Consider the following 57,671-nt stretch of genomic DNA (forward strand, 5'->3'; position numbering starts at 1 on the left):
GTATAGAAGTGCCGATGTATATCACTTCACGAAAAGATATTAAGCTTAATAGTAAGAATCCTGTCTTGATGTATGGTTATGGAGGGTATGGAATTACTGTTGAACCATTTTTTGAAGAGTCAATCGGTTTATGGCTATTACATGGAGGTGTTTTAGCAGTTCCAAATATTAGAGGAGGAGGTGCAAATGGAAGTGATTGGGCACTTGAAGGTCGAGGAATCAAAAAGCAGAATGCAATTGACGATTTTATTGAAGCGGCTGAATTCTTGATTCAAGAGAAATATACATCTCCTCAAAAGTTAGCTATAAATGGGGAGTCTCATGGTGGTATGTTGGTAGGGGCTGCTATTACTCAAAGACCAGAGTTGTTTAAAGCAGCAATTGCTGAAGCCGGTTTGTATGATATGCTAAGGAAAGAAAGGTTTACAGTTTTATCTGTAAATACTAATCTCAATGAGTTTGGACAAGTTTCTAATTATGATGATTTCATAAACTTAAAATCCTATTCTCCTTTGCACAATCTAAAACCAGGAGTGACTTACCCGAACCTGCTTTTAATTACTGGGGATTCAGATGATAGGGTGCCTCCATTACACTCCTTTAAATTCTTAGCAACTATGCAAGAAAAAGGAAGCCCTGAAGCTTTATATCATATCTATATAACTCCTGGCTCTGGACATGGAGGAGCATTAACCACTGAAGATTGGGTAAATTATACTTTATATAAATACAGCTTCTTGTTTGATCAGTTATCTATTGATTTTTATTAGATGTTAGATAAAGAACAAGTATTTAAAAAAGTAGCTAATCTTTTACACTTAAAGGTTAGCTACTTTTGTATAATGTCAGATTAATAAAATGCCAGCACCAAAACGACCTGTTTTTCCTCTTCTGGCAGAGAAAAATTCATCATGTTTTGTATAGCTGCAAATTCCAGAAACCTCAATATTTTTAGGCTTTATTCCGACATTGATAAGCATTTGTCTGTTTGCTTCCCATAAGTCCAAATGTGCTTTCCCTCCGTCCTTTCTGTTAGCGATAAGGCTTTGAAACTCTCCAAGTTTTTGCTCTACTTCTTCGACAACTTCAGGTCCAACCTCATAGATTTCTTGACAAATAGAAGGCCCTATGCCTGCGATTAAATCTTCTGGTCTTGTTCCAAATTCCATAGACATCTTTTGGACAGTTTTCTCAGCAATTCTTTGGACAGTTCCCCTCCAGCCTGAGTGAATGGCTGCTGCCGCCTTTTTGATGGGGTCATAAAGTAGGATAGGGACACAGTCAGCTGATTGGACTGCGATGCAAATACCTTTTTTGTTGGTGATTAGTGCATCTGTATCGTCAATGGGTGTATCAGTTGCTTCTACCACTTTTATGTGGTCACTGTGTGTTTGTGCAGGGAAGAGGAGAGATGTTGGCGCAATATTTATAGCATCTGCTATTCTTCGCCTGTTTTCCATGACATAATCCAGGTTATCATTGACCATTTTACTGGTGCCCAGGTTTAGGCTGTCCAAATGCTCTTTACTTACTCCTCCTTTACGTGAAGAAACAAAGTGCTGTATTCCTTCAATAGCGGAAAGGTTGTCAAATTGGTATAGGGGCAATTCGTTATGAAAAGTCTTGATATGCATAATTGTCGGGCTTGTTTGTTTGGGTAAAAATAAAAAAGGTCAAGAGAAAAGCGAATCACTTGTCTCTTGACCAATTTTAATATAGCATTAACCTGTTGGTTAGTCTTTTTTCTCCATGCGCTTACGCTCGTTTTCGTCGAGGTAAATCTTACGCATACGGATAGACTCAGGTGTTACTTCAACGTACTCATCTTTCTGGATGTATTCCATACACTCTTCAAGAGAGAATCTGCGAGGAGGTGCAAGTTTTGCACTGTCATCAGCACCAGCTGAACGCATGTTGGTCAGTTTTTTACCTTTCTGAACGTTTACAGTCAGGTCATTCGGACGAGAGTGCTCTCCGATTACCATACCACCATACAGGTCATCACCTGGCTCAACAAAGAATGTACCTCTGTCTTGCAGTTTGTCAAGAGCATATGCTGTACAAGGTCCGTTCTCTACAGAGATGATAGAACCATTGATACGGCCTGAGATAGGACCTCTGAATGGCGCATACTCCTTGAAACGGTGCGTCATGATTGCTTCACCTTGTGTCGCAGTCAAAACGTTGTTTCTTAGTCCGATCAGACCTCTTGAAGGAATCTCAAACTCAAGGTGCTGCATGTCGCCTTTAGGCTCCATGATCAGAAGTTCACCTTTACGCTGAGTTGCCAATTCGATTGCTTTACCTGAAAGATTTTCAGGAACATCGATTACCAATGTCTCAATAGGCTCACATTTCACACCATCAATTTCCTTGAAGATAACTTGTGGCTGACCTACTTGCAGTTCGTAACCTTCACGACGCATTGTTTCAATCAATACAGCCAAGTGAAGAATACCACGACCGTACACTAGGAATTTGTCTTCAGTGTCACCAGTCTCTACTTTCAGTGCAAGGTTTTTCTCAGTCTCTTTGAAAAGACGGTCTCTCAGGTGACGAGAAGTAACGAATTTACCTTCTTTACCGAAGAATGGAGAGTTGTTGATCGTGAAGAGCATGTTCATAGTAGGCTCATCGATCGCAATACGAGGAAGTGGATCAGGATTTTCGAAGTCAGTGATTGTGTCACCAATCTCGAAGTCTTCAATACCTGTAATAGCACAGATATCACCTGCTACAACTTCTTCTACTCTTCTTTTGCCAAGACCTTCAAATACATGAAGTTCTTTGATCTTAACACGTTTGATGCTGCCATCTCTCTTGGCAATACCCAAAGGCATGTTTTCAGTCAGTTTACCTCTTACCAGTCTACCAATGGCGATACGACCAACATAGTTAGAAAAGTCAAGAGATGTGATCTGAAGCTGAGGAGTTCCTTCTGGAGCTGGCGCTTCAGGAACCTCGTCAACCATGACATCCAATAGGTGCTGAATATTGTCAGTTGGGTTCTCCCACTCAGGACCCATCCAGCCTTGCTTAGATGAACCGTAAACTGTAGTGAACTCCAATTGCTCTTCAGTAGCGTCAAGGTTGAACATCAAGTCAAATACTGCATCATGAGTTTCATCAGGACGACAGTTTGGCTTATCAACCTTGTTGATTACTACGATAGGCTTAAGACCTAGCTGAAGGGCTTTGCTAAGTACGAAACGTGTTTGAGGCATAGGGCCTTCAAATGCGTCTACCAGCAAGATTACCCCGTCTGCCATCTTCAACACTCGTTCCACTTCACCACCGAAGTCGGCGTGACCAGGGGTATCGATAATGTTGATTTTGACATCCTTGTATGTAACGGAAACGTTTTTTGACAGGATAGTAATGCCTCTTTCTCTTTCTAGGTCATTATTATCCAGTATCAGTTCGCCTGTTTCCTGATTGTCTCGGAACAGTTTTGCTTCATGCAAGATTTTGTCAACCAATGTAGTCTTACCGTGGTCAACGTGCGCAATAATTGCGACATTACGAATACTAGTCATGCGATGTTTTATTTAAAAATATGCAGGCAGGATAAACTTGCCTGCCTTCTCATTTCCCATGAGTTGGCGCAAAGGTAATATTTTCTTTTTTGAGGGAGTGCAATTCGGGCAATAATATTCTATGAATTAAAGAAGGTTTTAAACTCCGTTAAGAAATACTAAAACTCTTGACGATGATTTGTAAAGCAGTCTGCTTTGTTACTTTTGTAACTATATAGCTGTCTGAAATTTCATATTTCAGCCTTTTTTTGGGGAGTTCTTTCATGTTTTTTGGGGAACTACTGTGTGGATAAATATTTCATTATCATATGATTAAGAAGCTGGATAAACTTCTGCTGAAGGCTTTTGCAGGGCCATTTCTGCTCACATTCTTTATAGTGCTTTTCATATTCCAATCTCAGTTTATGATCAGCAAACTCAAGTATTTGGTAGGTAAAGGACTAGGACTTGAGGTGTATGGTGAGCTGTTTTTTTATTTTGCACTTTCTTTAGTGCCTGTATCCTTGCCTTTGGCAGTGTTGCTTGCTTCATTGATGACCTTCGGTAATCTTGGGCAGCATTCGGAACTTTCTGCCATCAAAGCTTCAGGTATCAATATGTTACGCGTTTTGAGACCTGTGACATTGGTGGCTGTATTGGTTATGCTTTGTGCACTTGTCTATAATGATACCGTAGTGCCTTGGTCCAACCTGAAAGGATATAGTATTCTCTTTGAGGCAAAACAGAAGTCTCCTGCAATGGAATTGACAGAAGGAGCCTTTTATGACGGCTTAAAAGGATATAGTATAAAAGTTGAGAAAAAGTTGGAGGATGGTATGTCTTTGGAAGATGTAATCATCTACAAGCACAATGAGGAAGACGGCAATAAGGAGGTTATTTTGGCGAAATCGGGTACGATGGAGTCCGTGATGAACGATAACTTTTTGCTAATGCGTCTTTTTGATGGGCATGCTTACAGTGAACAGAATGATGAAAGCAAGGAGTCTGACATTCAGTTTGTAACCAATAAATTTGATACAGCACAGTTCTTCTTTGACTTGGCGGCATATGGCATGGGCAACTCTAAAGATGAAAATTTTAGCAAAAGCAATGCGATGAAAACCCGTGAGGAGCTGCTAGTCGATAAGGATTCTCTAATTGAGTTGGTTGGCGCAAGTGAAAGCAAGATTTTGTCAGGCTTTGAATCTCATTTTACTTATCAGGATGAGATAAGTAAACAAAAGAATAAAAATGGAGCTGCTGTTGGACTAGAAAATTTAAATCAAGGTACAACAGAAGAGGAAAAGATATTGATTGCTTCGACAGCCTATGATGCTGCCTCTAATTATGCCAAAACCCTAGACAATCAATTGAAAGGGTTGAACTGGAGAAGAAAGCAGTTGGCAAGACTGGATGTCGACATGAATAAAAAAGTCACCTCTGCTGTAGCAATCTTGGTGATGTTCCTGATTGGTGCACCGCTGGGAGCTATTATTAAGAAAGGTGGCTTAGGGGTACCCGTTATTATATCTGTGGTATTCTTTATCATTTACTACATCGCAACTATTTCAGGTGAAAAAATGGCGAAAGAGTTGGTGCTCTCTCCTGATATAGGTTCCTGGATATCAAATGTGGTCTTGTTCTTAATAGGTTTGATACTACTCGTACAAGCTAAAAATGATGTCAGACTTTTAGATGGTGATGTATACGCAGTCTATTTTAAGCGTTTATTCAGTAAGAAGAACTGAAAATAATAATATTGAAAATCATGATACAGCCCCTAAACCTAGGGGCGTATCTGTATATAGCCCAAAAATGATTGTTTAACTTAGTATGGCATTAGGTGGTTGAAATACTCAAAAACTGTTTAATAACCTGAAACAGACCTAAAAGTCAAAAATACATGTCACTCTACCTCAGACTATAGTAAAATGAGGGGTGTGATAAGGCATGAAATTATGATGAGAATTTGTAAATTACGCCGCAGTTTCATGTTGTAATTTGAGACGAACAAAACCGAAGCCATAGAAATAAGAATATAAAACCAATGTTCAAGAAGCTAGACAAACTTTTACTGAAGGCTTTTTCAGGGCCTTTTATCCTGACATTTTTTATAGTGCTTTTCATTTTCCATTCACAGTTCATGATCAGCAAGTTCAAATACTTGGTGGGAAAAGGATTGGGACTGGATGTATATGGTGAATTGTTTTTCTATTTCGCATTGTCACTGGTGCCGGTTTCGTTGCCATTGGCAGTCTTGCTGGCTTCACTGATGACTTTCGGTAATCTGGGGCAGCATTCAGAAATCACAGCCATCAAGGCATCAGGTATCAATATGTTGCGTGTGTTGAGACCTGTAGCGATTGTGACAGTATTTGTGATGCTTGCAGCTTTGGTCTACAATGATACAGTAGTTCCTTGGTCCAACCTGAAAGGTTACAGTCTTCTGTATGATGCCAAACAGAAAAAGCCAACTTTGGAACTAACCGAAGGAGCGTTCTATAATGGTCTGGATGGTTACAGTATCAAGGTTGACAAGAAACTGGAAGATGGTAAATCCATTGAAGGGGTAATCATCTATAAGCATAATAATGTCCGTGGTAACAAGGAAGTGATTTTGGCTAAATCAGGTACCATGGAGACTGTGATGGATGAGACATACCTACTGATGAGACTTTTCGAAGGTCGTGCTTACAGTGAGCAGGAGGATAAGAAAAAGCAGTCAGACATACAGTATGTTACCAATATGTTTGATACGGCGCAGTTCTTCTTCAGCATGGAGTCATATGGGTTGGGAGAAACCAAGGAAGACCTTTTCAAAGGACATAACTTGATGAAAACCCGCACTCAAATGCTTACAGAAAAAGACTCTGTAACAAAAGCATTTGGCAATTATAATGAGATGCTGGTGAAAAACTTTGAATCTCAGTTCTATTATCAGAATAGCCTAAGAACAGGTAATTATGATGAGCAGAAAAAAGATTCAGCTGATGTGGAATTGGTAGGTGGCAGGTTCAATCCCGAAAAGCCAACAACCAATATGCGTATAGTGTCAAGCGCTTATAATAGCGCTGTGAGTTTCTCAAATGTCATTAATTCAAATGTAACCCGTATGATGAACCAGCAACGTCAGCTGGCTAAATATGAGGTAGATATCAATAAGAAAGTCACCTCTGCAGTGGCAATTTTGGTCATGTTCTTGATTGGAGCTCCATTAGGTGCTATTATCAAGAAAGGTGGCTTGGGTGTTCCTGTAATTATATCGGTTATATTCTTTGTGGTTTATTACATTACAACCATTACAGGTGAAAAAATGGCTAAAGAATTGGTGCTGACTCCAGTTGTAGGCTCTTGGATTTCAAATCTGTTGCTCTTTGTAATAGGGGTGTTATTCCTGATCCAAGCCAAGAACGATGTTAGGTTGTTTGATGCTGACTATTATGCAGTATTCTTCAAAAAACTCTTCAAGAAGAGTGATGAAAACTAGATCAACTGCATTATTATTATAAATAGAAGGGTGTCTCTTTTTACAAGGAGATACCCTTATTTTTTTATTAGAAATAACAAAAAAATGCAAATTTGAGTAAATGAGCTAAGCCGTGTGCAAATACAGCCTGAACACTTTCGTTGTATGGTTGTTTATTTGCGGGTGATACATTATTATCCTAAGAAAAATTATCATACATTTTACCACATACCCAAAAGACTATATAATCTTTAACAATGGAAAAGCTAAATACTAAAAGCCTTTATGAACTGTATATCCAAGAGAGCGGTAGCAATCTGGACGAGCAGTATTTTGAATCCCTTCTTCTTTATTTTCCTTGTCTGGTAGTAGCTTCATGTGATGGAATCATAGATGATGAGGAGTGGGTGTATGTGCGGTACCTTGCAAAATTTATGGCTGAGCGCCACAAGGATGCCAAGAAACCGAAGGAACTAGAGTTTTTGAAGAATACATATTTTAGGGAATTGCAGTTTTTGGCCATGTCCATCAATGACTGGAAAGACCATTTCATTCAGGTTTTGAGAGATTACTTGGACGAACATGATTGGCTCAAGGATGATATTGAGGATATTCTGGAAGCATTTGCAGATGCATCTGATGGAATATCGCCAGAAGAGGAGGAAGCTTTGAACTATCTGAGAGAAGAGCTTCAGATTTGAGACTCGTGTTGGTGAATATTTTTTGTAAATTGCATCCCAATTTCAACATTTCATGTTTTGTTGAAGACGAAAAATAAAATTGATGGCAGAGAATAGACAGAATAGAACAGAGCTGAAAGATCTTGGGGAATTTGGGTTGATCAACCACCTGAAACAACAAGTGACATTATATAATCCTTCTACTCGTTATGGGATTGGGGATGATGCAGCAGTGCTTTCAGAGTCAGAAGAAGAAACGGTCGTTTCAACAGACTTGCTTCTTGAAGGCGTGCATTTTGACTTGACCTATACTCCGTTGAAGCATTTGGGATTCAAGGCCGTTGCAGTTAACGTATCTGATGTGGCAGCAATGAATGCGATCCCTCAGCAGATTACGGTAAGCATCGGGTTGAGCAACCGTTTCTCAAAAGAGGCTATCGATGAGCTTTATGCAGGAATATATGCCGCTTGTGAAGCTTACAAAGTGGATTTGGTAGGCGGAGATACGACAAGTTCTAGAGCTGGTTTGGTGATTTCCGTTACTGCAATCGGAAGAGCCAAGAAAGAAGATGTAGTTTACCGCAATGGCGCACAGCCGGGTGACTTGCTTTGTGTAACGGGTGACTTGGGTGGTGCCTATATGGGACTTCAGCTATTGGAGCGTGAAAAGCAGGTTTTCCTTTCCAACCCTGAAGCGCAACCTGAATTAACTGGCTTTGATTATGTAATCGGTAGACAACTAAAACCGGAAGCTCGTACTGACATGGTTCATGAGTTTAAGGAGTCTGGGGTTAGACCAACATCCATGATTGATATTTCAGATGGATTGGCTTCTGAGATTATGCACCTTTGTACCAACTCCGAAGTAGGAGCGGTGGTTTACGAAGAAAAGCTTCCAATTGATGAGGAGACTTTGAAAGCAGCCTCGGACTTTAAGATTCCTTCAGCAACGATCATGATGAATGGAGGGGAAGACTATGAGTTGCTTTTCACAATCAAGCAAGATGATTTCGAAAAGTTGAAAAATAACCCGAACGTTTCATTTATCGGTTACATTGCTGATAAGGAAAGCGGAGCCAAGATGGTATCCAAAGGCGGACAGGTTATTGCAATTGAAGCACAAGGATGGGTACACTTCTAGTCTGAAGTTTGTACATCATAAGATAAAAAAGAAAAGCCTCCCAATATTGGGAGGTTTTCTGGTTTTATACACACTGAGAACCATAAGACCGTAAAGTCTTACAGCGAAATTGTTTCTGTAATATCAGTATTCTGACCTGTGATATGTAAGTAATAGATGCCTTTTTTAAGGTTGCTTAAGTCAAATCTCTTGATAGGTTTAAATCCTTGAACAAACTTACTTTGATACATCGTTCTACCAAACTCGTCTTTGATCAGAATATTCAGGACTTTTTCTGCGGACTTATTGAAAAAGATATCAAGCTCCTGATCTGAGTACTTGAAATGGAAAGGCATGTCCTTACTTGTCATTCGGTAATCCATTACAACCAACGTTCCGTTTGGTGTAATTTCTAAGGCTCTTTCTACTCGGTTGTCTTCAAACTGTAATACCATCAGGTATTGACCAGCTGCCAAAGTTGAGAAGTCAAGTTTTGAAGAAGTCTCTAAAACACCTTCGAACTTTCTGAACATCACCACTTCGTCATTCTTGTTCAACAACATAAAGTCGGCAGATTCGCCTTTCATATCTTTTAGGATCAACTTTGCTTCTTTGCTGTCTGAGGTAACGGTGAAACTATATACGATTCCTCCCAAAGGTCTGAATTCAGCAGCATTTGCTGAAAGCATTGCCGATACTGCCAGTATCAGCATAGCCATGGTTTTAATCATTCTGTTCATAGCACAATAGTTTAAGGTTTTGAATGGTGAGCCGGTAAAACACACACTTGGTACACACATTAAAAAGCCGGCTCCGGTTCTCTAGAATAATTGATTGAGTAAAATGAAATATCAATTTCTTGGTTTGATGTTGATACAAATCAAAAGAGTAATTTTATTCTGTGCAAATATTTCAATATTGCTTTTATGTTGTGTAAAAATTAAAAACACAGAATAAAATTATGTGTACTAATTTCACTTAAGAAATTTAATTTTGCGATAGGTGACACTTGTAAACAATTCTTTTCCATAGGACTTACTACTTGATAGAAGGTTTGTATAGTGTGTTATGGACGCTATTAATATTGACCTGAAAATATATTTTTCCTTTTTAACATATGTTAAAGACCCTTGAGGAGTATTTGGTGAGAAATCAATTGAAAATGACTTGAAGTAGGAGGATTGTCATTGATTATAAATGACTTATATCTTTAGTTTTTTCCAGACTATTGTAGCAAGGAGCAAAAGTTTAAATGACCATAAAGCAGTTCTCCACCAGTTTATCCGAACTAGTTGTGTGATTAGTGCTTTGTCATATCCAACAGAAAGACGGCTATGAGCAGGAATAAATCAGCAAGCAGTGAGTACCCATATTATGCAGACCAATGAAAAAGCCAACCATTTGAGGCTTGTGGGGAAGCTTTCATCCTTATAGAAGAGCATGACAAAACTGATGACCAATTCTATAAGCATTGGAAGTGCCACTACTTTTCTAGTTGAAGAGGTATGGAAATGGTGGTAAGTAGTAAAGTTTTCTGTCACATTTTCAAAGCCTGGATAGTGACTGATTTGAACATACCAGATCAAACCAGTTAAAAAAGCTGTGACAATCAGGTTGGAGAGGAGTAAAGCATTCATGTCAGGTGTTTTTGTGGTTATCTAAGTCAAAAACACCTGTGAATACTTCTTGTTTTAAGGTTTTTGTTACTTCAGTTTCATAGGTAAGCCAGAAACCATCAGAAATGCCTCATCTGATTTCTTCCCAATATATTGGTTCATCCAGCCTTGTAGGTCGGTGAATTTCATTTGTGTAGGGTGAGTTGGGTGTCCTCCCATACCAATTTCATTGGAAATAATAATCAGGGTGCAGTCTTGTTTTGATACTTTCTCAAGTTCACTTTTAGCGGCTGTCAATACTTTTTCAATATCCTGTTCCAAGTCAAAAAAGAAATTCGTCAGCCAAAGTGTTACACAATCCATGACCACAACTTTTCCGCTTAGATCATGATTGGAAATGAATTTCTCTTCTTCAATATTAGTCCATTCTGGACCACGGTCATCTTGATGCCTTTTGATTCTTTCAGAATAGTTATCATCCCAATGTCGGGAAGTGGCAAGGTATACTGGGTTTTCAGAAAGTGAAAGTGCCAGCTGTTGTGCATAGCTGCTTTTTCCCGAACGTTGCCCTCCTGTGATGTATATAATTTTAGCCATAATTGTATGTGTTGAATAAAAAAAGGACTGACCTCAAATATAAGGTCAGTCCATTGGGTTTTGCTAGTTAATTTCCATCTAAAAAACGAACTGGTATGGTCCGATACCAGCAGTAGCTTCATCTACCAATTGACCCTGCTCATCGTAAATCAATATTGATCCGTTTGATGCATAGCTTGGTGCTTTAGCTACATATATATTACCAGTAGAAGGGTTACATCCAATACCTGAAAAGCTTACACCAGATATGACTGGACTGCTATCGAATGATTCGGTGTCAGTATCCAGTATCCACACTTCAGAAGCCAAGTTTTCCCCATTGTTTTCTTCAGTATATGGCTCTACAGCTAGTACCAATACTTCGTCTTTGCTGCTGTTAAGTGCTATTTTTCCATAGCTGTCAATTCCTTCCAGTGTTACTTTTGTCTCTACTTCTAATGTCTGTGGGTTGATTTTAGCGACACCATTTGCTGAAGCAGGGAATCCATTGGTAAGTGATACCCAAATTTGGTTGTTCTTATCCAATACAAGTCTTTGAGGAGAGGCATCAAATGAAAGGGTTTTTACCAGTTCATCATTTGAGATATCATATACCTCAACAGTTGCAGGATATGCATATGGGTTGGCAACGAAGATTTTACCATCATGAATAAGGATGCCCTCAGCACCATCACCAACCGGAATCTCTTTTACAACCTCATGAGTTGATAGGTCAATCTTAGCGATATAAGAGTCTGGAAGGTCCCAGTTTTCACCCCAAGCTCCCCAGCAAGTTACATACAGGAAGTTGCCATTACCTGCAGCATATCTTGGTACAACTACACTTTCAATAGGTGCAACTAAGCTAGTCAATGTTGAAGGGTCAAAAAACTCTACCTTATCAGCAGTATTACACATGATAACCCCTTGACCATTATAGATAAGGATTGACTCAATTGTAGCAGCCAACTCTCTGCTGTTTGCTTTAGCAAAAGCTTTATTCTGGATAGTTTGAGTTTCTTCATCATAGATATCGATGCTACCATCACCGTTACCAAATCCACCAGCATTTATAACAAGCGCTCCTTGAAGGGTAGGTGTTTCATTTGAATCATCATCACATGAAGTGAATACAACAGTCAGTGCCAAAAGGTATGGCAGGAAAGCACGGAAGTTAAGTTTGTGGAATGTAGTTTTTAAGTCCATTTTTTTTGTGATTTGAATATATAAAGTAAAAGTACAGTGTCTGTTCCTAAAGGATATTCCAAAGGATGGAAAGCATATAGTTTCTGCCCGGCATAGCCCTGAATTTCATATTCTGGTAAGTAGTGTTGAACAGGTTATTCACCTTACCAGTTACGGATAGCTTTTTACCGTTGAGCTGAGTGTTCCAATTGGCAGACAAATCAGATATAAAGTACTTATCCAAAATGTCATTGATATCGTAGCCATTGCGTTGCCCTACAAAATAATTGTTGAGGTTAATGCCAATGCTCTTATATCGATAAGAAGCATAAACATTGAACCTGTGTTTAGGCTGGTAAGCCAGTTGTCTGCCAACTGTTTGCTGTTCTGAGGCAGAAGCTTTGGTTACTTCTGCAAGCGTGAATGCGTAATTTCCTCCTAATGAAATTGTAGCATTGCCTGTTTGGTAATCAATGTTTGAAGAGAATTCAACTCCTTTGTTGGCTACTTCGCTGACATTTTTAGGCGTCCAGATATTGCCTACAGGAATCCATTGAATCAGGTCTGTGACTTTTCCTTGATACGCTGTCAGAGATGAGCTGAATACTGTATTAGAGGTATTGAATATATAGTCAATTCCTACTTCAGTACTTAACCCACTTTCAGGTTGGATAGCTGGATTGCCCCAGTCTTCCCAGTAGCGGTCATTGAGGGTTGGAATCCTGTAATTTTTAGAGAAGGAACCTCTCAACTTTAATTCATGCTGTCCTTTGTCTACCAACAGGAATTGCGTTCCAATAGAAGGAGAGAAAGGTGCCTCAAACCCTGTCACAAACCCTTGTCTGGCATTAAGGCTAATTTCCCAGAATGAAAATGGTGTAAACTTGAAGGAGGCGTAGACATCAGTTCTGTTTTCATTGCCAACCGAATCAGGATAGGAGTCCACAGACGGTTGAATATGCATAAATGTACCGCCAGTTTTTACTGAGAAATAGTTATTGAAGGTCTTGTCAACTTGAGCTGTAAATACCCCTCTATTGGTTTCTATTATGTCACTTTCATATAACTGATGATCCTGTACAAAAGCAGCTGATGCAGAATAGTGTGCCCAACCCTGATGGTCAACTTTGGCAACAATCCTTAGCCATTTATTCATAAGGTCGTCTGCTTCGCTATTCCCATTGGCAGACATGACAGGTTGTATCTCCCGATCGTTTTTCTGATACCACCCTGACAGGCTGACAAAGGTATTGGGTGCAGCCTGGTAGCCAAACTGTTGTAGCAAGCCAAAGTTTTGGAATGAAGCATTTTCCTGCTTTTCCTCTGGTTTGCCAAATTTGGCTGTATTCTCAAAAGGGAAATCGTTTTTGTTGTATCGGTAAAAAAGCTTAGTTTGACTAGTCCATTTGCCTTGTCTTGCAGCAAACTGTACCCCTGTCATGCTGTGCGTAAAACTGCCGTAGTCTTGTCTAAGCTTTAAGTGTATACTCTCATCTTTTGGTTGACTGTTGGACAATACAATAGAGCCTCCCATTGCATCACTTCCAAAGAGGGCACTTCCACCGCCCATATGAACCTGCAAGTCGTCAAAAAAGAATAAGGGATAATCGTTGAAATCCGAGTGTCCCAAAGTCAGGGAGTTAAGGTTAAGTCCCATCCACATGACACTGGTATGGTTAGGCGTAGTACCTCTTACCGAAATGGTTGAAAGCATTCCATTACCTTGCTCTTTAAGGTAGATAGGAGTGTATTGGGTAAGGTAATCAGATACAGAACCATAGCCGATACGGGCAAGTGCCCCACTGTCAGCCTTTATGATAGCGCTACCTGTGGCGTATTTTGTATAGTTTGTCCCAATGATGGTAACTTCTTCCAGTTCAATGGTTGTAGTATCCTTTTCCGATTGTGCATATGTCCATACTGCATGCGCCATCAGGAATACTGACAGTAAAAGATATCTCATGTCTAGATGCTAGATGTAGCGAAACCTGATTTGAGGTTTCTATTTAGACCAATGTGTAACAAGCGTACTTTGACAGAAGTAACTATTTGGGTTACTTAAGCTTTTTGTAATACACAAACTCATGGTCTTTCATCAATTCAGGATGAAAGATCTTGATCAGGTCAGCAAGTATCAGGTGTGGATTAACGATGCCTGTTTCCCAGTAAGCGTTGGAGCCATTTGAGGCAATGTTTCTGTTATTGTTGAAAAGCAAGCCTTTATTGACTGCTTTAAAGTCAGCAAACCGACTGTCAAAACCTACCAATTCCTCCTTGGAATTGGCTGTTCCTGTATTGATCCAATAGTCGGCTTCCAGTGCCACTGGGTAGACGTATTCAAGGTTGAGATGGAGACTTCCGGTACTGGTGTCTTCGTCCCAATAGTAGTTGGTATTTGCAGCCCTTAACAGTTCTGCCATAAAGCTCTGCCCGCCCGGAATAAACCAAGCGTCTTTGTAAGGGACTTCTGCAATTAAGGTAGGTGAGGTGGTGGCTTCAGCGGCAAGGACTTTCAGTCTGTCCCATTCCGCTTCAATCTTTGCCATTTCCTTGTTGGCTATCTCTTCTTTATTCAGAAATGCAGCCATAAACTTACACCACTCGGCTCTTCCAAGTGGAGATGTTTCTTTCCAGTCAGCAATGGCCAATGTTTGAATGCCCGCTTTTTCAAAAACAGGGTAGCGGTTGTAGCTATCGCTGTTCATTCCGATGGTTAATACTAGGTCTGCACCGCTAGCGATGACTAGTTCCTTATTGATACTGCCGTCATAACCAGCTTCAATGACACTGCCATTCTGGGCTCTGCTCAACAGCTTTTCATTACAGACATAGGCTTTGTTTGAAATGCCTACAACCTGTTCAGTAGCATCCAAGAGGTCAAGCATTCCAAGGTGTGTTCCTGAAAGTGCTACAATTTTCTTTACAGGAATTTCAATGGATGGTAAAGCTTTTACCGACTCAGGCAATTCGATTCCTTTAGCATGTAGTACATACTTGAGTGTATCGGCCTTAGTATTAAAAGGATTGTAAAGTTCTAGGACTTTGTAGCCATCATAGTACTTAAGGTTAAAACCCTTCGCATATTTGACTTGTTTAGGGGTGAATTCAGTGATGCCTGCAGAAGCAGCATGCTGAACTGTTTGGGACTTATCTGATGGCTGTTGGCAAGCATTTGTCAGAAAAGCCAAACATATAGCCAATCCAACAAAAGGGCGGAATGCCTTTTTGCTACGTGTCTTGATATATTTCATTGAATGTTACTTTTCACCCGAAAGTTGATCTGCAACTTTGCGTTTTTCTTTGATCGTGTATCCACAAGGCAGGTATTCTGACTTTCCATTTATGTCAAACCTTCCCATCCAAAATAAGACAGTGGTTTTGCATGACACCTTATTCAAGGTTGGATTACAGCAGCGGGGACTGTTCCGGATTTACACCGGATTCCCTTTCCTTATGCGAAGGCAAATTTGGATAAAAAATAGATAAAACAAAATTGGGATTTATAAATGTTAATGCTACTGCTTCACTTTGAGAGATATAGGCTTTTTGACCTTCAGAGGATATTTTGATTTTTAGGGAAATTTGTAAAGAATAAAGTCGAACGATGGGAAATTATTAATTGTTTTTTCTGATAAAGAAAACACTTGATACCCATGCATACCCGTCAGTGCCACACATTAGCTCCGTATTTTTTAGGCTTGTTCCTGCTTTTCACTTTTCATTTTGGTTTTACTCAGGAAAAAAGTGATGAATTTTCTACTGAGACTCCTTACAAGACAGTAAAGACACATATTTCAGCATTCAAGAATAAGAAGATAAGACCAGATTTGGCTGCCAAGACAATGGGAGGAAACCTACCTGAGAGTCAGAAAGCTGTACTGGCAGAAAAGCTGTATGAGATATATGAAAAGTTAGGAGGAGTTGATATGTCGGCAATTCCAGATAACAAAAACTTTGAAAATGCCGATAAGGAAAAAAAATATGTCATTAGAACTGAGTTTCCAGAGATCTACCTGATCAGAGATAGGAAACAATGGCTTTATGCCCCTTCATCTGTAAAGCAGATTTCTTTGCTTTACCAGCGGTATGTAGTCAATGCCCGAAAAAAGAAAAGTAAGGACCGGCCGGTAGCTGTTGATACAGTTGTCTACAATCTATCATCCCCTTATCATACAGTTTCTACATTTAGGTATTATATCCATGATAAGCACTATGATGAAGAAAGGTTGGCTTCCCTTTTTATAGCACCTGATCTTACTGTTAAGGAAAAGGCTAAGGTAGGGGAGAAACTAAAGGAAATATATTATGGCTTGGGTATCGTGATAGACTTTAGTGAAGTACCTAAAAACCCGAACTATCAGGACTCTACCACCAAGGAAAACCGGTATGTGCCTTACTCTAAGGCTCCCGGTATCAACCTGATCAAGCAGAATGATAAGTGGTATTTTTCACGGACTACAGTAGCGGCGGTCAATGACCTTTACAGTAGAACATTTCTATTAGGGACAGACAAGCTTGATAAGATAGCTGAGAAAGCGAATAAAGGATTAGGCAGTAAACTGATTGACAAGATCGGCTACCGCAACTTTCAGTTGTTGCTTATAGCTTTGGGGGTGTTGGTGTTTGTATTGACATTTTGGATAGTGCATAAGGTTTTGAAGTCGCTTCTGATATGGAAATTTACAGACCATTATATCCTTAATGTAGCAAATGATGTCGTAATGCCATTCCTACTATATCTAAGTTCATCTTTGCTAATTCTGATATTACCATCCTTGTTGGATTCGTCGGACTTTTTGAGACGACTCATCATGATTACCCGCATTGTCAAGGACCTGTTGCTGATATATTTCCTGATTAAGGCGGTCACATTTACGGTTGAGTATCTGAGGGCAAAACCACTGGTGAAAGACCATCCCGAAAGAAAAGGTTTGTTGCCGTTTCTGGGGATGCTTTTCAAGATTATCCTTGTGTTGTTGGGTATTTTACTGGTTGCCTATGACTTGAATGTAGACATGACTGTATTGCTTGCCAGTTTGTCCATTGGTGGTGTGGCAGTAGCGCTGGCAGCTCAAGATTCTATCAAGAACTTTATAGGGTCTCTGACCATCTTTCTGGATAGGCCTTTTAAGGTTGGGGACTGGATTATGACAGAAAAGATTTCAGGAAATGTTGAGGCAATTGGTTTGCGCTCAACCAGAGTCAGGACATTCTATGACTCATTGATTACAATTCCCAATGGGCAGCTTTATAATTTGATGCTTGACAATATGGGGCTTCGCTTCTTCCGCAGGTATAAGACGACCGTCAGGATAAAATACTCTTCAACAAATGAAGAGCTGGAGCAATTTGTGGCACAGCTGACCGAAAGAATCAATGAACACCCCAAAGTAGCTAGTCACAAAACTCAGATTTACCTAAATGATTTGGGGACTTACTCGGTGAATATCCTCTTCTATATTTTTTTTATTGCGGATGACTGGACAGAAGAACTGAAATACAGACACGAGTGTATCAAGATTATCTTGCAGACAGCGAGGGAAGTAGGGGTAGAGATTGCATCGCCACCGATTTCCGTTGGTATTACGGAGGAATAAATTTATTGTTGAGGCAATCTTTTTTGATCGAAATATTCAGGTGTGTATGTATATTTATCACCGCAAACAGCTATGAATTAAAACACCTTTCAGAGTCTGAATGCAAAGGCTAAATTCCAAGAACTATGAAGATAACAATCGCTTTGAAGCAGGCCATACATGGGAAATGTGAAGGCTATGTAAATGAAAGGATTCAGACCGCTAAATCTGCTATGGAGGAAGCACAGCTGGCTGCAAATGAGGAAGTGAAAAGCAGTGCAGGTGACAAGTATGAGACAGGCAGGGCTATGCTCCAGATAGAACGGGATAAACACGCCGTACAGTTGTCAGAAGCCTTAAAGCTGAAAGCTGTTTTGGACCATATTGATGCATCAAAAGAAGAGGAGGTTGTAAAACTAGGAACACTCGTGTCCACTTCAATGGGGACGTTTTATATCTCAATCAGTGCGGGCAAACTTGAGGTGGACAAGCAGATGGTTTTTGCCATTTCAATGTCTTCTCCAATTGGGGCTAAGCTGAACGGAATGAAAAAAGGAGAGGAAACGCTATTCAATGAGAAAAAAATCAAGGTGTTTGAACTGGTCTGAGACGCTTAGGGAAAGCGATTTTCCTAACATCTCTTAATCAAAAAATAATCATTGTTCCTCAATTCTATTAACATATCAAGCGATTAGGTGCTTATGTATGGCAAAATATCATCATTTGATAGTATAAAATCTCATTTCTATATATAAGGTGTTTGCTGAAAAGTTATGAGCGGATGCTAAAAGTCCTTACCTTTGTGCCCTTCTAACAAGAACTATGTAGTAAAGAAGGATTTTTATTCCTTCCGTTAATGACGATACAATAAGCATGATCACAGTAAACAATCTGACACTTCAATTCGGGAAAAGAGTCCTGTTTGATGAAGTAAACCTGAAATTCTTAAATGGAAACTGCTACGGTGTAATCGGTGCCAACGGTGCTGGTAAATCTACTTTCCTGAAAATTCTGACGGGTGATGTTGACCCGAACAGGGGAGAGGTAGTGATTGATCCGGGAAAACGTATGGCGGTACTGAAGCAGGATCACTTTGAGTTTGATGAAGAGGAAGTGCTCAAGACTGTGATCATGGGACATAAGCGCCTGTATGAGATCATGGTGGAGAAGGATGCCATCTACATGAAGCCTGATTTCTCGGAAGAAGACGGACTACGTGTTTCTGAGCTGGAAGCAGAATTCGCTGATATGGAAGGCTGGAACGCTGAAACAGATGCAGCAGAACTGCTGTCAAACTTGGGCGTAACAGAAGACCTGCACTACCAGCTGATGAAAGACCTGCCGGGTTCGCTTAAAGTAAGGGTCCTGCTGGCACAAGCACTGTTCGGTAACCCAGATATTCTGGTATTGGACGAACCTACCAACGACCTTGACATCAAAACGATCTCATGGTTGGAAGACTTCCTATTAGATTTCAGAAATACCGTAATCGTAGTGTCTCACGACCGTCACTTCCTTGACACCGTTTGTACACACATTTGTGATATTGACTTTAGCCAGATCAACCTGTATACAGGTAACTACTCGTTCTGGTATCAGTCTTCACAGTTGGCTGCCAAGCAACGTTCTGACAAGAACAAGAAGATGGAAGACAAGCGTAAAGAACTTCAGGACTTTATTGCGAGATTCTCAGCAAACGCTTCGAAATCAAAGCAGGCTACCAGCCGTAGAAAACTGTTGGAGAAAATGGACTTGGATGAGATCAAGCCCTCTTCAAGAAAGTATCCTGCTATTATCTTTGAGCAAAGCAGGGATGCAGGTAACCAGATTCTGCATGTAGAGGGATTGGAAAAGTCTCTGGATGGACAGAAACTTTTCAGTAACCTGACATTCAACCTTAACAAAGGTGAGAAAGTAGCATTCGTTTCTAAAAACAGTTTGGCAATCACAACACTGTTTGAAATCCTGAATGGCAACTTGCAGGCAGACAAAGGAGAGTTCAACTTCGGTACAACCATTACTTCAGCTTACCTTCCAAACGAGAACCACGACTTCTTCCAGAAAGACGTGAACTTGGTAGAGTGGCTGCGTGAGTATGCAGAGACTGAAGAGGAAAAAGATGAGGTGTACTTGCGTAGTTTCCTTGGAAAGATGCTATTCTCAGGTGAGGAAGCAATGAAAAAGGCAACAGTACTTTCAGGTGGAGAAAAAGTTCGTTGTATGTTGTCAAGAATTATGCTGGCAAAAGCAAACCTCTTGATGCTTGATGAGCCAACTAACCACCTTGACTTGGAGTCGATCTCAGCATTTAACAACTCGCTGATCGATTACAAAGGAACAATCCTGTTTGCATCACATGACCACGAGTTTGTACAAACTGTAGCGGACCGCATCATTGAGATCACACCTAATGGTTATGTGGATAGAATGATGCCTTACGATGACTATTTGGCAAATGAAGATGTACAGGAGCAAGTAGCTGCTCTGTACTAAAATATATTTCTTGACCATTGGAAAAAAACGAATGGTTCAAGTGAAGTAAAAGCACTTTACTAAGGAGTACAATCCTTGGTGAAGTGCTTTTTCTTTTTTAAAGAAGTTATACAGAGAGACAATTTGTAGGTGTTTTGAGTAAAAACATACCGCAGAATTTGGGCTAGTATCTAGGAAGCCTCTATGTACTCAATTATAATCATATAGGCTCATAATAGATGAAAGCTTATTTCACTTTCTATTTCAATCCAAATGATTGAACATAAGGAAATAACTCAGATTATTCCATAGATGATGGAAGTCGATACCCTAGCATTTAGGGTCTAAATTGCTAGAGTAGGGTAATAAGATTGAAAAAATATAAATTTTTAAAGGATAATAGCCTCGACCATAAACCTTATCTGGATAAAGGATTCTCCAAACTTTTTTAGGGTTTGTTTCTTAAAAAATAAGTGAGCGTCAGGCATACTATACCAATCAAAAATAAGAATAGAATTACTGTCAGTTTTTCATATTTGATATAGTCAAATGCTAATAAAACCTCTCCATTGGCTGCTATCTGGTATACTTTTGGGCTAACCTGCTCAAGGTCTGATTTTTTTACCCAAACAGTAACTGAACTGGAATTTTTAAGTGAGCGTGAAATCTGATAGTAGAGAGGGTAACTATAATCACCTCCAATATTTTTTGATAAAATAAATAGTTTTGGATACTCATTCAAACTAAATGATAAAGTAGCCTTATGGCTTCTAGCTTCATGCCCAAGTGTTCCTTTACTAGTAACCAACTCAGCATCAACCTCAGTGTTTCTTATAGTGCCTGAAATACTGGTCAATGAATTATTTGTTGTAAACAATATATCAAACCCCAAAAAGAGTGCTATTCCAATATTGATCAAGCCAATAATCAATATTTTCTGTTGCCCTGTTCTTTTTTGTTTTGGAGATAAATGTTTTCCGAAGGTCATCACCTCACTTTTTTTTATCTTCTTTTTAGGGGCCTTATAGTTTACAGATTCTCCTCTCTCATTCAGAATCCATTTAGCAGCAAGTTTAGCGTCATCAGTGTAATCTGCACTTTCAATAATAACTTTGAGTTCCTGATCGGATTTAGTCGAATACTGTTCTGTTAAAAAATTTCGCTTCACAACAAATATTGGGTTAATACAAAAAAATTATGACAAGCTAGTAGAACTTATGTCAATTATCAATTGTGTCATCAATAAAATAACATGAGCTTTGGATGGGCATTACCGTTATTTTGTTCCTTTGGATCTTATATATTTAGGATGATAATCCATAACTCACGTTACTTTTTCAAAACAAATTCGAATTATTTTCCTTCCAGTATAAAACTACATATAAAGTCTGAACAGGCGGGGAATCCGAGCGTAAACTGCTCGACTTAAAAAGAAGATGATGAAAGCAAAACTGGAAGAAACTTTAAGATCACTCAATATTTTGACAGCAGAGGAAATATCCGAAGGATTGAAAAATTTTGACTTGGTAACAGTCAAAAGAAATGAAATACTAATGGAAGCAGGGAAGACCTGTGACTGGATAGCCTTTGTGAATTCTGGCATTCTGAGGAACTATTATATTTCAAGTAAGGGTGAGGAAGTTACTTATTGCCTTACCTTTCCCAAAAAATTGATTACAGCGTGTTCTTCATTTATCACACAGGAAAAAACCTTTGAAAATATTCATGCAATAACGGATGCAGAATTGTTGGTAATCAGGAAAAATCAGTTTTCAGCGCTAATTGAGTCAAGCAATAATTGGCTCCGGTTTTCAAATTATTTCTATGAACAGTCTTACATCCTGATGGAAAACCGTCTGCTTGCCCTGCAAATGGAATCGGCAGAGAAACGTTACGAGGATTTGATAAATAACCATCCAAACTATTTACAGGAAGTTCCCCTCAAATATATCGCTTCTTATCTTGGAATCACACAAAGGCACTTAAGCCGACTGCGTAAGAACATTTCTTTTTAGACATTTGTCCTTTCTGAAGGAATTGGATGCCAATACTTTTGTGTCATAAAAAATGTAAGAACAAAAAATTACAGAAAATGAAAACAACAATTGTATTGGCGCACCCTTGGCATGGCAGTTTTAATAAATCAATATTCGATACAATCACTCAAAAACTACAAGCAAAGTCTAAAGATTTTCAAGTGATTGACCTAAACAAAGATAACTTTGATCCAGTACTTCGTGAGGAGGATCTTGCTTTGTACTCAAAAGGAAAAACAACAGATAAGCAGGTGCTACAATATCAGGAAATGCTGAAAAACACAGATGAACTGGTGTTTATTTTTCCGATTTGGTGGTACGATGTGCCAGCCATTCTGAAGGGGTTCATTGATAAGGTAATGCTCAAAGATTTCTCATATGTTGAGACCAGTACAGGACTGAAGGGGTTGTTGACGCATATTAGAAAGACAAAGGTAATTACGACTTCTGAATACCCGACTTGGTACCTCAAGCTGTTGCTGGGAAATCCTATCCAGCGGATTTTTATTAATAAAACACTAAAGGGGATAGGGCTAAAAAAAGTGATGTGGTTAAATAATGACTATACAACAACTGGTAAAAGAGAACTGAAAACCAAATTTCTGAATAAGGTAGCGACACATTTTCAGTAGTGATTGCTATATAATGTGAACTATGGGTTATAACGCTCTTTCAGGGATGAAAATATTATTTACATGCCGGTGGATTCAAGTCCATTGCTGATGTATTGTTTGCCCTGAAAGGGCGAATTAAGCCATGAAACTAATCCATAGTTCACATTATCAATAAAGATCTGCCCTAAATCCAACAATCAATACATCATCCACCTGTTCATTAGAACCTTTCCAAGTGATAAACTCTCTTTTGATCAGGGATTCTTGCCCATTCATTGGTTCACATACGATTTTGTTCAAAAAAGCGCGAAGGTTTTTAGAAAGGTATTTTTTGTCATATGGTCCACCAAACTGATCTTGAAAGCCGTCGGAATAGAGGTAGCATATGGTTGACTTGTTCAAGGGAATAGTGTGGGTAGTAAATTGGATATTATTCCTGTTTTCGTCACCAATGCTTCTTCTGTCACCCTTGATAATGATGGGCTCTCCATCTTGGATATAATACAAAGGGATTTTTGCACCTGCATAGTATAACGTTGCCGTATTGGTGTCGACCACACATATGGCGATATCCATTCCATCCCGATTTTTAATAATCATATTTTCCTTTTTCAGACTGGTGATTACTTGTTGGTCAAGCTCAGTTAGAATCTGGGCAGGGTCTGTGATGTTTTTTAGATAAATGGTTTGGTTAATCAATACAAACCCTAGGACAGACATGATAGCACCGGGCACACCATGTCCTGTACAGTCAGCAGCTATTACAATCTTATATTGATTGATCTGTCTGGAAAAACAGAAATCACCACTTACTACATCCTTAGGGCTGAAGAATACAAAGCTTTTAGGAAACATATCTAACACCTTTTCCTCCAGTGGTAGTATTGTATTCTGAAGCCGTTTGGCATACTGAATACTCTCCTTGATGGAAGCAAAGGAAGTGTTGATGTTTTTCTTTTGGGCTTCCAGCAGTCGTTGTTTCCTTTCCAGCTCTTTTCTTTTGGAAAGTGACACCAAATACACTTGCTGATAATTCTGTCTTAAGATGGAAACGACAATTGTGACCGCTAACATGGAAAGCATAAAAATAATAAGGGTCCAGCTCTGGAAAGTGTCTGAAGCAGCCGAATATTCTATGTATCCAATATTCTGATGCGAATAGCTAATCAGGTTGAGTGTAAGTGTTAGGATAAAGAAGAATGAAAGCCATGGAATTAACCTTTTCCAACTGACTAATGCTGCGATAAGAGGGGCCGCCATCATCTGCACAAATGGCATTACCCCATTGTGACCTCTTCTGGAAAATAAAAAGTGTATGGAAATGGAAATAACAAGATAGAAAACAAAGAATAGATCAAGTCGCTTATAGGAAGTCCTTCGGTTAGCTAAAAAGAACAGCGTACCAAAGATGATGATGTCAATGATAGAGAAGTAGTAAAACAGGCTGTGTGTATATTCCTTATAAAATAGAAAGGTAATGACACACCTTAGAATATCAATACAGCAGCATACCAGACACGAAAACTTAAATATCCTATTTTCAAAATTTATAAATGCCTCCATTGCTTATGAAAGATGTATGTAGACTCAGCCTTTTATATAACACCAATACGGTGATTGATGACTCCATTTGCACTGATATAAGGGGATAACCTTTTATATTAGTTGGCTGTTATAGACAACGCCTTATTTTCAAAAACCAAAACTCAAATACTATATCCATGCTTGAAAACTTGGAATCAATCAATTGGGAAGATACTATCAGCTGTTCCATTTCTGAGAGAATGCCTGATTTGATCAAAGAGCTGACCAGTAAAGACCGTATGGTACGTCAGGATGCTATGTGGGATTTGTATGACAGTATAATTGATCAGGATGAAACAAGGTTGGAGTTGGCAACTTATGTAGCGCCATTCTTATTTGAACTAATCTTATCTGATAATATAAAAGATAGACAGGAGCTTATCAAGTTACTGGTATGTCTGGCGATACCTAATGATTATATCAAGGAATTTCTCGGGGTGGGGTTTACAATCGATAAATTTAAATCGGTGTTGCAGGATGCCGAAAACAAGATGTCGGATGATAAACGGAAGCTTTATAAGCAACGAGGAGGAGGATTGAAAACAAGTTTAGCTTGTTATGGAATGATTGCAAAAGAGGCGGGGAAGTTTTTACAGTTAACAGAAGACAAAGACAAACTAACAAGAAGAGCGGCTATTTATGCATTGGCTTGGTTCCCTGATCTTGCGGATAAGTCTGCTCCAATGGTCAACGCTCTCTTGCCATCACTAAAAAGTGAATATAATATAGCCAATGCACTCTTGGCAGTTGGTATGCTAAGTAAAGAAGCAAGCGAGGACACAGAACTAGGCGTAATGGATCATTATTTAGGACATAGTTCAGATTTGGTAAGGCTGTCTGCGGCAACAGTCCTATTTCAGCACCAATACAGTGAACGTACCTTAAAAATTCTGATTGAAGGCCTGAAGGGAGGTTCGTTCTTATTGGAACCTGATTTCTTTTATTACGATGGAGACTTTACAGATTACATTATACAGGTACTGTCTTCCAATAGCAGGTATGAAGTGAAAATTATGATGGCATTATGTGAAGCTTTACTAGAAACACCCAAGGACGACATACTTGGTATAATCAGGGCAATTATTGCAATTCTGAAAAAAATAAGGACTACGCCAATCACAGAAACCAGTCGGGAAGACCTTACTTCAGTTGAAGTTTGGGCATTGGAAAATATACTGGACCTGCTACGCAAAGACGAAGAGGAAGTGTATTACTCATATCATAGAAAGCTTTCGGAGGCAGGGATTTACAGTACTGAAGCTGAATTGAAAAGTTATCTTGGTCGGTAATAATCACTTGAACTAGGAGGAAAGATGCATTTCAAAGGAATTGTGAGATAATGGACTGAAATCCATCGCAACGGCCATTAATTCTTACTTCCTTGACAGAAGAGCGAATTTGTCATTCGGTAAGCTGTAGGTTATTTTTTACAAACAGCTCCATTACCGTATTAATATTTTCAGAAAATGGCTCACCTGAATTATACCCAACGCCAAGAAATTCAAGCACTTCTTGAAACTGGTATTTCCAAGTCGGAAATCGCCAGGCGTCTGGGTGTGCATCGGGCTACAGTAAGCAGGGAGATATTACGGAATAGATCCACCGATGGCAAGTATATAGCGTCACAAGCAGAACAGAAAAAGGAAGTTAGGAGATATGTAGCAAACAAAGCACAGAAAGGTATTTGTAAAGGTATTCATCTTTCACACAAGTATCCCAAGCTTCTGCGTCAGAAGAATAAAAGGTTTTACCAAAGTCCGATGCTGTCATTTTTTGAGACGCTTCCAAATGCTCAGCATAATGTTCCTGTAATAAGATACCGAGTGGAGTTAAGAGCAATTAGGTGGGACAGCAGAGGCTATCGCTCACTGAAAAGCAGTACCAGAAGGTTTATTCCATTTACAATCCATAGCCGTATGGCAACCAACAAAATTTCGGTAATCAAGCGTAGTTACCGAAAGTGGGACACACATCCATTTGCAGGGCGTAGGCACCAAGTATATTGGCTAGACTACCGACATGAGTTAATGGCATTTCAATACTACGGAATGAAATTAAAAAGAAGAACAGCCGTAACTCTTCCTAAATTCTTACATCAGCAATTATGGATAAGCAAGCCCGAGATTTCCATCAGCGATGCTTGTGAAACGGTATCTAGTCACAAGAAAATTGCCTAGTACAATTCGGTATGCCAAATACTAATAGCAAAAATAAAATGGAGAAGACCCAGTCGGGTCTTTTTTTATGTCCAATCAAAATAGAAGTGACATACTTAAATTTTGAGTTGAGACCAATCCAAAATCAAGTGTTGCGATTTGGAATTGGGAGGTGGTAATACACGGAAGAATTACTAAAAATTTAAGTGAAGCAGAAGTTGTAAACGATTAACCCCAAGCCTGTGTTGTAGGGTTAAATAGCCTGAAACAGGTTTTGTTCAAAAAGAAAAGCAGTAAAGCATCAGAGAATATTTTCGCTTGTGAGCTGTAGGACAAACAGCGTAGTTGGATTGGTAAATAGGACAGCATTTTTAATGCTAACAGATTGACAATTTAAACTTTGAAACTATGGATGCCTTTGAAAACGCAAAAACATTTTTTCACAACTGTGAATCTGCAAAAGGATGGGAAGCTTGTCAGGAATATGTGTCAGAAAACGCTGAATTTCATGCCCAAAGTGAGCCACTAGCAGAAATGACAAAGGTACAGGAATATGTCAATTGGGTGGAAGGGTTAAGCAATGTTACCATGCCTGGCTGTTCTTATAAATTGCATGCAGCAGCTTATGACAAAGAAAACAACACCGCAATATTTTATTCCACTTTTACAGGTACGCATAAAGGAGAGGGAGGACCAACTCCACCTACCGGTAAGACAACCAATACACATTATGTTTATGCCTTAAAGATGAATGATGAAGGCAAAGTGGAGAGCATGACTAAAATTTGGAATTCCACTTGGGCAATGCGTGAGCTGGGTTGGATATAGCTAACTGCAAACGTAGCATTTTACTTTTCTGAAAATTATAAAAAGACCCCAACAGGTCTTTTTTTTTATGGTAATGGCTGTAAGTTGGAAGTAATAAGATGGAGAGAGGAACAAAAACTTATTTTTTGATAGGGGAAATAAAATGTATTATTCGGAGTAAATAAAACATTTTTTGATTGAATAGAGATGGGAACAATTAAAAAGCATAGTTTTTTAGACTTGAAGATTGGTGCTGTAGGGGAATATGCAATGGTTATCGATCTAACTGAGTTAGACAAATGGAGAGGATTGGGTTGGCTGACTTATCAGGAGGTTAATTTGCCTGATGGAGATGAGGAGGCATTTTTAGTATATGGTGATCTGGATAAAGAATTACAGACATTGGTATTTAATAGCCCTCCCTTACTGAAAGATATCTCCCAAAATGAAATTATTGGAAAGAAAGTCTTGGATATTACAACTCACTTAGGAACTTATGGAATGGGAGGTGCTGGATTTTTTGGGATGCTCTTGGATAATTTTGAATACTTGACATATGCAGTTTGGGGAGCTGGTGATTATGTGATTATTAATGATAGAATAGTTGAATGCAACCCTGAATACTATCATAAAAGTAGACCTTGGATATCAGACTATGGTGATAATCTTTCATGGGATGAACTTACAGAATATATCAAGGGAGGAATTATCAAATCGTATTTAATAAAGGATGATACCTGTGAAATAGTAGTCGAAAAAAGTACTGAAGAGATTAAGGTTGAGTTTGTTAGAAATGATAAAAGGTTACCAAGGAGTAGAGGTAGAAAGCGAAATGCATATAAAAAGGGTCAAATAGCTGATTATATATTATTTCAACATGAAGATGCAGTATTAGTTGTTTGATATGGTTAAGCATACTTCAGAAGCCCCACTAGTCGTAGGTTTATCGAAGCGATCCTACGACTAATATTGTATCTAGTACTAAAATAATGAGTGAAATGACTGAAGATAATTTTAAAAAAATAGTGATTGGAATAAGTGCTTCGGATACTTTTGAAAATACAGAAAATTGGTTGGCTCGTGGATTAAATCCTTCTGACCAAACTGTGATTGCAATTCTAAGAAACTCTACAAATGACTTTCTTGAAAAGCTTGAAAAGATATATTACACCAGTGAGTCTTCTGAAACAAAGCTAAAACAAGTTTCAGACATTGTTGATGAGCTGTCGTGGGAGGAGCTTGATACAGAAGAAAAAGAGTTTATGGCAGAAACGCTGGCTCCTGCAATTGAAGCAGCAGGATTTGATCCTTGGGCTATATTTTAACTTTAGACTATGAAGACAAGAGAAATAGTGAGAATTTACCCAATTGAGAGGGGGGGACTGTTGAGCTAACAATGAAAAAATGCGTAATAATAATAAAGTTAGAATATATCCTGTGATTGAAATGAGTCCTTGGCAAATAGATGGAGGGGAAGATATTGAAATTAGAGAAGGACAAGACTTTTCCGAGTTTGCAATAGAGATATTTAAAAAGAATGGGATTGAGAATATTGAACAGCTAGATCCATATGGTTATTGTTCCATTAAGGTTTCAGACATTAGTGATAATGATTTGAAAATTTTTATTGATAAGGAAGTTAGTGATGCAGAAATTCCCGAGAATGGAATTGAAGCCGTTGGTCCATTCAGTGGAGGTTTAGTAATTGTAGTAAATGACCAAGTAGTACATCATCAATGTTGTGGAGATATCTCGGATTATAAAAATTGGAAGACATTTCTTGAGGAATCACCTGAAGATTGGAGTCAGATTTGGATAGGGCATCCATGGTTGTATGGTAGGGTTCGAAAAAATAATGTTGAATTGTCTGATTATATTGAACACACAGGGCGTCTAGAGAAAGATTTGCCTGTCCATCTACACGTTGATAAAGCAGAATTTGAATTACAGTTCAATTTAGCAATAGAGGAATTGTTAGCATTCAAAAAACGAATATATATGGTTTTAAAATCAGAAATGAAGGGAGTTGCAAAAGAAGTTTCAGAATTATTAATAGAAGGTGATGGTGACCCTAACAACCCTGTATGAGGTAAGTTAAAATGTGTATTTTATAAATATTTGTAATGGGGTATGCTAGTTCAAGAATTAGCGAAGCGGTTCTTGGACTTTTTTTGTATAAAGCAAATAGCTTTAACTATAAACTTATGAAGATCACCCTAAACTAGATGTACTGAAAGTATCGCTTCAATAGAGCTGCATTCTGCATTGCTTTGTAGGAGCTGTATCTTTTTTTTTACCAAAAAAATTACAAGCCTAAAAATAATAAGACCTTGTCATTGTATCTCTTGTACGATGTTGTGGTGTTTATTTTTCTAATTACAGATCATTATTTTTTTACTTTTCTTATCTAGAATTACATCAGATATACTGTTTGTGAATGGTTTTTTGAATCTATATTTATGGGTGTTGCGTTAAGTGAATCACATACCTTTTATGAAAAATGATTAATCACTTAAAGCAAACTAAAAGTATATGAAAAAGTATACTGATTATCTGAACCCAGCAGAACAACTATCTAATTTTTCAAGTTTATCAGCTTTTCTGGCAGTAGTACAGGAAAGAGATTTGAAAAGACAGGAGATTGAAAATGATTTAGCCAACCTAAACTTTGAAGACAATAAGGACAGGGATGTGGAAAGGAAATCACAAAGAGCGATTGATGATCTTTCCCGTCAGATTACATCTATTGACGCAGCGCTTGCCACTGAAACGGATGATGAAGAAATCAGGGCGCTGAATATCAAGAAGCGTGTACTGGAAGGTACATATGAGAAGAAACAATACGATTTGGAGGTAAGGCGTAGAAAAGAATTCAAGGAAGAGCAAGTAAAGCTTGACCTTGAAAATAAATTGGAAAACCTAAATGAGCTGATGGTAGCAATGTGTACAGAGTTTTCTAATGGAACAATAGGAACTGGAACTGTTACCTATAATGGAGTAGATTATACTGCTTCATAATTTTTGACCTAAAGGTATGTACTGAAAAGGGAACGATTTTGATTGTTCCCTTTTTTATTTTCGATTATTGATATGATTATATATACGATTTTTGTTGTCTATAATTATTTATTAAAAGAATATGATGCGTTAAATAAATAAAGTTCAGTTCAGTATATTGAGATGTTTTTAACTTAAAATAAATGCATATGTGGAAGACATTGTTTGGTAAAAAGAAAACTGACAAGGAAATAGAGAAAATGAAGGAACAGTCAGAGAGTGGTGATTATAAATTCTATCCCATTCTGAAGCCAGGTGACTGGGTAGGTATTCAGGCAGGAGCATTAAAGCAGACCCTGATCGGAACACAGGAAGAACCTCAGGTTGTAGTTGGGTTCGGATATGACACGCCTGAAAACTTTATTTTCTTAACGCATCAGGATCTGGAGAAAATGGATGGTAACCAGATTTTAAACGATGCCTATCAGAATTTGGAAGATTTTAAAACCGAATTTGAGCCAGTGGGTTCATTGGATAATAAGGTTTTAACCTCAAGTGGTTTGGATTTTTCAAGTGAAAGAATTCTTTCAAAGAACCATATGCTTGAGGCACATAAAATGTTGGATGCAGAGGAATTACTGGTATCTATTGCTAGAAGAAGGTGTATGATGGTGACTTCAAGAGCTGCTGACGATGAGCTGTTGAATACGTTTATTATGCTACATAATGAAACATGGAATGATGATAGCTATGGCAATGCACCAATTGCTAATATGTTGTTTGTGGTAAAAGAAGGAGATATTGTTGGCTCTATTCCATTGCAGTAATTAGTGCTTGCGTTTAGATTAAAATTTTTTTACACAATGAAAAGGATTTCAATTTTTTGTGCCATTCTATTTTTTATGGTTGGCTGTAATACACAGAAAGATAAACAATCAAACAATGATGATCATATCCCTGATAGCTTGGTTGAAGTACAGGCTTTATTGGATAGTGTCCATGCCGAAGATCATAAATATCGAAATGGTCTGGGAAGTTTGATTGAAGAACACGGATGGAATTCTGAGGAAGTGCAATCACAGTTTAAGAAAATGAGTGAAACGGATTCCAGTAACCTTATTCTGGTTGAGGGAATTTTAGCGAAACATGGTTGGTTAGGAGGTTCATCAAGTTCTACTTTATTTCTTGTAATTCAGCATGCTGATCAGGCTACTCAGGAGAAATACCTTCCTGTAATGAGACAGGCTGTTAATGAGGGAAAAGCAAAGGCGCAAAGTTTAGCGCTTTTGGAAGATAGAATTCTATTGGGAAGAGGAGAGATGCAGATTTATGGCAGCCAAATCTTGACGGATTCTTCAGGTAATAGTTATGTTCGTCCATTGATTGAGCCTGAAAAAGTGAATGAAAGAAGGGCCGAAGTTGGTCTGTTGCCAATTGAAGAATATGTGTCACAGTGGGGGATTGAATGGGATGTAGAAGCATATAAAAAGCAATTGCCCAAGAGACTTGAAGAATTGAAAGCGCAAATTAAGTAAGGCAACTATGGGAGTAACATTTGTTACTCCTTTTTTTATTTCTTCTGACAGGTAATCAATCTCTGTAAGAAGAATTTTTATTAAAGCTCTACACAGTTTATTTATTCTAATCACCACTCTCTTATTGTCTGTATTATTTTATGGTGTTGTGGCTATACTTTTTTATATTTTCTTATTGAAAAGCATCTTTTCATAATTAGACTCCTTTTTGAAACCCAAATTCCCACTCACCTACAGGCTTTCTATGAAAAAACTCACCCAATCAATCCTTATACTTGTTTTGCTTTTAGCTTCATGTGGAAAAGAAGATAAATCAAGTACAGAACAGCATACTGCTTCACCCTCCACAGTTTATTTTAATGGTGATATTATCACGATGCAGGGAGAACAACCCGAATATGCTGAAGCAATTGCCGTCAGGGATGGTAAAATCATTTTTGTTGGAGAAAAGGAACAGGCATTGAAGCAAGCAAATGAAAATCCTGTAGAAGTTGATCTGAAAGGGAAAACGTTGTTACCGGGATTTATTGATGGACATGGACACGCTTGGAATGCAGGGTTTCAGGCGGTGTCTGCTAACCTATTGCCCGCACCCGACGGTACAGGAAACAGTATCGCAACCATCATTGATTTGCTTAAAGATTGGAAAGATAAAAATCCAAAAGCAATTGAAAAGTACCGCGCCATTATAGGGTTTGGTTATGATGATGCACAGCTGAAAGAAAAGCGTCATCCGACAGCGGCTGACCTTGACAAAGTTTCTGATACTATTCCGGTGCTGATTATTCACCAGTCAGGCCATTTGGGTTCGATGAACCATAAGGCTTTGGAGATTGCCGGATACAAAGCGGGAGTGAAAGATCCTCCCGGCGGAGTAATCAGAAGAGAGAAAGGATCGGACAAACCCAATGGTGTACTGGAAGAAATGGCCTTGTTTATTCCATTGATCAAGTTTATGTCTACCCTAAATCCAGAAGCCAATGAAATCATTGCCAAGGCTGGGGTGAATGCCTATATCAAATTCGGGTATACCACTTTGCAGGAAGGAAGGGCAACAAAAGATGCTTGTGAGACTTGGAAAAAGTTGGCTGAGCGAAATGAATTACCTGTAGATTTGGCTGCCTATCCTGATATTCAGGCAGAGATGGCTTATATGAAAGCAAATGGTGTACAAAAAGATTACAACAATCATTATCGTATTGCTGGTGTCAAGCTTTCGTTGGATGGCTCGCCTCAAGGAAAAACGGCTTGGCTGACAAAACCCTATGTTGTGCCGCCTCCGGGAAAACCAAAAACCTATGAAGGTTATCCTGCCATTAAGGAAGACGAAAAGGTGATGGCTTTTTTTGATTCGGCTTTCAATAATGACTGGCAGATTTTGGTGCATTGCAATGGCGATGCGGCAAGTGATCAGTTTATCAGGGCTGCATCTCAGGCTACGAAAAAATATGGGAAAAAGGATAGAAGACCCGTTATGGTTCACTCGCAGACGGTAAGGTTTGACCAACTGGACTCCATGAAAGCGCTTGGGGTAATGCCCTCCTTCTTTTCAATGCATACCTATTATTGGGGAGATTGGCATCGGGATGAGACGTTGGGAAAAGAGAGAGCTTACAAGATTTCGCCGACCAATACGGCGATGAAAAAAGGGATGATTTTTACGGAACATCACGATGCTCCGGTGGCACTTCCAAGCAGTATCATGATTTTGCATACAACCGTAAACCGAACCAGCAGAAGTGGGGATGTTATTGGGCCAGATGAACGAGTGAGTCCATATGTCGCTTTGGAGAGTATCACCAAGTGGGCAGCTTATCAGTATTTTGAAGAAGATAAAAAGGGGATGCTGAAAGAAGGAATGTTGGCAGACTTAGTGATTTTGGATAAGAATCCGTTGAAAGTAGCGCCAGAAAATATCAAGGATATTCAGGTGTTGGAAACCATTAAAGAAGGTAATACAGTGTTTAAGAAGGAATGATTAAAATAGCTTTCATTTCCTTGTCAAGTTCAATTTTACTTATCTCCCTTTTTAAGGAATTATTCGATAGCAAATTACCTTAATAGTGTACTGTGTATAACACAGCTTAACCTGTCAGAAATCATTAAACCTCTTTTCAGTTGTTCAATTTAAAACAATAGGTATGAAAGTATTATTTGTGCTTACATCACACGAAAAGTTAGGTAACACGGGGGAAAAGACAGGGTTTTGGGTAGAAGAATTTGCTGCTCCTTATTATGTACTGACTGATGCAGGAGTGGATGTTACGTTAGCTTCTCCAAAAGGAGGACAGCCACCCATTGACCCAAAATCTGAGACAGAAGATTTTAGTACCCCTGCTACAAAACGTTTTGATTCAGATAAGGAGACAAAGGAAAAACTGGCGCATACATTTAAGCTGAGGGATGTAAAAGAGAGTAATTATGATGCAATCTTTTATCCCGGAGGTCATGGTCCTTTGTGGGATTTGCATAGTGATCAGGATTCTATAAACTTGATTGAGGACTTCTATTCAAATGGGAAACCAGTGGCAGCCGTTTGTCATGCGCCAACAGTTTTACTGAATGTGGATATTGATGGAAAACCCTTGGTCAATGGGAAAAATGTGACTGGATTTGCAAATACAGAGGAGGAAGCCGTCCAGCTGATAAATGTTGTCCCACATCTGGTAGAAGACCAGCTGAAAGAGAAAGGAGGTCATTACTCAAAGGGTGATGATTGGGGTGTCCATGTGGTGGTGGATGGGCTGCTGATTACAGGACAAAATCCTGCATCCTCTGAAGAAGCTGCCAAAAAACTGCTGGAGTTACTGAAGAAGTAAAGCTTTGTAGATAAAGAGAAAGACCTATTCACCTCGAATAGGTCTTTTTTTGTCTTGGCTGCTTATTTAAGCAAGAATTGAAATAGAGATTTTCTACTCTAATCTTTTCCCATATTATGAGGTATTAAATAATGATGATATTATAAGAAAGTACCCATCAAAAAAATCATCGAGAGAATAAGTCTGGAGGTGTTCATAGATGACATCCTTTAATGTGTTACATATCTATGAAGTTAAACCAATTCAACTATGAAAAGAATGACCTCGGTTTTATTGGGAAGGCCTTCCAATCGTACCTTCAGTAGTGGAAAGCCTTTTAAGAAATGATATAGCAAGCAAGCATCTCAAATAACAGTTTCCAAGTCTGGTTTGAAATCAATTGCTACATAATTGGAAAAGCCATACTCGATTTTTGCCCAAACTTCTCTTTCTTGCCCACTTGCAGAAAGCACTATTAATTTTCGGTACATGATTGGTTTTGAGTAATTGGATTTAATGAATAGTGATATTTCAACAGTAGGGAATGGGCCTGTGCTTAAATATTCTGGGGATTCGGAAGAAACCAAGGTTAACCCATGCTTTTCAAGTTGTGGAATAATAAGGTGGTTCAGGTCTTTTTTCTTATACTTTTTAAGCCTGTATATCGTGTAGATAATTGCGAATACTGCGAATAGAATATATTGTAAACCCATATGTATGAAATTAGACAAGTGAAAAAACATCCCACTCTCATCAAGTGGGATGTTTATATGTTTGACAAAAGTATGAATCATTCTGCTTGGTAGAAATACCATCTAAGACTAGTTCTTTTTATGATGCCTAGGTTCATAAATTAACCTGACAAAAGAGCTGAGTCTCTCATTTTCTCTGTTTATTGGGATTCCCCCAACAATACCAATCATTAGGTTGTCTGTAATCCCAACCCTCATCTGGGGTCTTATAGTGGTCTCAAGGACACCTGTATCAACCGTTTGATTGAATTCAACACCAATAAAGTTTCTTGTGCCGGGTATCATATAATGAAAACTCGTATTGATATCATAGGTAGAATGGTATTCCTTAGACTCAAAATCCTGCTCAATTACAGGCCCTGTATAGATCAGTGAATGGAAATTGTTTCCCCACCTTTTAGCGACGATCAGAAAGGGGTTGTAAACGTTTCCTGTTAAGACGGGACTGCCAAACTGCTTGAAATCTGAGAGAACAAATTCATTAATATAACCAATTGCCATTGAGGTAGCCATTCTTTCATTCACAAAGAATGTCCATTGGGTAGCTATCTTCAAACTTTCAATCTTATTGGCAAGGATAGTATCTTCACTAGCATTACCTATAGGTGAATGAAAGGTAAAAGGTAGTTCCACTTCCAGTCCCAATCGGTCAATGGGAGCAAACTCATATTCGATCAGTGCTTCATAACTGTCGTGTGAAAGCTTGTCAGTCATGCCAATTCCAACATTCCATTCTTTCTCACCTTTTCTGGCCCCTAAGTCACGGATCAGGTCAATGTAAAGCGGTTCTGCATGCAATACCTTGATAGGTTGTTTGTCACTTTCAACTTCCTGAATATATAGGCTGTCTTTTAAGGAATTCTCTGTTTCCGTTTGGGCAAATGTATGGCTATACAGTGCCAATGACATGATTAGCACCAACATGTTTATGAATTTCATTCTGATTTGATTTTTGACAATAAAATGACTGGCTGATAATCCATGCTTAGGATTTCAGCTTCAATAATTTATCACGAAATCAAATCAGACTTTGGGAGGGGGAGAATCTATTTGACTGAAGCCCAACGCCAAGGTAGCGTCATATTCATAAAACCTAGGCTTTTTTTCCTGTTGGAGATAAGTGGGATAAACTATTGAACGCTCAGCCATAAAAGCGAGGTCCAGTTTAACTTTAACAGGACTGATATTTTCCTCAGAATCAGGATCATCATATTCAGCAATAGCATTTTCAAAACCCAGTATCTTTTCAACGACAATTTCTATAATACTTTCTTGATCATTGATACTAAGGTCTTCTGGGAGAAAGCTTGGCGTAGCATCAGGTGCATCCACACAGATATTTAGCATATACAAAGCTATAAATCTGAAGAGGATTGGCAGTAGTTTGCTATGTCGAAGTTTTCTTACCACTAAACTTGAATTGCTGTGCGTTGAGTCAAAAATACATTTAGGAACAAAAATAAGTATTGTTCCTAATGTGCTACAAGGATATAAATTTCAGTAGAAATAATTGGTATGTTGGTTTTGAAGATTTGTCAATAAAGCTAAATGGTTTAGGGTAATATTGTTTTTGAGAATACACTCTGTTGTAATTGAATCATTCTATTTTGAAATCCAAAAGAAAATATGTAATTCCGACTCCCAATTTATTAGAATATCAAAGAAGCGAAGTATAAGAATGGAGATAGTAGTAAGACCTGCTGAGTTAAAAGATGTTAGTTGTATTCTGGAAATTATTAATTATGAAATCCTAAATACAACTGTCGTATATGATTATCAGACCAGAACCTATGAACAGCAATTGAATTGGTTTAGGCAAAAGCAAAGAGATAATCAACCCATTATTGTAGCAGAAATGAATGGTGATGTGATAGGCTTTGGTACTTATGGAAGCTTTAGACCAAGAGAAGCTTATAAATTTAGTATTGAACATTCTATCTATATCAATGCAAAATATAGAGGGACAGGAGTTGGTAAAATTCTAATGAGAAAACTAATTGGTTTAGCAAAACAGCAAGGGTATCATACAATGATAGCGGGGGTTGATGGCTCAAATAAAGGAAGTGTCGAGTTTCATAAAAAGTTTGGCTTTACAGAGGTTGGACACATAAAAGAAGTAGGGTATAAGTTTGATAAATGGCTTGACTTAGTGTTTTTACAGTTAATTTTGACTGAGTAGAGCAAAGGGAAGTTTGTTTTTATAAGTTGCTGTCTGTCGTTAATCTGATATTTAGTGGGTATTTTTCTTTTGCCTGCTCGATTGTTGTTTTTTCTATATCGGCTCTTTCAAATAGAAACTCCTCATATGCTTGAACCAACTGGTAGATTAGCATATTTGCATTGTTCAGTGGTTGATTTGGAGTGAAAACAAGGCTAAATACAGCGTCATGTGGAGATTCCGACAACCTTGGATCCTTTCCATAGTTGAGGATGTTTTTTCTTACCCAATCATTTAGCTTCTCTTTACTGAGAAGCTCTCCTTTAATTTTATATTCCTGCAAATCACCTACCTCAATAACGACATCTGCCCTGCAACCTTTGTTATTAAAACCTGCATCAAATAATACTGGAATTCCTTTATTGCTGTCTTGGATTGAGCTGATTTTCTTTTGCTCGAAGTCATAAGGTATAATTATCCTAAGACTCGTTGAATCATGATTAATCTTGAAAAGAGACGCTTGGATTTCCACTAGATTATCAGACTGTTCAATGTCAAAATAGCTGATGTAGATATTTTCTGATGCTATATTCCCTACCTGTTGAGTTATATCAATTTTGTAATTGCATGCCACTAGGGTTACTGATATTGATATGTATAAGAGCGTAATAGTTAAATAGACCTGAGGTATTAAGGTTTTCATAAGAAGGCGCATTTCAATAAGTAGGTAGTGTATTGTTTTTATTGATAATAATTTACTAATCTAAAGTTACATTCATACAGTGATTTTTTTAGAATTCGTATTGTATTCATTGTAAACCCCTTAAAAGTCTAATATTTGAGGGGTTTATTGTTTTTTATAATAAGGGTGATATGGGGTTATAATACTGATCTTACTTGCGATTTTATTTATTTATGAAATTATTAAATGAATATGTAATTTTTAATACTTATTACGTTTGAGTTGTATTGATGCTCAATTGTTAGAAGATGAGAAGTGAGTGTTTATGATTAATATTAAGTATGTGATTGGTATTCTATACTCAATAGAATATATGAATAGTTTGTGTGTTGATATTTGATTGGTTTTGATGTAGTTGTAAGTAATAAGGGTTCGTTTTAAATAAATTTTTATTATCATTTTTAAGTTACTGTTGTAAATTATTTCAACCATTTATCGAGTTTTTAGTGCTTAATCAGTATCAATAGTACACATGTGTAATGTTTTACTGTAGTGGATTTTTTGTTATTGGATTTTACTTGCTTAGTTTTTCTGTTTTAGAATGGCCGAAATAACTAAAGGTTAGTGATACTTTTAATGGAAGATGAAGCACTGAAATTCTCAACCAGAATTAATACTTATGGAAAAAAACAAACTTTTTTATGTTGTGCTTACCATATTGGTACTGATAACTTTTGGGTGTAGTGATCAGGATGATTCAGGAGGAGTTTACCAGCCTAATTACCTTCCAAGTTTAGACGCAGCAACATTACCGGCTAGTAATAGAGCTATGATTATGTTTGAGGATGATGAGAGTCCATCTAAGATGTATGATAAAAATGATCGTTGGTTTAGGGTAAATCAACCATTACAAGTCGTTCAAAATGGTAAAGATTCAGTGCAGATTTCATTGTATTCGCCTGTTGGCTTATCTGATGTTAAAATCTATGCAAAACTGCCAAATTATGACAAGCGATTCGTGATTTTCAATTTTTCTCATATACCAGCTTTTCACCGTTCATTTCATAAAATACCATTGACAGAGGGAGATTTTGATTATGAATTGGAAACGGGTAATGCTGTTACAATCGATAAGATAGAAGGGTTTTCTTCAGGAGCTATAGAGTTTTCAGTTGAATCAGAGGATCCTCTTTTTCTTAAATTCCAAAAAATTAAATCAACTCACTTAGTTCAATTTCATGATGCCTATCATATTAATGAATATGGTAAATTTCTACCTATGAACCCTGTACTAGCAAAAGAAGCAATTACTATGATTATTAATTATTCATATGCTTTAAGTCATCCAATCTATTATGATACCTTTACCAATTTTGATGCTTACAAAAAAGATCAAGCTGAGCTTGCGGGTACTTCTATAAATGGCGCAACAGACTGGCATGGCAATGCCGCAGATTCAGTTGGTTACTATGATTATTTTACAAAAGATGAAATTGAAAACATATATGGGTATTATCTTGATGATCGAACTCTATATATGGCAATGGTAGGTGGAAGTGCAGCATGGGGAGGTGGACCACTAGCTTCACAATGGGAATCTAGCTACATAAGAGGGCACTGGTTGGGTGATATGTCTATATGGTCGCATGAATATTCTCATCATATTGGATATAGTCACAGTAGCAATTTGGCTAATAGTGGTGAAGGAGGAGGGCAGCAAGAAATGCTGACTCAGTTTTATAAGTATTTGATTTACTTAGAAGATCTTCCATTTACAGACCCTGAAATTTTAAAAGGATGGACAAAAACGGAATACTTGAGTGGTACATACCAAAAGCCAGTTTTTGAGATCAATGACAACAATCCGTTTTTGTTAAAATATAAAGGAGAAGGCAAATGGAATTAATAAATACAATCAGCATGAACAGGGTACTTATATTAGTTTTATCTCTTTGCCTATTTTCTAATTGTAGTAAAGAAGATAACATTGAACCTACCAATTATATATACTATTATCCTACAGATACAGATGAAATTACAGCTGCATCAATTGGGGACGGAACAGGAACATTTGATCCGAAAGGAATCGCAATTTCTAATGATACATTATATGTATGTAATGGAAATGTCTTAGAAATATTTGATGCTATTACGCTTGATCACATTAAGACTATTACACATTATAAAAAAGGTGATATTTCTATCCAATTATCCTATTTATCTTCTATTAGTATTGATAATGGGCGTATTTATATTGGAAGTACAGAATCCAGATTGTTTGTGCTAGATGAGGCAACTACACAAGGAATAACAACTGTTGGAAACGGTCAGTGGTGGCAGACTTTCGTGCATGTATTTGGTGTAGTGGCTGAAGATGATTTAGTATTTGTGAAAGAAAAAAATAACATCATCAAAGTGTTTGAAGCTTCACAAATCAATGATACTAGTGATTGGAATTTAGCACCATATGCCAAATTAAATACATTGACAGGTTACACGGAAATATACTCGATGGATGTAGTTGATGGACAACTGGTTGTAGCAGGAAGGAATGCGAATAGTTATCTATACTATAATATTGATGACATTAAAGCTCAAGCAGATAGTTCTTTGACAACACCAATTGAACCTACAACTGCTCCTCTTTCTGGAGTAGTACCAACGTCCGTTATATTTAATGATGATTGGTCAATTACATCAGAAGCTTCAGGAGGTTTAAATTATTTACGCATCTATTCGACTAGTGATTTTCTTAATAAAGATTATAATCCATTTGTGAACGCTTCAGATATTATGGGTGAAAATTCATTTGGTAGTATTGTAAGTGTTGCCAAACTTAATGACTTACTTTTCTTGTCTGATAATTCTAATAAGAAAATAAGGGTCATTAAACTAAATGAAGCTACAATCTCAGAGCGATAGAGTAGTATAATGATGTAGATATAAGACCTTGTTATTTTAACTAAAAAAGTCAAACCAACTGTGGTTTGACTTTTTTGCTTTTGAATATATTTTTTTTAATGGTCTTGCTCCTTTATAAGAATAAGCTAAATGAATGGGTATCTAGACTTATTATTCTTTAGCTTTTAGGTATGAGTCTGTACATCATCCCATTCCTCATTCATATAATTGGTTAACCAATTCAAGGAGTAGTGCCTTTCATATATTACACTTGGATTTATGTTGCCACCAACATTTTGCCCATTGATTCGTGCATCTACACAAGCCCAATGCATTCGGTAGGTTCTATCCAGTTCATCTAGAATTTCCTCTTTACTTCTTAGCTGAGTCAAACTTTCAAATTCTTCTCTGCTAGGTTTCAGTACCTTACCGACAATGGTCGCAACATCACAGATATCACTAGGATATTTTAGTTCGGGCATCATATTTAATGCCCATAGCATGGTATAAAGACTTTCATATCTCCAGCTGGCAATAGTTCTCTCTTGGTTATCTAAATTTTCATTATCAAAAAGTTTTTTTTCAATAGGAGAGAAGCTATCTATATTTTTTTCTGTGACAATTCTAGACAAGTGTTCCTGTTCGACTCCTTCACCTTTTGCAGCGATGATCAACAGCGCTAACGTCCTGTCAACTACTTCCTCTAACGTTCTTATTTGAACCTTGTCAATTGCTTCAGTACAAGGCAGGTTTTTGTTGATCTTTATCCCATTCTCTTCAAGAAATGCTTCAGTCTGATTCTTCCTGTCTAATTGTTCATTTGAGTAGTTTTCAGCAGGGCCGTCATAATACTTGGCTTCTACATTAACTTCAAGGTCTTCAATATTGCAGTTTCCTTCAGTATCAAGAATCAGGTTCAATTCCTTATCAGCAAAATATTGAACGTCTGATTGGTTGAAGGTACTGCTTGGTTGAGCAAAAATAAAAGCATCAAGTTGGTAAGTGATTTGACTTAATATTTCCTGAAAATCAGGAAGCATATCAGGTTCAGCCATAAATGAGATTTCACAGTTTGCTGACAATATTTTATAGACAAACTTATTTCTAATGTCTTCATTTTTGGCAGGTAATGATTGAACAAAGTTAGCCATTCCTGCAAGATTTTGGGTCAATTCACATTCTATATTGTTGATCGTATAAGATGGATTAGCCCTTTGGCGGGAATTGATTTTTAAGGTTTTGTTTTTGCCAAATAGCCCTCCGCTAATTGTGGCGACTAATGACTTGTGCAAGTCTCCATCGTTTACTTCAACTTTAGCATTAGGTAAGCTTGATTTTACAATCTCGATGACCTTGTCAAAATAAAGGTAGTGACTGTAAATTGTACAATGTTCCATTTGTTTTGGTTTTATGTAAAAAAATAGTTTTTCTATCTGTTTATCAGCTATGAAATATTAATGCAATAAAAAGTGTCTTATTGGAATCAGGTTGAAAAATACATAAAAGAAAACCTCCAAAAAAATCAGGTTTTCACTGATTTATTCAGAGGTTTATTGGTTAAAAACCAAAATCAAGTTATGAGATTTGAAATAGCTTAAACATTTCCGTACATATTGGATTGTCCACCATCGATAGCGATAGTTTGTCCGCTTACATATGAACTATCATCGCTCAACAGAAATGCAACTACTTTTGCTACTTCCTCAGGTAAACCTAATCGTTTTGTAGGGTTAATCTGAGCGTATTCTGTCTCTGCTTTTTTAGGATTTTCAGGATTGATCTGGTTAAAAGCTTCTGCTACCATTGGAGTCAGAATCGCACCTGGAGCAATTGCATTGGTAGTAATGCCATATCTACCATACTCCAGCGCCGCATTTTTTGTCATACCAGAAACAGCGTGTTTACTAGCTACATAAGGTACTTGATTGAGTACTCCACGGATACCTCCCACAGATGCTACATTGACAATTCGACCATAGTTTTGCTTTTGCATAACAGGCAACACATAGCGCAAACCATAATATACACCTGTCAAGTTGATGTCGATTACCTTCTTGAAAATATCGACATCATATTCCGTGATAGAAGCTTGTCTTCCTTCAATGCCAGCGTTGTTGTAAAGGCCATCTATACGACCAAATGCTTTTACGGTCTCGTCTACATAGTTTTTCACAGCATCCTCATTTGAAACATCTGCTACTATTGAGACGATCTCTGTAGATGGGTATTCGCTCAAGATTTCATTTTTAGCAGTAGACAAGCTTTCTTCATTATAATCGACCAATGTCAATTTTGCTCCTCTTTCTGCTAGTACTTTTGCTGTAGCAAAACCAAGTCCCATGGCTGCTCCAGTGATAATGATTACTTTGTTTTTGAAGTCTGTCATCTGGTTGAAATCTTTATAGTTAAAAAATAAATTAAATATGTAATCAGAATAGCTAGTTATTCATGGATAGCTTCAATATTTCTTTATCAAAATGTATTGCTATACATATATTCCGATTTTTTTGTGTTAGTTGTTAGTTTATAGTACGAAAAGTGATGTGTTAACGATTCTATTCTTATGTGCTATTCAGAATTATTTTGAATAATTAAATAAGTGTTGCAACTCTATTTTATATATCTACTCTAACACTTGGTATTTCGATTTGTTTTTAATGATTTATTGGTAGTAAAGCTATTAAGGAAGGGGAGCGCATTAATTGGTATTTTAATCGAGGTTTTTATTAAGGTTAATTAAGAATAAACCTTTTAAGGAAGTGTGATTGTGGAGACTTATGTAAGTTTATTAATTAGTGATAATTGCTATTGTATCGATATATTATAATGTGTTTTTAATAAAAAAAGCGGAGACTGACTAATCAGACTCCGCTTTTAAATTTAAAATATAGTTGAGGTTTATCTCCTCAATACTGATGAAGCTTTTGCCAGTTCCTCTTCTTTTAAGGCTCTTCTCAGGATTTTACCTACTTCTGTTTTTGGCAACTCTGTTCTGAATTCAATATGGCGAGGTATTTTGTAACCTGTCATATTTTCTTTGCAGTAACTGATAATCGATTCAGGAGTCAAGTGCTCATCTTTTTTGACGATAAACACCTTAACAGCTTCCGTTGATCTTTCATCCGGTACACCGATGGCTGCTACCTCTAATACATCTGGGTGACAAGCAATCACATCTTCGATTTCATTAGGGTATACATTAAAGCCAGATACCAGAATCATATCTTTCTTGCGGTCTACGATTTTGAAATAACCGTCACTGTCCATCACACCAATGTCACCTGTTTTGAGCCAACCACTTGGAGTAAAGGTCTTACGCGTTTCTTCAGGTATGTTCCAGTATCCGCTCATTACTTGTGGTCCCTTTACACAGATTTCCCCAACAGCACCTTCCTCGAGTTCGTTGTCGTTGTCATCTCTTACAGAGAGTACTGTACTGGCAAGAGGTAGTCCGATTGTCGCCATTTTACCACTTCCGTCTAGCGGGTTAACAGATACAACAGGAGAAGCTTCCGTCAGTCCGTAACCTTCAGTAAGTGGGCAGCCTGTGACATCCAACCAACGTTCGGTAACCGCTCTTTGTACAGCCATACCACCACTGATACTGATTTTCAGGTTTCTGAAGTTGACATCGGCAAATTCAGGGTAGTTGAGCATACCATTAAAGAGTGTATTTACCCCTGTGATAAGTGTGAAGTCAGTCTTTTTAAGCTCCTTTATAAAGCTTTTCATATCACGAGGGTTCGGGATCAGGATATTACTGGCCCCGATTTTCAGCATCGTCAGGAAGTTGACACTGAAAGAGAAAATATGGTAAAGAGGCAGTGCAGTCACCATTGTTTCTTCTCCAAACTTGGCACCGTGAGCACGCAGCAAAACATCCAATTGCTCAATATTGGCGATAATGTTTCGATGTGTCAACATCGCTCCTTTAGCTACGCCTGTCGTACCTCCTGTGTACTGAAGCAGTGCTAGGTCTTGTGTTGTGACTGGAATACGTTGGTAGTCACAGCTTTTGCCAGCCTTCAGGATTTCTGTAAAACTGAGTTCAGAAGGGAGGTCATATGTAGGAACCATCTTCTTGATGTGCTTCACCGCAGCATTCACAATGAATTTTTTAGGGAATCCGAGCATGTCCCCAATTTCAGTCGTGAAGATGTGTCTAATGTTGGTCTTGGATAAAATTGCTTCTACTTTATGAGCAAAATTAGCCAGTACCACAATGGCTTTAACGCCAGCATCTTTGAACTGGTGTTCCATTTCTCGCTCTGTATAAAGCGGGTTTGTGTTTACTACAATTAGTCCGGCTTTCAGTGCTCCGGCGATAGCTATGGGACTTTGTAAGATGTTGGGTAGTTGAATAGCAATGCGGTCACCTGGAAGGAGGTCAGTTTTCTTTTGCAGGTAAGCAGCGAAGTGTGTTGACAGTTCATCAAACTGTTTGAATGTCAACTTAGCGCCCATGCATTCAAAAGCCGTTTGTTGGCTGAAATTCTGAGCGACTTCAGTGAAGATATCCAATAGCGACTCATACTTGTCAGGGTTAATCGTATGAGGCATGTTTGGATGGTAGCTTTTAAGCCACGGATAGTCGGTCGTGCTTTTTACCATGGTTGATTTTGGTGTATAGTTAAAAATCGAGTTTGTATAGTCAATTAAATAGCTTATAAACAGCAGTTTATGCTTTTAACGGTAGAGTAGTGCTGGTAAATAGACTATTATAAAAGTGATCGTAAAACAAGTGTGACTATACATTATAGTTTGCAAATTTAATCTTTTTTAGATGAAGTATGATGTTTTTGAGTCATATCTGATAGAATATTTGTAAAAAGTACCTTTTATTTTATGTAAACTCTTCACATTCAGAGGAATGACGAATGTTATCACTTTTTAGTGATTTTATACATATATTTTGGGGTTCACCAATAAACTATGATTAATACTAACAAATTATGAAGAAGCTGATTGTTAAGTTTTTAGTGTCCGGTATCGCGGTTTTTACGGGAGCCTATATGATGGAAAGTGTCGGAAGTGGTGTCACAATTGACAATTACTGGACCGCCATTGTGGTAGCAGTGGTGATTTCCTTGATCAACTTATTTATAAAACCGATTCTTTTTATCCTGACCCTGCCGATTACAATTATCACGTTGGGGCTTTTTCTGATAATCCTTAATTCATTTACTTTTTACTTGGCAGGAAAACTGGTGGATGGCTTTGAAGTGCCGGGGATTTTTACAGCAATTGTTTTCTCATTACTGTATTCAATTGCAATGACAATTCTAGAGAATGTGCTAGGACTAAAAGAAGGAGAGGATTAATGAATCAATAGGGGAGGACACTCTTTAATAAAAAAGACTTTCAGATGTATTTCTGAAAGTCTTTTTTACTTACCTGAATGGTTTAGTTCAAGTCAAGGTCAATTTTCAACCCTGCTCTTACCCATCTTCCAGGCTGTTCTACAGAGACAAAATCTATGTATTTTTCATCAAATAAGTTGGATGCTTCAACATAGAAATTGAACTGATTGTAGACATAGTACAGACGTAAATCTACCAAAGCATATGCTTCGAATGGATTGTCAGTTGCTTGTATTTCAGCTGTTTCATCAAATGTGTACAGTGCATAATTTCTTTGTTGGTAATGCATCTTCCAGTCTGCATACAAGTTTTTGAATATACGGTGATTAATGCCCAAAACTGCTTTATGTTTCAGGTTACTCAAGCCGTATTTGGAGATGGCATTATCCGCATTGATGTCCATATCTAGGTAGGTATAGCTCAATGAAATGCGTTGAATAAAGAAATTGTCAATTAACCTGCCTGGTTTGAATTGTGCATTTACATCAACACCAAAAGTATTTAGCTCAGGAATGTTGGTTGCGTTAAATGTACCGGCCGCATCGTCTTTTACCCAATCAATGATGTCTTTTCCTTCACGGTAAAAAGCAGAGATACTACCACTTAATGGACCATCGAAATACTTAATACCACCTTCATATGTGGTAGCCTTTTCAGGGTTCAGGTTTTCATTACCAACATCTGTAGTAGATAGGTAATAAAGGTCCGTAAAAGTTGGAATACGCATGGATGTATTGACCGAACCGAATACACGCAGAGGGTCTACTATTTGATAAGAAAGGTCAATGCCTGGGAATACATCAAATGCATCTGCCTCACTTCTGTCCAAGTGTGAGTTCCAGTTAGCCATTAATCCTGCTGAAGCTGAAAGTTTGCCTATATCAAAATTGTGCTCCAAGAAAAAGCTGATGTTTTCTCTTCCGTCTTTTTTCGTGAATTGAGGTTTTTTGCCCTCAGGGTATCCTGCCGGATAGTCAATGTTTTCTCCAGGTACATCCTGAGGATTATCCATGTCTTTACCTAATACACTACTTCTAATATTTTCAGACCTTATATCTAACCCTACAGCGGTTGTACCTAGCTTTGAGTTGTACTGTGCACTGAGGTTAGTTCCATATGCATCTACAAGGTGATAGTTGTGGTCTGAGTACCAGCTGGCTGCATTCTCAAAATCACGGAATAGCTCAAAGCGATCTTGTGCTCTGTTCCAGTAGATTAATGGCGTGAATTTTACTTTTCCTTTAGTTGTGAATTTCAAGCTTCCGAAATAAGCTTTGTTTTGCTCAAACTGGTCAGGAAAGTTGGCTGAATAGAAAGTGCTGGCACCAAATGCTTTGTTGCCATAACCTAGTTGCATTTCAAGGTCACCAGCTTTAGTGCCTAATTTTCCCTGATAGAACGCATTGTACGCATTAAAGTCTGTATTGCGGGTATAGCCATCGCTTCCTTGCTTGCTAGCAGAAAGGTAGTGTTTTATCTTTCCTTTCTTAAGCGTACCAGATGCAGCTACTTTGTGCAACCCATGTTCACCAGCCATTACATGGGCAGAGATATTGTTGTTGTCTTTTGAGCCAGTAATAATATTGATGGCACCACTGAAAGCATTCGGTCCAAATACACGGGAGCCAGGACCTTGCAGGATTTCGACTGCTTCTACACTTTCAAGATCTACGGGGAGATTGAGGTTGAGGTGTCCTGTCTGAGGGTTGTTGATATTGACACCATTAAGGAGGACGAGGGCTTGGTCAAATGAACCGCCTCTAATGCTTATATCTGCTTGAATACCCATCGGTCCACGTTGGCGAACATCTACGCCTGAAACATATTCCAGCAGGTCTTGCAGGTTTTGGACGGGAGCTTGTTTGAGTTCTTCTCTGCTAATAACGGTAACGACTCTACCTTGCTCGGAATATACTTTTGGAACTCGCTGTGTGTTGACTACCACTTCACTGAGTAGTTGATCCTCCAGTCCATCTTCAGTCAGTGCAGATTCTAATAATGTAGAGTCACTAATTGTTGTGACCTGTTGTGCATCCTGTGCTAAAAGATTCAGGGGCGTTGCTGCCAACATGCCTGTTGCCAATGTGCAGATTTTGATCTCTTTGCCCAATGTCTTGAAAAGGGCATAAGGTTTTCTGCTCCAGTGTTTGAAGTAAATCATTGTTACAAATTATGAATTTGGTAAAAGTAAGGAGGCAGCTTCCAATTGGTAGCTGCCCGATTTATTGAAAGTTTAGTTCAATTCAATAAGAAACTTCAGCGTGTCCACACCATCTGCATAATCATGAAGTGCAGGGAACTGTGCCTGACCAAAGTTATAGCTTTCTGCTAACCACTGGTCGGAAGAAACCACACATTGTGTCTTCTCCTTGATCTCATCCAACTTTTGTTTCAGTTCAGCACCATTTTCATATTTCTCGTAGTACACCACAGAAATAGGGGATACCATCTCTTCACTTTCACGGAAAATGATACCACCGTTGTCAAGATGAGGAACCTTGTTTACCAGATATATAGACTTATTGTAGTCATAATTATTCTGGTACTTGTGGTTCATTCTTACCTGAATGGCAAAAGGCTCCAATGCCTCCAACAATAAGTTGATGTTAAAAGACGAAGGAATAAAGACTTTTGAGATGTTACGGCAGCCAAGTCCATAGTACATCAGGATATCATCCTTCAGTTTTGCAAGTACGTCTTTGTCTTCATCACCTCTGATCACTGCTACAGAAGACCTGTTTTTACGGATGATGTTAGGGTATTTACCAAAGTACTGCTCAAAGTAACGGGCACTGTTGTCTGACCCTGTTGCAATGACAGCTTCGATTTGTTCTGCTCTGCCTTCAGTAATGGTAATCATATCCTTAAATGCAGGCTCGATTTCAATCAGTGTTTCCAGTAACCAAGGCATCAGGTAAGTGTCCTGAGAACTAATCTTGGCAACCAGCTTATGTCCACTGATAAGGGTCGAAAGAGCATCATGGAAGCCTACCATTGGAATATTTCCAGCCATAATCACTAGCACAGACTTAGGGGTTACTGTGTCAGGAATGTCATACGCTGCAACCCAAGTATCCAAAGCATCCTGATTTAGGTAGACACCAATTCCTTTCAAGGCAGAAAGTACACTTTGTTCGTCAAACCAACCATTGCTTGAATTGGCACGAATCAACACCATCTCTTGTTCATCCTCAGTCAGGTTGCTGATCTTCTGACCGAGTTTAGCAAATGCTTCTACTCTTTCTTTTAATGTCATTACTAAAATTTTCTTAGCGATCTTCCGCTATTTATATTTATTTTTAATAACGTTTGTCTGATATTTGCCATCCGTTTTTAGAAGGATGCCCGATTGGAGGGCAAAATTACAGAAAACGATTTAAGAACAAAGATCAGAGAAAAAGAAAGCAGGCGGAAGAAAAGATCTGTAAGAGAAAAATAAACTTTGAAACCCTTAAAACAATTTCTTGTAATTTTCTCTTATATGTTTGTCACAAATTAATCTGAAAGGGTTCTATTATTGCGAATCTATTTAAAATTTGGACAATTACTTTAAAACTTCTTAAACGAGAAGTATCTTTGTTATTGACTGAAGCCTTAAAAGCATTTTTAAAACTTAAAAATAAAACAGTACGAGCGTTATGGCGATTATGATTACTGACGAGTGCATCAACTGCGGTGCATGCGAACCAGAATGCCCTAATACAGCAATCTATGAAGGTGGCGTAGAATGGACTTGGGGCGGCGGTACTGAGCTGGATAAAATTGAAATGGAAGATGGTACGGTGATAGATGGTAACGCTGAGCAAGAACCAATCTCAGATGAATTCTATTACATCGTTTCTGATAAATGTACTGAGTGTATCGGTTTCCACGAGGAGCCTCAATGTGCGGCTGTATGTCCTGTTGACTGCTGTGTGGATGACCCTGATTACAGAGAAAGCGAAGATGAGCTAGTTGCTAAGAAGCAGTGGCTACATGCAGAAGCTTAAGCTGTCATCAGTTTTAGGCATATGAAAAGGCGAGACTCTGAGGAGTACTCGCCTTTTGTTTTTATGATATGTGGCTATTTTATCTGCTTTGAATTGCTACATTGTTGTCACCAGAAGCATTCATCACCTTTTCCTCATCAGGAAGTTCAAGCTTATCCTCTCTAAAGTATTTGGATACCCAAAGTATAGAACCAGCTGTGATACTAAATACAACCAGAGTCGGGATACCAGTCGGACTGCTTACATGGTACAGTTGATCCATGGCATAAGCTGTCAGGACAGCCATAAGCAGCAACCTGAATATTTCAATGATAGGAGCCCATTTCTTTCCTTCCAAAATTCCTCCCCATGCTGTAATCATGACAAAGATAGCACCACTGAATATCCAACGGTCGGTTTCACTAAGTGGTGATTTTGTATGGACTGTGATGTACATGAACATCATGGCAAGGACAATATGAAAGATCAGGTACGGTTTACTTTTACGGAACTGCTTAGTCTGGAATTTGACCTGTTCTGACAGTGTATAACCTATACCGGCTACCGTTTCACCTTCATTTTCCATTCCCTTAGGTCTCCAGCCTAGTGGCATAAACCAAATCTTGATTTTGTCTATGAACCTAGGTGCCTTGGCTGCATCAATGGCTAACTCTTTCCAATATTGGAAATAGATGTTGGTAGGGTCCCATGTTTTCGGAGGGTGTGTTACACCGTAGCAAACTTCTTCCACTTCAGGCTCAAACGTTCCGAACATTTTGTCCCAAATAATCAAAAACTCTCCAAAATTCTTGTCGATGTACTGTGGATTGACACCGTGGTGAACCCTGTGGTGAGAAGGGGAGTTGAACCATTTTTCAAACCAACCCAACTTCTTGATCACCCTTGTGTGGTGCCAGTAGGAACCAAGCAAGTGCAGGGCAACCATAGAGTAAATGGCATCAGGAGTAAAGCCAAGTAACGGTAAAGGCCAGAATACTGAAAATGCAAATAGCCTTTGGGTTACACTGGCTCTCAGACCAACTCCGAGGTTCATCTCCTCAGAAGAGTGATGTGGCATGTGGGCTGCCCAAAAAATATTGATGGTATGCCCAACCCTGTGGAACCAATAAAACAAAAAGTCAATCAGGATCAGCAGAATGGCGAGTGACCACCAGGTAGTAGGGATTTCCCACATGGCAAAGTTGTCAAACAGGTAGCCAAATGATTGGTAAATGACAGCTGCCACGACAAGGTTGACGCATTGGTTACCAATGGCAGTACCGACGTTAGCAACGGTATCCTGAAACTTGTAATACCCATTGCCCTTGATAAAGCAGTAAATAATCTCAATTACGAGTAGCCCCAAGATGATAGGGGCACTGATAATGTAAACATTCATAATAGTAGTGAGAAATGTTAGTTAAATAAGGTTTCTGTAAATTTCACTTTCCTTAATCAATCATTTTGATTAATCGTTAATCTTCAATTGATTATTCTGTAATTTAAATAATATTAAGTGTTAATGTTACATAGTGATCGGTAAAAATCTTTAGAGAATGAGTTATCATTCAATAAATCAATTGATTAATTTCAATTGTGTTATTTCACTTTCAAAAGTGGTAGAGATGAAAAGAGGATGGGAAATTTTATGAAAATTTTAATTTTGACCTTCTGAAGTACAAATCCCCTAGCATTGAACCACTTGGCTCACAATTCAAATTTAAAGGCAACATTACATAAGGTTTCAACTCTATGGAAAGTGCTAAACAGATACTGTTTTCTTGGGGTTTTTATGTAAATTCGGTTGTCCTGAATACAATTTTTTAAGCCAACAGCATCTATTCAGGTACAATTACCCATTTTTGGTTACCAAAAATTTAAAACTGATTAATACTGAATAATGAATCCGCTATTAGAGAAATTCAACACGCCTTTTGATACAGCGCCATTTCCCGAGATCAAAGAGGAACATTACTTGCCGGCTGTGAAAGAAGCAATTAAGCTTGCCAAGGAGGAAATTGAACAGATCAAAAAGGAAGAAGTACCAACATTTAAAAATACTGTAGAAGCTTTGGACGGTTCAGGCAGGTTGTTGCAGAGGGTTACTTCGATCTTCTTTAACCTCAACTCAGCGGAGACCAATGACGAAATCCAGCGAATAGCCAAGGAAATGTCTCCACTGCTATCTGAGCATGGTAATGATATCCTGTTTGATGCGAAACTTTTTGAGCATATCAGGAAAGTGTACCAGCAGAAAGACAGTCTTACGCTGACTGCAGAGCAGGAGATGTTACTTGACAAGTCTTACAAGTATTTTGCTCGTAATGGAGCAGAACTTGGTGATAGTGATAAACAAAGGCTGAGAGAAATTTCGAAAAGACTTTCAGAGCTATCCCTAACATTTGGCGAAAGGGTTTTGGCAGAAGCCAACAGCTTTGAAATGGTGCTTGATAATGAAGAGGACCTTTCTGGGTTGCCTGAATATGCCAAGGAAGCTGCAGCACAGGCAGCCAAGGAAAAAGGCCATAATGGTAAATGGGTTATTACGCTTCAATATCCTAGTTACATTCCTTTTATGACTTATGCGGACAACCGTGAGTTGCGTAAGAAGCTGTTTATGGCTTTTGGTAGCAAGGCATTCAAAGGTGATGAGATGGATAATACGTCCATTGTCAAGGAAATAGTAAAGCTTCGTAATGAGAAAGCTAAACTGTTGGGATACAAGAGCCATGCGGACTATGTCTTGGAAGAAAGAATGGCAGGGGCACCTGATACTGTTTATGGTTTTCTGGAAGACTTGCTTGAAAAAGGAAAGCCTGCTGGAGAGCGTGAAGTGAATGAGGTGACTGAATTTATGCACAGCCTTGGGGAGACCGGTGATGTGAAGCGTTGGGACTGGGCGTATTATGCTGAAAAGCTGAAGAAAGAACGTTATGAGATTGATGATGAGAAACTGAAACCATACTTCAAGCTTGAGAACGTAGTGGAAGGCGTCTTTACTGTAGCCAATAAGCTGTTTGGAATCACTTTCCACGAAAACAAAGACATTCCAGTTTATCATGCTGATGTAAAAGCTTATGAAGTGAGAAATGCAGATGGAAGTCATTTGGCTGTCTATTATGCAGACTACTTCCCAAGAGCAGGTAAGCGTGACGGAGCTTGGATGACCTCTTACAAAGGACAGTACAAGGAAGGAGATAAGGAGAATAGACCACATGTTTCCATTGTCTGTAACTTTTCAAAACCAACTGCTACCAAACCTTCATTACTTACTTTTAATGAGGTAACGACGCTGTTCCATGAGTTTGGACATGCTTTGCATGGCATGTTGGCAGATGGAATTTATGAGAGCCTTTCAGGTACCAATGTTTATTGGGACTTTGTAGAGTTGCCTTCTCAACTGATGGAAAACTGGGCTTATGAGAAAGAATGTCTTGACCTGTTTGCAAAGCATTATGAGACTGGAGAACTGATTCCAGAGTCATTGGTGCAAAGAATCAAAGAGGCGGCGACATTCCTTGAAGGGTACCAGACCGTAAGACAAATATCTTTCGGTTTGCTGGATATGAACTATCACGCATCTGAAATGGGCGAAGTAGCTGATATTGATGCTTTCGAAACAGAAGCATTTATGCCAACTAACCTGTTGCCATCTGTACCAGGAACAAATATGAGCTGCTCATTCTCCCATATTTTTCAGGGAGGTTATTCTGCTGGTTATTACAGCTATAAATGGGCAGAGGTGCTGGATGCTGATGCTTTTGAACTGTTCAAGGAGAAAGGGATTTTTGACAAGGAAACAGCCGAGAGTTTCAGAAACAATATTCTTGCTAAAGGAGGAAGTGAGCACCCGATGAAACTGTATGAGCGTTTCAGAGGACACAAACCTTCTGTAGATGCCTTGTTGCGTAGAGCAGGACTGATCCAATAATATTAACTATATATACCGTCCTTCCTGAGCCTTAGCTAAAGTTCAGGAAGGTTTTTAATTGAAGACACAAATAATATCACAATGGTAGATTTGAAAAAATTATCCCTGATGGGATTGCTAGCTGTAAATATCTCGTTGGGTGCAGCTGCTTATAATACGGTTTCAGCACAGGATAGTGATCCGCTGAGAGGAGCTCCTGAAAACTGGTTCAACCTTGATAAAGAGAAAGGTGGCGTTTATGGCATCGGTACAGAGGCTGCTTACAATGAAATCCTGAAAGGCAAAAAGTCTACTAAAGTAGTGGTAGCAGTGATTGACAGTGGTATTGACATTGACCACGAAGACTTGAAAGATATCATTTGGACCAATGAGAAAGAAATAGCAGGCAATGGAAAGGATGATGATAACAACGGTTATATAGATGATGTTCATGGCTGGAACTTTATTGGTGGTGCCAATGGAGAGAATGTCAGTGAGGATAACCTTGAGGTAACAAGAGAGTTCGCCCGTCTGAATGCCAAGTATGGTGATAAGACAGAAGAAGAAATCAGTAAGGCAGATAAAAAAGAATTCGAATACTACCAGCAGGTTAAAGAGTCATATGACAAGGGTTACCAGAAGTCATTGCAGAGCCTGATGCAATACTCGGCTATTCAGCAGGAGTTCTTGCGTTCCAAGAAGCTGATGGAAGCATATTTTGGGGTAGAGGAAGTGCCATTGGATAGCTTAAGCGATTTCAGTTCTCCAGACGAAAACGTAATGCTGATGGCAGAGTTGTTCAAGGAACTGAAGGCACAAGGTGTTGGTGAAGAAGATTTGCAGGAAGCTGTGGATTACTTCACGAGCCAAGTGAAATACAGCTACAATACAGACTTTAATTCAAGGGAAGTAATCGGTGATGATTATGCCAACTTGAAAGAAAAAGGCTACGGAAACAACGATGTAATCGGCCCAGGTGCTGAGCATGGTACGCACGTAGCGGGTATTATTGGCGCTGTTAGAAACAACAACTTGGGTATCAAAGGTGTTGCCGATAATGTAGAGATCATGGTGCTGAGAGCAGTTCCTGATGGAGATGAGAGAGATAAGGATATTGCCAATGCCATCCGTTATGCTGCTGATAACGGTGCAAGAGTTATCAATATGAGTTTTGGTAAAGCATTCTCTCCAGATAAGGAAGCAGTGGATGAAGCGGTGAAGTATGCAATTGGAAAAGGAGTGCTTTTTGTACACGCAGCAGGTAATGACAACAAAAACACAGACAAGGAGTCAAACTTCCCATCAGCAAATTACCTGAAAGGCGGTTATGCTAAAAACTGGATTGAGGTTGGTGCCTTGAACTGGAAAGATGATGAGACTATGCCTGCCACTTTCTCTAACTATGCTAAGAAGAGAGTTGACATTTTTGCTCCGGGTGTAGATATCTATTCTACTGTTCCTGGTTCTAAATATGAGGCATACAACGGTACAAGTATGGCATCACCAGTAGTAGCAGGTGCTGCAGCAGTACTGATGTCATATTATCCAAGCATGTCAGCTGCAGATGTGAAGAAAGTGCTGATCAAGTCAGCGATTGACATGAAGAAAAAAGAAGTGTACCTGCCTGGTTACAAGAGAGACCTTGCACAAGGTAAAGAACCTGAAAAAGTAAAATTCGGTGAGCTTTCAAACTCAGGAGGTATTGTAAACCTTTACAATGCAGTGAAATACGCAGACAAGCGATATAAGTAAGCGACAGCTTTTTATACATATAAAAACGGTAGTATTCCTTGATTGGAGTACTACCGTTTTTTGTTAGAAATGAGGATATAAAGGGCGTGAGAAAATCATAATCTGCTGATAAGACCTTAATAAAAAGTGCCTTTTTTCATTTATAATTTTTTTTATCTCCTTATTGTAATATTTTTATTTCTATATAACAGATATTTTTTTGAATCTATTGATAATTCAACAACCCAATTTATTGATTGAACACTAGAGGTATTGGGTATAACAACATACTTCTGGTTGAATTAGCTGAAACTGACATGCACTTGAGAAACATAATAATACACTTTTTCCTGTTAGGACTAATCATAACGGCATTTTCCTCGAATGCGCAAGCTGAAGGGAGAACTGTAGGTCCTTTAAAGCTGACAAAAGAGATCTCGGAGATTGACCTTTTGCCCTATGCACGTGTGTACAAGGATATGGATGGGGTATTGGACTTTGAGACAGTCAATGCTAAAAGTCCTGAGCTGTTCTTACCCCATAAAGGAAATGAAATCAACTTCGGCTTTGATCAGTCGGCACTCTGGGTAAAGTTTGAGTTGGAAAAAGCCGATGATTATAAAGGAGAGTGGTATATGGATATTGCTTGGCCTAGTCTTGACAATGTCGAGTGCTATTTGTTGGAAGATAATGGAACCTTGCATTATCACAAGATGGGGGACTTATTACCCTTTGATGAAAGACCACTTGATTTTAGAAATTTTGTGGTGCCTTTCCAGATGCTGAATACCCAAAAAATGACAGTGATGCTGAGGGTTCAGACAGAAGGCTCTTTGATGGTTCCTATCAAGCTGTTCCGATCAGATGCGTTTATCGGAAAGCAGTTAAGGTTGGACTTGTCTTGGGGGCTTTTTACAGGAATTATCCTGATAATGGTGTGTTACAGTATGCTGATGTATTTTCTATATCGGGACCTCAATTACTTGTTGTATATCGTACCTGTTGTAACCAATAGTACATTCCTTTTGTCAATCAGTGGTCATTTATTCCAATACATTTATCCTTGGAGTCCACTATTGGCTAATAAGGTGACTGTCCTCTCTATTGGGGCATGGATCTTTAGTTCATCCCTGTTTGCTGTCAGGTTCCTGAATGTAAAGCAGAAGTCTCCACGATCTTATCAGATGCTAGTCGGTATGGTTGTTATTGGAGGTCTTTCAATTATTTTGGGACTTGTTGCCAATTACTCCATTGCGATTAAGGTTGTCGGTTGGGGAACGAGTCTTAATTCTATCGTTATCTTGTTGTCAGCTATGATCTCCTGGAATAAGGGGCATAAGCCTGCTCGTTACTTTGTATTGGCATGGGGACTCTACCTGATAGGCGCAGTAGTGTATGTGCTTTTCAATGCAGGATTCTTACCAGATAATGTATTTACAAATACGGCTTTGCCTATCGGTACTGTGATCGAAGTAC

The 57,671-nt window shown here is 38.5% G+C and carries 49 protein-coding genes and 1 riboswitch (2 of these 50 cut by a window edge); of the genes, 29 read left to right on the top strand and 20 right to left on the bottom strand.

What is annotated here, in order from left to right:
* Window positions 1-770 carry the end of a prolyl oligopeptidase family serine peptidase gene (locus tag V6R21_RS14695; RefSeq protein WP_334244383.1) on the top strand. It extends 1,390 nt beyond the left edge of the window, so the window shows 770 of its 2,160 coding nt (coding positions 1,391-2,160); its start codon lies beyond the left edge, outside the window; the stop codon is at window positions 768-770.
* 75 nt (window positions 771-845) lie between these two features.
* On the opposite strand, the gene pgeF is transcribed toward V6R21_RS14695, so the two are convergent.
* Together pgeF and typA are read right to left on the bottom strand one after the other, a co-directional pair.
* Entirely contained in the window at window positions 846-1,634 is a 789-nt protein-coding gene (gene pgeF, locus V6R21_RS14700) for a peptidoglycan editing factor PgeF (RefSeq protein ID WP_334244384.1), read from the bottom strand.
* Window positions 1,635-1,733: 99 nt separating this feature from the next.
* Window positions 1,734-3,536, bottom strand: a complete 1,803-nt coding sequence (typA, locus tag V6R21_RS14705) for a translational GTPase TypA (protein WP_334244385.1) — start codon at window positions 3,534-3,536, stop codon at window positions 1,734-1,736.
* A gap of 308 nt (window positions 3,537-3,844) precedes the next feature.
* On the opposite strand from typA, the gene V6R21_RS14710 reads away from it, so the two are divergent.
* The 4 genes from V6R21_RS14710 to thiL all read left to right on the top strand — a co-directional run bounded on the left by V6R21_RS14710 (window position 3,845) and on the right by thiL (window position 8,802).
* A complete protein-coding gene (locus V6R21_RS14710) occupies window positions 3,845-5,263 on the top strand; it encodes an LptF/LptG family permease (protein ID WP_334244386.1) in 1,419 nt (472 codons plus the stop codon).
* A 299-nt stretch (window positions 5,264-5,562) separates the two neighbouring features.
* Window positions 5,563-7,002 (top strand): LptF/LptG family permease, encoded by a 1,440-nt coding sequence (locus V6R21_RS14715; protein ID WP_334244387.1) that lies wholly within the window; start codon window positions 5,563-5,565, stop codon window positions 7,000-7,002.
* A gap of 236 nt (window positions 7,003-7,238) precedes the next feature.
* Window positions 7,239-7,682, top strand: coding sequence for a hypothetical protein (locus tag V6R21_RS14720; RefSeq protein ID WP_334244388.1), 444 nt, complete (start codon window positions 7,239-7,241; stop codon window positions 7,680-7,682).
* 82 nt (window positions 7,683-7,764) lie between these two features.
* The gene (thiL, locus tag V6R21_RS14725) at window positions 7,765-8,802 is read left to right on the top strand and encodes a thiamine-phosphate kinase (protein ID WP_334244389.1); all 1,038 of its coding nucleotides are present in this window, start codon (window positions 7,765-7,767) and stop codon (window positions 8,800-8,802) included.
* A gap of 98 nt (window positions 8,803-8,900) precedes the next feature.
* Here thiL and V6R21_RS14730 read toward each other — a convergent pair whose 3' ends face one another.
* The 6 genes from V6R21_RS14730 to V6R21_RS14755 form a co-directional block, all read right to left on the bottom strand.
* Window positions 8,901-9,521 carry a DUF3244 domain-containing protein gene (locus tag V6R21_RS14730; RefSeq protein WP_334244390.1) on the bottom strand — a complete coding sequence of 207 codons (621 nt, stop codon included), beginning with the start codon at window positions 9,519-9,521 and terminating at the stop codon, window positions 8,901-8,903.
* Window positions 9,522-10,130: 609 nt separating this feature from the next.
* Window positions 10,131-10,418 carry a hypothetical protein gene (locus V6R21_RS14735; RefSeq protein WP_334244391.1) on the bottom strand — a complete coding sequence of 96 codons (288 nt, stop codon included), beginning with the start codon at window positions 10,416-10,418 and terminating at the stop codon, window positions 10,131-10,133.
* A 66-nt stretch (window positions 10,419-10,484) separates the two neighbouring features.
* A complete protein-coding gene (locus V6R21_RS14740; protein WP_334244392.1) occupies window positions 10,485-10,994 on the bottom strand; it encodes a bifunctional adenosylcobinamide kinase/adenosylcobinamide-phosphate guanylyltransferase in 510 nt (169 codons plus the stop codon).
* Window positions 10,995-11,072: 78 nt separating this feature from the next.
* On the bottom strand, window positions 11,073-12,179 hold the full coding sequence (locus tag V6R21_RS14745) for a DUF5074 domain-containing protein (protein ID WP_334244393.1): 1,107 nt from the start codon (window positions 12,177-12,179) through the stop codon (window positions 11,073-11,075).
* 46 nt (window positions 12,180-12,225) lie between these two features.
* Window positions 12,226-14,121 (bottom strand): TonB-dependent receptor plug domain-containing protein, encoded by a 1,896-nt coding sequence (locus V6R21_RS14750; RefSeq protein WP_334244394.1) that lies wholly within the window; start codon window positions 14,119-14,121, stop codon window positions 12,226-12,228.
* 91 nt (window positions 14,122-14,212) lie between these two features.
* Window positions 14,213-15,409 (bottom strand): ABC transporter substrate-binding protein, encoded by a 1,197-nt coding sequence (locus tag V6R21_RS14755; RefSeq protein WP_334244395.1) that lies wholly within the window; start codon window positions 15,407-15,409, stop codon window positions 14,213-14,215.
* Window positions 15,410-15,459: 50 nt separating this feature from the next.
* A riboswitch (cobalamin riboswitch) is annotated at window positions 15,460-15,641 on the bottom strand.
* 170 nt (window positions 15,642-15,811) lie between these two features.
* Here V6R21_RS14755 and V6R21_RS14760 point away from each other — a divergent pair.
* The 3 genes from V6R21_RS14760 (at window position 15,812) to V6R21_RS14770 (ending at window position 20,227) form a co-directional block, all read left to right on the top strand.
* Window positions 15,812-17,755, top strand: coding sequence for a mechanosensitive ion channel family protein (locus V6R21_RS14760; RefSeq protein WP_334244396.1), 1,944 nt, complete (start codon window positions 15,812-15,814; stop codon window positions 17,753-17,755).
* A 125-nt stretch (window positions 17,756-17,880) separates the two neighbouring features.
* Window positions 17,881-18,342, top strand: a complete 462-nt coding sequence (locus V6R21_RS14765) for a 3-oxoacyl-ACP synthase (RefSeq protein WP_334244397.1) — start codon at window positions 17,881-17,883, stop codon at window positions 18,340-18,342.
* A gap of 265 nt (window positions 18,343-18,607) precedes the next feature.
* Window positions 18,608-20,227 (top strand): ABC-F family ATP-binding cassette domain-containing protein, encoded by a 1,620-nt coding sequence (locus V6R21_RS14770; RefSeq protein ID WP_334244398.1) that lies wholly within the window; start codon window positions 18,608-18,610, stop codon window positions 20,225-20,227.
* A 427-nt stretch (window positions 20,228-20,654) separates the two neighbouring features.
* On the opposite strand, the gene V6R21_RS14775 is transcribed toward V6R21_RS14770, so the two are convergent.
* Entirely contained in the window at window positions 20,655-21,374 is a 720-nt protein-coding gene (locus V6R21_RS14775; RefSeq protein ID WP_334244399.1) for a hypothetical protein, read from the bottom strand.
* A 268-nt stretch (window positions 21,375-21,642) separates the two neighbouring features.
* Between V6R21_RS14775 and V6R21_RS14780 the strand changes: the two genes are divergently transcribed.
* Both V6R21_RS14780 and V6R21_RS14785 read left to right on the top strand, forming a co-directional pair.
* On the top strand, window positions 21,643-22,221 hold the full coding sequence (locus tag V6R21_RS14780; RefSeq protein ID WP_334244400.1) for a Crp/Fnr family transcriptional regulator: 579 nt from the start codon (window positions 21,643-21,645) through the stop codon (window positions 22,219-22,221).
* 77 nt (window positions 22,222-22,298) lie between these two features.
* On the top strand, window positions 22,299-22,874 hold the full coding sequence (locus V6R21_RS14785) for an NAD(P)H-dependent oxidoreductase (protein ID WP_334244401.1): 576 nt from the start codon (window positions 22,299-22,301) through the stop codon (window positions 22,872-22,874).
* 150 nt (window positions 22,875-23,024) lie between these two features.
* Here V6R21_RS14785 and V6R21_RS14790 read toward each other — a convergent pair whose 3' ends face one another.
* Window positions 23,025-24,419 (bottom strand): PP2C family protein-serine/threonine phosphatase, encoded by a 1,395-nt coding sequence (locus V6R21_RS14790; protein WP_334244402.1) that lies wholly within the window; start codon window positions 24,417-24,419, stop codon window positions 23,025-23,027.
* A gap of 158 nt (window positions 24,420-24,577) precedes the next feature.
* On the opposite strand from V6R21_RS14790, the gene V6R21_RS14795 reads away from it, so the two are divergent.
* The 11 genes from V6R21_RS14795 to V6R21_RS14845 all read left to right on the top strand — a co-directional run bounded on the left by V6R21_RS14795 (window position 24,578) and on the right by V6R21_RS14845 (window position 34,754).
* Window positions 24,578-25,729 (top strand): HEAT repeat domain-containing protein, encoded by a 1,152-nt coding sequence (locus V6R21_RS14795; protein WP_334244403.1) that lies wholly within the window; start codon window positions 24,578-24,580, stop codon window positions 25,727-25,729.
* A 177-nt stretch (window positions 25,730-25,906) separates the two neighbouring features.
* Window positions 25,907-26,617 (top strand): helix-turn-helix domain-containing protein, encoded by a 711-nt coding sequence (locus tag V6R21_RS14800; RefSeq protein WP_334244404.1) that lies wholly within the window; start codon window positions 25,907-25,909, stop codon window positions 26,615-26,617.
* A 387-nt stretch (window positions 26,618-27,004) separates the two neighbouring features.
* Window positions 27,005-27,424: an ester cyclase gene (locus V6R21_RS14805; RefSeq protein ID WP_334244405.1), complete on the top strand. Its 420-nt coding sequence runs from the start codon at window positions 27,005-27,007 to the stop codon at window positions 27,422-27,424.
* Window positions 27,425-27,610: 186 nt separating this feature from the next.
* A complete protein-coding gene (locus tag V6R21_RS14810; protein ID WP_334244406.1) occupies window positions 27,611-28,306 on the top strand; it encodes a hypothetical protein in 696 nt (231 codons plus the stop codon).
* Window positions 28,307-28,401: 95 nt separating this feature from the next.
* The gene (locus V6R21_RS14815) at window positions 28,402-28,728 is read left to right on the top strand and encodes a hypothetical protein (protein WP_334244407.1); all 327 of its coding nucleotides are present in this window, start codon (window positions 28,402-28,404) and stop codon (window positions 28,726-28,728) included.
* Window positions 28,729-28,807: 79 nt separating this feature from the next.
* Window positions 28,808-29,491, top strand: a complete 684-nt coding sequence (locus V6R21_RS14820) for a hypothetical protein (RefSeq protein ID WP_334244408.1) — start codon at window positions 28,808-28,810, stop codon at window positions 29,489-29,491.
* Between the two features lie 444 nt (window positions 29,492-29,935).
* Window positions 29,936-30,421, top strand: a complete 486-nt coding sequence (locus tag V6R21_RS14825; RefSeq protein WP_334244409.1) for a hypothetical protein — start codon at window positions 29,936-29,938, stop codon at window positions 30,419-30,421.
* 188 nt (window positions 30,422-30,609) lie between these two features.
* Window positions 30,610-31,227, top strand: coding sequence for a hypothetical protein (locus V6R21_RS14830; RefSeq protein WP_334244410.1), 618 nt, complete (start codon window positions 30,610-30,612; stop codon window positions 31,225-31,227).
* A gap of 36 nt (window positions 31,228-31,263) precedes the next feature.
* Entirely contained in the window at window positions 31,264-31,935 is a 672-nt protein-coding gene (locus tag V6R21_RS14835) for a DUF6624 domain-containing protein (RefSeq protein WP_334244411.1), read from the top strand.
* Window positions 31,936-32,179: 244 nt separating this feature from the next.
* Complete coding sequence (locus V6R21_RS14840; RefSeq protein ID WP_334244412.1) at window positions 32,180-33,913, top strand: amidohydrolase; 1,734 nt, start codon at window positions 32,180-32,182, stop codon at window positions 33,911-33,913.
* A gap of 163 nt (window positions 33,914-34,076) precedes the next feature.
* Window positions 34,077-34,754: a type 1 glutamine amidotransferase domain-containing protein gene (locus tag V6R21_RS14845; RefSeq protein WP_334244413.1), complete on the top strand. Its 678-nt coding sequence runs from the start codon at window positions 34,077-34,079 to the stop codon at window positions 34,752-34,754.
* A 344-nt stretch (window positions 34,755-35,098) separates the two neighbouring features.
* Here the strand turns inward: V6R21_RS14845 and V6R21_RS14850 are convergent, their stop codons facing one another.
* From V6R21_RS14850 to V6R21_RS14860, 3 genes are all read right to left on the bottom strand, one after another.
* Complete coding sequence (locus V6R21_RS14850) at window positions 35,099-35,548, bottom strand: hypothetical protein (protein ID WP_334244414.1); 450 nt, start codon at window positions 35,546-35,548, stop codon at window positions 35,099-35,101.
* Between the two features lie 6 nt (window positions 35,549-35,554).
* Window positions 35,555-36,424 carry an HAEPLYID family protein gene (locus V6R21_RS14855; protein WP_334244415.1) on the bottom strand — a complete coding sequence of 290 codons (870 nt, stop codon included), beginning with the start codon at window positions 36,422-36,424 and terminating at the stop codon, window positions 35,555-35,557.
* 84 nt (window positions 36,425-36,508) lie between these two features.
* Window positions 36,509-36,832, bottom strand: a complete 324-nt coding sequence (locus tag V6R21_RS14860) for a hypothetical protein (RefSeq protein WP_334244416.1) — start codon at window positions 36,830-36,832, stop codon at window positions 36,509-36,511.
* Window positions 36,833-37,163: 331 nt separating this feature from the next.
* Here V6R21_RS14860 and V6R21_RS14865 point away from each other — a divergent pair, with 331 nt between their 5' ends.
* Window positions 37,164-37,664 carry a GNAT family N-acetyltransferase gene (locus tag V6R21_RS14865; protein WP_334244417.1) on the top strand — a complete coding sequence of 167 codons (501 nt, stop codon included), beginning with the start codon at window positions 37,164-37,166 and terminating at the stop codon, window positions 37,662-37,664.
* 19 nt (window positions 37,665-37,683) lie between these two features.
* Here the strand turns inward: V6R21_RS14865 and V6R21_RS14870 are convergent, their stop codons facing one another.
* Window positions 37,684-38,346 (bottom strand): hypothetical protein, encoded by a 663-nt coding sequence (locus V6R21_RS14870; protein ID WP_334244418.1) that lies wholly within the window; start codon window positions 38,344-38,346, stop codon window positions 37,684-37,686.
* A gap of 658 nt (window positions 38,347-39,004) precedes the next feature.
* Between V6R21_RS14870 and V6R21_RS14875 the strand changes: the two genes are divergently transcribed.
* Together V6R21_RS14875 and V6R21_RS14880 are read left to right on the top strand one after the other, a co-directional pair.
* Entirely contained in the window at window positions 39,005-40,231 is a 1,227-nt protein-coding gene (locus V6R21_RS14875; RefSeq protein ID WP_334244419.1) for a hypothetical protein, read from the top strand.
* Between the two features lie 14 nt (window positions 40,232-40,245).
* Complete coding sequence (locus V6R21_RS14880) at window positions 40,246-41,247, top strand: NHL repeat-containing protein (protein ID WP_334244420.1); 1,002 nt, start codon at window positions 40,246-40,248, stop codon at window positions 41,245-41,247.
* A 164-nt stretch (window positions 41,248-41,411) separates the two neighbouring features.
* Here V6R21_RS14880 and V6R21_RS14885 read toward each other — a convergent pair whose 3' ends face one another.
* From V6R21_RS14885 to V6R21_RS14895, 3 genes are all read right to left on the bottom strand, one after another.
* Entirely contained in the window at window positions 41,412-42,623 is a 1,212-nt protein-coding gene (locus tag V6R21_RS14885; RefSeq protein WP_334244421.1) for a DUF4272 domain-containing protein, read from the bottom strand.
* Between the two features lie 197 nt (window positions 42,624-42,820).
* A complete protein-coding gene (locus V6R21_RS14890) occupies window positions 42,821-43,612 on the bottom strand; it encodes a glucose 1-dehydrogenase (RefSeq protein WP_334244422.1) in 792 nt (263 codons plus the stop codon).
* Between the two features lie 512 nt (window positions 43,613-44,124).
* Entirely contained in the window at window positions 44,125-45,837 is a 1,713-nt protein-coding gene (locus V6R21_RS14895; protein WP_334244423.1) for an AMP-binding protein, read from the bottom strand.
* A 341-nt stretch (window positions 45,838-46,178) separates the two neighbouring features.
* Here V6R21_RS14895 and V6R21_RS14900 point away from each other — a divergent pair, with 341 nt between their 5' ends.
* The gene (locus V6R21_RS14900; protein WP_334244424.1) at window positions 46,179-46,547 is read left to right on the top strand and encodes a phage holin family protein; all 369 of its coding nucleotides are present in this window, start codon (window positions 46,179-46,181) and stop codon (window positions 46,545-46,547) included.
* An 82-nt stretch (window positions 46,548-46,629) separates the two neighbouring features.
* Here the strand turns inward: V6R21_RS14900 and V6R21_RS14905 are convergent, their stop codons facing one another.
* Together V6R21_RS14905 and V6R21_RS14910 are read right to left on the bottom strand one after the other, a co-directional pair.
* Complete coding sequence (locus V6R21_RS14905; protein ID WP_334244425.1) at window positions 46,630-48,747, bottom strand: TonB-dependent receptor; 2,118 nt, start codon at window positions 48,745-48,747, stop codon at window positions 46,630-46,632.
* 72 nt (window positions 48,748-48,819) lie between these two features.
* Entirely contained in the window at window positions 48,820-49,842 is a 1,023-nt protein-coding gene (locus tag V6R21_RS14910) for an acyl-CoA reductase (RefSeq protein ID WP_334244426.1), read from the bottom strand.
* Between the two features lie 382 nt (window positions 49,843-50,224).
* Between V6R21_RS14910 and V6R21_RS14915 the strand changes: the two genes are divergently transcribed.
* Window positions 50,225-50,575: a 4Fe-4S dicluster domain-containing protein gene (locus V6R21_RS14915; RefSeq protein ID WP_334244427.1), complete on the top strand. Its 351-nt coding sequence runs from the start codon at window positions 50,225-50,227 to the stop codon at window positions 50,573-50,575.
* Window positions 50,576-50,654: 79 nt separating this feature from the next.
* Here the strand turns inward: V6R21_RS14915 and V6R21_RS14920 are convergent, their stop codons facing one another.
* Window positions 50,655-51,953 carry a sterol desaturase family protein gene (locus tag V6R21_RS14920; protein ID WP_334244428.1) on the bottom strand — a complete coding sequence of 433 codons (1,299 nt, stop codon included), beginning with the start codon at window positions 51,951-51,953 and terminating at the stop codon, window positions 50,655-50,657.
* 501 nt (window positions 51,954-52,454) lie between these two features.
* On the opposite strand from V6R21_RS14920, the gene V6R21_RS14925 reads away from it, so the two are divergent.
* From V6R21_RS14925 to V6R21_RS14935, 3 genes are all read left to right on the top strand, one after another.
* Window positions 52,455-54,485 carry a M3 family metallopeptidase gene (locus tag V6R21_RS14925; RefSeq protein ID WP_334244429.1) on the top strand — a complete coding sequence of 677 codons (2,031 nt, stop codon included), beginning with the start codon at window positions 52,455-52,457 and terminating at the stop codon, window positions 54,483-54,485.
* A gap of 81 nt (window positions 54,486-54,566) precedes the next feature.
* Window positions 54,567-56,216, top strand: a complete 1,650-nt coding sequence (locus tag V6R21_RS14930) for a S8 family peptidase (protein WP_334244430.1) — start codon at window positions 54,567-54,569, stop codon at window positions 56,214-56,216.
* Window positions 56,217-56,518: 302 nt separating this feature from the next.
* On the top strand, window positions 56,519-57,671 hold the 5' portion of the coding sequence (locus V6R21_RS14935) for a 7TM diverse intracellular signaling domain-containing protein (RefSeq protein ID WP_334244431.1). 1,064 nt of this gene lie beyond the right edge of the window; only the first 1,153 of its 2,217 coding nucleotides appear in the window; its start codon is at window positions 56,519-56,521; its stop codon lies off the right edge, out of view.

It is taken from the genome of Limibacter armeniacum (genome assembly GCF_036880985.1).
Classification (GTDB): domain Bacteria; phylum Bacteroidota; class Bacteroidia; order Cytophagales; family Flammeovirgaceae; genus Limibacter; species Limibacter armeniacum.

Coding starts and splice junctions, on each gene's coding strand:
- pgeF (WP_334244384.1), bottom strand. CDS start 1,634: ATGCATATCAAGACTTTTCATAACGAATTGCCCCTATACCAATTTGAC.
- typA (WP_334244385.1), bottom strand. CDS start 3,536: ATGACTAGTATTCGTAATGTCGCAATTATTGCGCACGTTGACCACGGT.
- V6R21_RS14710 (WP_334244386.1), top strand. CDS start 3,845: ATGATTAAGAAGCTGGATAAACTTCTGCTGAAGGCTTTTGCAGGGCCA.
- V6R21_RS14715 (WP_334244387.1), top strand. CDS start 5,563: ATGTTCAAGAAGCTAGACAAACTTTTACTGAAGGCTTTTTCAGGGCCT.
- V6R21_RS14720 (WP_334244388.1), top strand. CDS start 7,239: ATGGAAAAGCTAAATACTAAAAGCCTTTATGAACTGTATATCCAAGAG.
- thiL (WP_334244389.1), top strand. CDS start 7,765: ATGGCAGAGAATAGACAGAATAGAACAGAGCTGAAAGATCTTGGGGAA.
- V6R21_RS14730 (WP_334244390.1), bottom strand. CDS start 9,521: ATGAACAGAATGATTAAAACCATGGCTATGCTGATACTGGCAGTATCG.
- V6R21_RS14735 (WP_334244391.1), bottom strand. CDS start 10,418: ATGAATGCTTTACTCCTCTCCAACCTGATTGTCACAGCTTTTTTAACT.
- V6R21_RS14740 (WP_334244392.1), bottom strand. CDS start 10,994: ATGGCTAAAATTATATACATCACAGGAGGGCAACGTTCGGGAAAAAGC.
- V6R21_RS14745 (WP_334244393.1), bottom strand. CDS start 12,179: ATGGACTTAAAAACTACATTCCACAAACTTAACTTCCGTGCTTTCCTG.
- V6R21_RS14750 (WP_334244394.1), bottom strand. CDS start 14,121: ATGAGATATCTTTTACTGTCAGTATTCCTGATGGCGCATGCAGTATGG.
- V6R21_RS14755 (WP_334244395.1), bottom strand. CDS start 15,409: ATGAAATATATCAAGACACGTAGCAAAAAGGCATTCCGCCCTTTTGTT.
- V6R21_RS14760 (WP_334244396.1), top strand. CDS start 15,812: ATGCATACCCGTCAGTGCCACACATTAGCTCCGTATTTTTTAGGCTTG.
- V6R21_RS14765 (WP_334244397.1), top strand. CDS start 17,881: ATGAAGATAACAATCGCTTTGAAGCAGGCCATACATGGGAAATGTGAA.
- V6R21_RS14770 (WP_334244398.1), top strand. CDS start 18,608: ATGATCACAGTAAACAATCTGACACTTCAATTCGGGAAAAGAGTCCTG.
- V6R21_RS14780 (WP_334244400.1), top strand. CDS start 21,643: ATGATGAAAGCAAAACTGGAAGAAACTTTAAGATCACTCAATATTTTG.
- V6R21_RS14785 (WP_334244401.1), top strand. CDS start 22,299: ATGAAAACAACAATTGTATTGGCGCACCCTTGGCATGGCAGTTTTAAT.
- V6R21_RS14790 (WP_334244402.1), bottom strand. CDS start 24,419: ATGGAGGCATTTATAAATTTTGAAAATAGGATATTTAAGTTTTCGTGT.
- V6R21_RS14795 (WP_334244403.1), top strand. CDS start 24,578: ATGCTTGAAAACTTGGAATCAATCAATTGGGAAGATACTATCAGCTGT.
- V6R21_RS14800 (WP_334244404.1), top strand. CDS start 25,907: ATGGCTCACCTGAATTATACCCAACGCCAAGAAATTCAAGCACTTCTT.
- V6R21_RS14805 (WP_334244405.1), top strand. CDS start 27,005: ATGGATGCCTTTGAAAACGCAAAAACATTTTTTCACAACTGTGAATCT.
- V6R21_RS14810 (WP_334244406.1), top strand. CDS start 27,611: ATGGGAACAATTAAAAAGCATAGTTTTTTAGACTTGAAGATTGGTGCT.
- V6R21_RS14815 (WP_334244407.1), top strand. CDS start 28,402: ATGACTGAAGATAATTTTAAAAAAATAGTGATTGGAATAAGTGCTTCG.
- V6R21_RS14820 (WP_334244408.1), top strand. CDS start 28,808: ATGCGTAATAATAATAAAGTTAGAATATATCCTGTGATTGAAATGAGT.
- V6R21_RS14825 (WP_334244409.1), top strand. CDS start 29,936: ATGAAAAAGTATACTGATTATCTGAACCCAGCAGAACAACTATCTAAT.
- V6R21_RS14830 (WP_334244410.1), top strand. CDS start 30,610: ATGTGGAAGACATTGTTTGGTAAAAAGAAAACTGACAAGGAAATAGAG.
- V6R21_RS14835 (WP_334244411.1), top strand. CDS start 31,264: ATGAAAAGGATTTCAATTTTTTGTGCCATTCTATTTTTTATGGTTGGC.
- V6R21_RS14840 (WP_334244412.1), top strand. CDS start 32,180: ATGAAAAAACTCACCCAATCAATCCTTATACTTGTTTTGCTTTTAGCT.
- V6R21_RS14845 (WP_334244413.1), top strand. CDS start 34,077: ATGAAAGTATTATTTGTGCTTACATCACACGAAAAGTTAGGTAACACG.
- V6R21_RS14850 (WP_334244414.1), bottom strand. CDS start 35,548: ATGGTATTTCTACCAAGCAGAATGATTCATACTTTTGTCAAACATATA.
- V6R21_RS14855 (WP_334244415.1), bottom strand. CDS start 36,424: ATGAAATTCATAAACATGTTGGTGCTAATCATGTCATTGGCACTGTAT.
- V6R21_RS14860 (WP_334244416.1), bottom strand. CDS start 36,832: ATGCTAAATATCTGTGTGGATGCACCTGATGCTACGCCAAGCTTTCTC.
- V6R21_RS14865 (WP_334244417.1), top strand. CDS start 37,164: ATGGAGATAGTAGTAAGACCTGCTGAGTTAAAAGATGTTAGTTGTATT.
- V6R21_RS14870 (WP_334244418.1), bottom strand. CDS start 38,346: ATGAAAACCTTAATACCTCAGGTCTATTTAACTATTACGCTCTTATAC.
- V6R21_RS14875 (WP_334244419.1), top strand. CDS start 39,005: ATGGAAAAAAACAAACTTTTTTATGTTGTGCTTACCATATTGGTACTG.
- V6R21_RS14880 (WP_334244420.1), top strand. CDS start 40,246: ATGAACAGGGTACTTATATTAGTTTTATCTCTTTGCCTATTTTCTAAT.
- V6R21_RS14885 (WP_334244421.1), bottom strand. CDS start 42,623: ATGGAACATTGTACAATTTACAGTCACTACCTTTATTTTGACAAGGTC.
- V6R21_RS14890 (WP_334244422.1), bottom strand. CDS start 43,612: ATGACAGACTTCAAAAACAAAGTAATCATTATCACTGGAGCAGCCATG.
- V6R21_RS14895 (WP_334244423.1), bottom strand. CDS start 45,837: ATGGTAAAAAGCACGACCGACTATCCGTGGCTTAAAAGCTACCATCCA.
- V6R21_RS14900 (WP_334244424.1), top strand. CDS start 46,179: ATGAAGAAGCTGATTGTTAAGTTTTTAGTGTCCGGTATCGCGGTTTTT.
- V6R21_RS14905 (WP_334244425.1), bottom strand. CDS start 48,747: ATGATTTACTTCAAACACTGGAGCAGAAAACCTTATGCCCTTTTCAAG.
- V6R21_RS14910 (WP_334244426.1), bottom strand. CDS start 49,842: ATGACATTAAAAGAAAGAGTAGAAGCATTTGCTAAACTCGGTCAGAAG.
- V6R21_RS14915 (WP_334244427.1), top strand. CDS start 50,225: ATGGCGATTATGATTACTGACGAGTGCATCAACTGCGGTGCATGCGAA.
- V6R21_RS14920 (WP_334244428.1), bottom strand. CDS start 51,953: ATGAATGTTTACATTATCAGTGCCCCTATCATCTTGGGGCTACTCGTA.
- V6R21_RS14925 (WP_334244429.1), top strand. CDS start 52,455: ATGAATCCGCTATTAGAGAAATTCAACACGCCTTTTGATACAGCGCCA.
- V6R21_RS14930 (WP_334244430.1), top strand. CDS start 54,567: ATGGTAGATTTGAAAAAATTATCCCTGATGGGATTGCTAGCTGTAAAT.